Source organism: Streptomyces sp. NPDC059668 (assembly GCF_042734135.1).
Taxonomy (GTDB): domain Bacteria; phylum Actinomycetota; class Actinomycetes; order Streptomycetales; family Streptomycetaceae; genus Streptomyces.
This window is the reverse complement of record NZ_JBHWEL010000015.1, coordinates 12,787-69,414: the sequence shown is the minus strand read 5'-3', so window position 1 is coordinate 69,414 and position 56,628 is coordinate 12,787. Positions and strand designations below refer to the sequence as shown.

At 72.7% G+C, this 56,628-nt stretch carries 47 protein-coding genes and 1 pseudogene; 16 read left to right on the top strand and 32 right to left on the bottom strand.

Annotation, left to right across the window (positions count from 1 at the left end; translation table 11 throughout):
• Positions 1-30 precede the first annotated feature (30 nt).
• Positions 31-1,998 (top strand): NAD-binding protein, encoded by a 1,968-nt coding sequence (locus ACFV2J_RS14240; protein ID WP_385083629.1) that lies wholly within the window; start codon positions 31-33, stop codon positions 1,996-1,998.
• A 743-nt stretch (positions 1,999-2,741) separates the two neighbouring features.
• Here the strand turns inward: ACFV2J_RS14240 and ACFV2J_RS14235 are convergent.
• A complete protein-coding gene (locus ACFV2J_RS14235) occupies positions 2,742-4,604 on the bottom strand; it encodes a S9 family peptidase (protein ID WP_385084479.1) in 1,863 nt (620 codons plus the stop codon).
• Between the two features lie 121 nt (positions 4,605-4,725).
• On the opposite strand from ACFV2J_RS14235, the gene ACFV2J_RS14230 reads away from it, so the two are divergent.
• Positions 4,726-5,610: an SURF1 family protein gene (locus tag ACFV2J_RS14230; protein ID WP_385084481.1), complete on the top strand. Its 885-nt coding sequence runs from the start codon at positions 4,726-4,728 to the stop codon at positions 5,608-5,610.
• A 73-nt stretch (positions 5,611-5,683) separates the two neighbouring features.
• Here the strand turns inward: ACFV2J_RS14230 and ACFV2J_RS14225 are convergent, their stop codons facing one another.
• The 7 genes from ACFV2J_RS14225 to ACFV2J_RS14195 all read right to left on the bottom strand — a co-directional run bounded on the left by ACFV2J_RS14225 (position 5,684) and on the right by ACFV2J_RS14195 (position 12,372).
• Positions 5,684-6,820 carry a hypothetical protein gene (locus ACFV2J_RS14225; protein ID WP_385084483.1) on the bottom strand — a complete coding sequence of 379 codons (1,137 nt, stop codon included), beginning with the start codon at positions 6,818-6,820 and terminating at the stop codon, positions 5,684-5,686.
• A complete protein-coding gene (locus tag ACFV2J_RS14220) occupies positions 6,817-7,488 on the bottom strand; it encodes a SigE family RNA polymerase sigma factor (RefSeq protein WP_385084485.1) in 672 nt (223 codons plus the stop codon). Before ACFV2J_RS14220 ends, ACFV2J_RS14225 begins: the two co-directional genes overlap by 4 nt.
• Before the next feature lie 465 nt (positions 7,489-7,953).
• Positions 7,954-9,084, bottom strand: a complete 1,131-nt coding sequence (locus ACFV2J_RS14215; protein WP_385084487.1) for an aspartate-semialdehyde dehydrogenase — start codon at positions 9,082-9,084, stop codon at positions 7,954-7,956.
• On the bottom strand, positions 9,084-10,361 hold the full coding sequence (locus ACFV2J_RS14210; RefSeq protein WP_148012374.1) for an aspartate kinase: 1,278 nt from the start codon (positions 10,359-10,361) through the stop codon (positions 9,084-9,086). Before ACFV2J_RS14210 ends, ACFV2J_RS14215 begins: the two co-directional genes overlap by 1 nt.
• A gap of 356 nt (positions 10,362-10,717) precedes the next feature.
• Positions 10,718-11,377, bottom strand: a complete 660-nt coding sequence (locus tag ACFV2J_RS14205; RefSeq protein WP_385084489.1) for a DUF5063 domain-containing protein — start codon at positions 11,375-11,377, stop codon at positions 10,718-10,720.
• Entirely contained in the window at positions 11,370-11,969 is a 600-nt protein-coding gene (gene recR, locus ACFV2J_RS14200) for a recombination mediator RecR (RefSeq protein ID WP_148012376.1), read from the bottom strand. The genes ACFV2J_RS14205 and recR overlap by 8 nt, the downstream gene beginning before the upstream one ends.
• A gap of 58 nt (positions 11,970-12,027) precedes the next feature.
• The gene (locus ACFV2J_RS14195; RefSeq protein WP_351948881.1) at positions 12,028-12,372 is read right to left on the bottom strand and encodes a YbaB/EbfC family nucleoid-associated protein; all 345 of its coding nucleotides are present in this window, start codon (positions 12,370-12,372) and stop codon (positions 12,028-12,030) included.
• Positions 12,373-12,707: 335 nt separating this feature from the next.
• Between ACFV2J_RS14195 and ACFV2J_RS14190 the strand changes: the two genes are divergently transcribed.
• Positions 12,708-13,454, top strand: coding sequence for an SLATT domain-containing protein (locus tag ACFV2J_RS14190; RefSeq protein ID WP_385084490.1), 747 nt, complete (start codon positions 12,708-12,710; stop codon positions 13,452-13,454).
• 25 nt (positions 13,455-13,479) lie between these two features.
• Here the strand turns inward: ACFV2J_RS14190 and ACFV2J_RS14185 are convergent, their stop codons facing one another.
• Entirely contained in the window at positions 13,480-15,033 is a 1,554-nt protein-coding gene (locus ACFV2J_RS14185) for a PstS family phosphate ABC transporter substrate-binding protein (RefSeq protein ID WP_385084492.1), read from the bottom strand.
• A gap of 140 nt (positions 15,034-15,173) precedes the next feature.
• Entirely contained in the window at positions 15,174-17,129 is a 1,956-nt protein-coding gene (locus ACFV2J_RS14180) for a serine/threonine-protein kinase (RefSeq protein WP_385438752.1), read from the bottom strand.
• Between the two features lie 244 nt (positions 17,130-17,373).
• Here ACFV2J_RS14180 and ACFV2J_RS14175 point away from each other — a divergent pair, with 244 nt between their 5' ends.
• From ACFV2J_RS14175 to ACFV2J_RS14150, 6 genes are all read left to right on the top strand, one after another.
• Entirely contained in the window at positions 17,374-18,729 is a 1,356-nt protein-coding gene (locus tag ACFV2J_RS14175; protein ID WP_385084496.1) for an aspartate aminotransferase family protein, read from the top strand.
• A gap of 377 nt (positions 18,730-19,106) precedes the next feature.
• Positions 19,107-19,805 (top strand): GntR family transcriptional regulator, encoded by a 699-nt coding sequence (locus ACFV2J_RS14170; RefSeq protein WP_385084498.1) that lies wholly within the window; start codon positions 19,107-19,109, stop codon positions 19,803-19,805.
• Entirely contained in the window at positions 19,802-22,270 is a 2,469-nt protein-coding gene (locus ACFV2J_RS14165; RefSeq protein WP_385084500.1) for a glycosyltransferase, read from the top strand. The genes ACFV2J_RS14170 and ACFV2J_RS14165 overlap by 4 nt, the downstream gene beginning before the upstream one ends.
• 66 nt (positions 22,271-22,336) lie before the next feature.
• Positions 22,337-22,987, top strand: a complete 651-nt coding sequence (locus ACFV2J_RS14160) for a hypothetical protein (RefSeq protein WP_385084502.1) — start codon at positions 22,337-22,339, stop codon at positions 22,985-22,987.
• A gap of 761 nt (positions 22,988-23,748) precedes the next feature.
• Positions 23,749-24,654, top strand: coding sequence for a hypothetical protein (locus ACFV2J_RS14155; RefSeq protein WP_385084504.1), 906 nt, complete (start codon positions 23,749-23,751; stop codon positions 24,652-24,654).
• A gap of 119 nt (positions 24,655-24,773) precedes the next feature.
• A complete protein-coding gene (locus ACFV2J_RS14150; RefSeq protein WP_385084506.1) occupies positions 24,774-25,439 on the top strand; it encodes a class F sortase in 666 nt (221 codons plus the stop codon).
• 70 nt (positions 25,440-25,509) lie between these two features.
• Here ACFV2J_RS14150 and ACFV2J_RS14145 read toward each other — a convergent pair whose 3' ends face one another.
• Together ACFV2J_RS14145 and ACFV2J_RS14140 are read right to left on the bottom strand one after the other, a co-directional pair.
• Positions 25,510-27,327, bottom strand: coding sequence for a bifunctional metallophosphatase/5'-nucleotidase (locus ACFV2J_RS14145; protein ID WP_385438744.1), 1,818 nt, complete (start codon positions 27,325-27,327; stop codon positions 25,510-25,512).
• Positions 27,328-27,521: 194 nt separating this feature from the next.
• Entirely contained in the window at positions 27,522-27,953 is a 432-nt protein-coding gene (locus ACFV2J_RS14140) for a hypothetical protein (protein ID WP_385082364.1), read from the bottom strand.
• 124 nt (positions 27,954-28,077) lie between these two features.
• Here ACFV2J_RS14140 and ACFV2J_RS14135 point away from each other — a divergent pair, with 124 nt between their 5' ends.
• Together ACFV2J_RS14135 and ACFV2J_RS14130 are read left to right on the top strand one after the other, a co-directional pair.
• Positions 28,078-28,914, top strand: a complete 837-nt coding sequence (locus tag ACFV2J_RS14135; protein ID WP_385082395.1) for a helix-turn-helix transcriptional regulator — start codon at positions 28,078-28,080, stop codon at positions 28,912-28,914.
• Positions 28,911-29,105, top strand: a complete 195-nt coding sequence (locus ACFV2J_RS14130; protein WP_385082363.1) for a DUF397 domain-containing protein — start codon at positions 28,911-28,913, stop codon at positions 29,103-29,105. The genes ACFV2J_RS14135 and ACFV2J_RS14130 overlap by 4 nt, the downstream gene beginning before the upstream one ends.
• 65 nt (positions 29,106-29,170) lie before the next feature.
• Here the strand turns inward: ACFV2J_RS14130 and ACFV2J_RS14125 are convergent, their stop codons facing one another.
• Positions 29,171-30,454, bottom strand: coding sequence for an adenylosuccinate synthase (locus ACFV2J_RS14125; RefSeq protein WP_385082362.1), 1,284 nt, complete (start codon positions 30,452-30,454; stop codon positions 29,171-29,173).
• 191 nt (positions 30,455-30,645) lie between these two features.
• On the opposite strand from ACFV2J_RS14125, the gene ACFV2J_RS14120 reads away from it, so the two are divergent.
• Complete coding sequence (locus ACFV2J_RS14120; RefSeq protein ID WP_385082360.1) at positions 30,646-31,548, top strand: diacylglycerol kinase; 903 nt, start codon at positions 30,646-30,648, stop codon at positions 31,546-31,548.
• A 17-nt stretch (positions 31,549-31,565) separates the two neighbouring features.
• Here the strand turns inward: ACFV2J_RS14120 and ACFV2J_RS14115 are convergent, their stop codons facing one another.
• Positions 31,566-32,087 (bottom strand): GbsR/MarR family transcriptional regulator, encoded by a 522-nt coding sequence (locus tag ACFV2J_RS14115; protein WP_385082358.1) that lies wholly within the window; start codon positions 32,085-32,087, stop codon positions 31,566-31,568.
• 103 nt (positions 32,088-32,190) lie between these two features.
• Here ACFV2J_RS14115 and ACFV2J_RS14110 point away from each other — a divergent pair, with 103 nt between their 5' ends.
• The 3 genes from ACFV2J_RS14110 to ACFV2J_RS14100 all read left to right on the top strand — a co-directional run bounded on the left by ACFV2J_RS14110 (position 32,191) and on the right by ACFV2J_RS14100 (position 35,082).
• The gene (locus ACFV2J_RS14110) at positions 32,191-33,108 is read left to right on the top strand and encodes an ATP-binding cassette domain-containing protein (protein ID WP_385082356.1); all 918 of its coding nucleotides are present in this window, start codon (positions 32,191-32,193) and stop codon (positions 33,106-33,108) included.
• Positions 33,105-34,745 carry an ABC transporter permease gene (locus ACFV2J_RS14105; RefSeq protein WP_385082355.1) on the top strand — a complete coding sequence of 547 codons (1,641 nt, stop codon included), beginning with the start codon at positions 33,105-33,107 and terminating at the stop codon, positions 34,743-34,745. Before ACFV2J_RS14110 ends, ACFV2J_RS14105 begins: the two co-directional genes overlap by 4 nt.
• Before the next feature lie 112 nt (positions 34,746-34,857).
• Positions 34,858-35,082, top strand: a complete 225-nt coding sequence (locus ACFV2J_RS14100) for a hypothetical protein (RefSeq protein WP_385082354.1) — start codon at positions 34,858-34,860, stop codon at positions 35,080-35,082.
• Here ACFV2J_RS14100 and ACFV2J_RS14095 read toward each other — a convergent pair.
• From ACFV2J_RS14095 to ACFV2J_RS14060, 8 genes are all read right to left on the bottom strand, one after another.
• Positions 35,066-36,286 carry a cytochrome P450 gene (locus ACFV2J_RS14095; RefSeq protein ID WP_385082353.1) on the bottom strand — a complete coding sequence of 407 codons (1,221 nt, stop codon included), beginning with the start codon at positions 36,284-36,286 and terminating at the stop codon, positions 35,066-35,068. The genes ACFV2J_RS14100 and ACFV2J_RS14095 overlap by 17 nt on opposite strands.
• Positions 36,287-36,403: 117 nt before the next feature.
• Positions 36,404-37,138 (bottom strand): response regulator, encoded by a 735-nt coding sequence (locus ACFV2J_RS14090; RefSeq protein ID WP_385082352.1) that lies wholly within the window; start codon positions 37,136-37,138, stop codon positions 36,404-36,406.
• On the bottom strand, positions 37,135-38,490 hold the full coding sequence (locus tag ACFV2J_RS14085; protein ID WP_385082351.1) for a sensor histidine kinase: 1,356 nt from the start codon (positions 38,488-38,490) through the stop codon (positions 37,135-37,137). The genes ACFV2J_RS14090 and ACFV2J_RS14085 overlap by 4 nt, the downstream gene beginning before the upstream one ends.
• 163 nt (positions 38,491-38,653) lie before the next feature.
• Positions 38,654-39,328 (bottom strand): response regulator, encoded by a 675-nt coding sequence (locus ACFV2J_RS14080; RefSeq protein WP_385082350.1) that lies wholly within the window; start codon positions 39,326-39,328, stop codon positions 38,654-38,656.
• Positions 39,325-40,731 carry a sensor histidine kinase gene (locus tag ACFV2J_RS14075; protein ID WP_385082349.1) on the bottom strand — a complete coding sequence of 469 codons (1,407 nt, stop codon included), beginning with the start codon at positions 40,729-40,731 and terminating at the stop codon, positions 39,325-39,327. Before ACFV2J_RS14075 ends, ACFV2J_RS14080 begins: the two co-directional genes overlap by 4 nt.
• 46 nt (positions 40,732-40,777) lie before the next feature.
• Positions 40,778-42,007 carry an acyltransferase gene (locus tag ACFV2J_RS14070; protein WP_385082348.1) on the bottom strand — a complete coding sequence of 410 codons (1,230 nt, stop codon included), beginning with the start codon at positions 42,005-42,007 and terminating at the stop codon, positions 40,778-40,780.
• A 112-nt stretch (positions 42,008-42,119) separates the two neighbouring features.
• A complete protein-coding gene (locus tag ACFV2J_RS14065) occupies positions 42,120-43,058 on the bottom strand; it encodes an alpha/beta hydrolase (protein ID WP_385088624.1) in 939 nt (312 codons plus the stop codon).
• 355 nt (positions 43,059-43,413) lie between these two features.
• Positions 43,414-44,322 carry an alpha/beta hydrolase family protein gene (locus ACFV2J_RS14060; RefSeq protein WP_385088622.1) on the bottom strand — a complete coding sequence of 303 codons (909 nt, stop codon included), beginning with the start codon at positions 44,320-44,322 and terminating at the stop codon, positions 43,414-43,416.
• Between the two features lie 183 nt (positions 44,323-44,505).
• On the opposite strand from ACFV2J_RS14060, the gene ACFV2J_RS14055 reads away from it, so the two are divergent.
• Positions 44,506-45,114 (top strand): TetR/AcrR family transcriptional regulator, encoded by a 609-nt coding sequence (locus ACFV2J_RS14055; protein WP_385088620.1) that lies wholly within the window; start codon positions 44,506-44,508, stop codon positions 45,112-45,114.
• Positions 45,115-45,261: 147 nt separating this feature from the next.
• On the opposite strand, the gene kynU is transcribed toward ACFV2J_RS14055, so the two are convergent.
• From kynU to ACFV2J_RS14005, 10 genes and pseudogenes are all read right to left on the bottom strand, one after another.
• Positions 45,262-46,449: a kynureninase gene (kynU, locus tag ACFV2J_RS14050; RefSeq protein WP_385088618.1), complete on the bottom strand. Its 1,188-nt coding sequence runs from the start codon at positions 46,447-46,449 to the stop codon at positions 45,262-45,264.
• On the bottom strand, positions 46,442-47,290 hold the full coding sequence (locus tag ACFV2J_RS14045) for a tryptophan 2,3-dioxygenase family protein (RefSeq protein ID WP_385088616.1): 849 nt from the start codon (positions 47,288-47,290) through the stop codon (positions 46,442-46,444). The genes kynU and ACFV2J_RS14045 overlap by 8 nt, the downstream gene beginning before the upstream one ends.
• A gap of 159 nt (positions 47,291-47,449) precedes the next feature.
• Complete coding sequence (locus ACFV2J_RS14040; protein WP_356797148.1) at positions 47,450-47,863, bottom strand: DUF3151 domain-containing protein; 414 nt, start codon at positions 47,861-47,863, stop codon at positions 47,450-47,452.
• 94 nt (positions 47,864-47,957) lie between these two features.
• Positions 47,958-49,508, bottom strand: a pseudogene (locus tag ACFV2J_RS14035) (MFS transporter).
• 61 nt (positions 49,509-49,569) lie between these two features.
• Positions 49,570-50,592, bottom strand: a complete 1,023-nt coding sequence (gene fbaA / locus ACFV2J_RS14030) for a class II fructose-bisphosphate aldolase (RefSeq protein WP_385088612.1) — start codon at positions 50,590-50,592, stop codon at positions 49,570-49,572.
• A 196-nt stretch (positions 50,593-50,788) separates the two neighbouring features.
• Complete coding sequence (pyrE, locus tag ACFV2J_RS14025; protein ID WP_385088610.1) at positions 50,789-51,337, bottom strand: orotate phosphoribosyltransferase; 549 nt, start codon at positions 51,335-51,337, stop codon at positions 50,789-50,791.
• Between the two features lie 10 nt (positions 51,338-51,347).
• A complete protein-coding gene (locus tag ACFV2J_RS14020) occupies positions 51,348-52,136 on the bottom strand; it encodes an aldose 1-epimerase (RefSeq protein WP_385088609.1) in 789 nt (262 codons plus the stop codon).
• A gap of 527 nt (positions 52,137-52,663) precedes the next feature.
• Positions 52,664-53,533 carry an SRPBCC family protein gene (locus tag ACFV2J_RS14015; RefSeq protein ID WP_385088607.1) on the bottom strand — a complete coding sequence of 290 codons (870 nt, stop codon included), beginning with the start codon at positions 53,531-53,533 and terminating at the stop codon, positions 52,664-52,666.
• A gap of 87 nt (positions 53,534-53,620) precedes the next feature.
• Complete coding sequence (locus ACFV2J_RS14010; protein WP_385088605.1) at positions 53,621-55,264, bottom strand: polyamine aminopropyltransferase; 1,644 nt, start codon at positions 55,262-55,264, stop codon at positions 53,621-53,623.
• 200 nt (positions 55,265-55,464) lie between these two features.
• Complete coding sequence (locus ACFV2J_RS14005; protein ID WP_168529213.1) at positions 55,465-56,007, bottom strand: DUF2617 family protein; 543 nt, start codon at positions 56,005-56,007, stop codon at positions 55,465-55,467.
• Positions 56,008-56,628 lie beyond the last annotated feature (621 nt).

The following is a 56,628-nucleotide window of genomic DNA, read 5'->3' as shown; positions in this document are numbered from 1 at the left end:
CCAAGCCCGTCCAGCGAGACCGCCGCGCACATGGTGGTGGCCGGGGACGACGCCCTGGCACACCGGCTGGCCGCGGAGCTGCGCGGTGTGTACGGCGAGCGGGTGACCCTCGTCGTACCGCCCGCACAGCGCCGCGTGCGCCCACCGGTGGTCGGTCGGGCCCGGGGCTCGACCCTGTTCGACCGGGTCTCCGCGGCGGTGAACCGGGCCGCCGGGAACGGTGACGCGCCGCCCGGACGTACGGCCGAACCACCCGGCTCCGAAAGGGTGTTGGAGGCCACCGAGCTCACCGAGGCGGTGCTCGCCGAGGCGGGTGTCGAGCGGGCCGCGGCCCTCGCCCTCGTCCATGACGACGACGAGACCAACATCCGGGCCGCGCTCACCGCCCGTCGTCTCAACCCGCGGCTGCGGATCGTCATCCGGCTCTACAACCGGCGTCTCGGCCAACACATCAAGGAACTCCTCGACCAGGCATCGGCGTTGGCCACGGCCGGGATCGACGGCGACGGCGACGGCGACGGCAGCGGCAGCGGCAGCGGTGACGGTGGTGGTGCATTCGACGCGTCCACCACCGTGCTGTCCGACGCCGACACCGCCGCGCCCGCGCTCGCCGCGACCGCCGTCGCCGGGACCAGCAAGGTCGTCCAGACGGACGGGCTGATGCTGCGCGCGGTGGAACGGCCGCCGCCGGGGCCCGGCGAGGTCGCCGACCCCGGTCTGTGCACGCTCGCCCTGCTGTCGGCCACGACCAACGACCCGGCCGGAGCCGACGGTTCCGAGAGCAGCGGTCCGCAGGGGCCCCGGCTGCTGCCCGACGAACGGGCGGTGGCCGCCGCCACCGGACGCGGGACCGTCGTCCTGGAGACCGTGTCGTACACCGGTCCCACGGTGTCCGGCGGGCGCAGCGTCCCCTTCGCCTCGCTGATGTCACGGCGGCTGCGCTGGTCGTTCGCCGGGCTGGTGGGGTGTGTGATCGGGCTGGCGGTCGCCTCGATGGCCGTCACCGGGGAGCCTCCGCTGCGCGCGACCTATCTGACGCTGCTCGACCTCTTCGCCATCAACAATCCCGCCATCGGGCAACCGGCCGGTCGGCAGGTCCTCCAACTCTTCTCCGGACTCGTCGGGTTGCTGCTGCTTCCGGTGCTGCTCGCCGCCGTGCTGGAGGCGCTGGGTACGTTCCGGAGCGGGTCCGCGCTGCGCAAGCCGCCGCGGGGGCTGTCCGGGCACGTGGTGCTGCTGGGGGTCGGCAAGATCGGTACGCGGGTGCTGGCGCGGCTGCGGGAGCTGAACATCCCCGTGGTCTGCGTGGAGGCCGACCCCGAGGCGCGGGGCCTGGCGTTGGCGCGGCGACTGCGGGTGCCGGTGGTGCTGGGGGACGTGACCCAGGAAGGTGTGCTGGAGGCCGCGAAGATCCATCGGGCGCACGCGTTGCTCGCGCTGACCAGCGCGGACACGACCAATCTGGAGGCCGCGCTGTACGCCCGTACGGTGCGGCCCGATCTGCGGGTGGTACTGCGGCTGTACGACGACGACTTCGCGACCGCCGTGTACCGGACCCTGCGGGCCGCGCATCCGCAGGCGCTCACGCGCAGTCGCAGCGTGTCGCATCTGGCCGCGCCCGCGTTCGCCGGGGCGATGATGGGGCGGCAGATCCTCGGGGCGATTCCGGTCGAACGGCGGGTGTTGCTGTTCGCGGCGATCGAGGTGGGCGGGCATGCCCAGTTGGAGGGGCGGACCGTCGGGGAGGCGTTTCGGGCGGGGGCGTGGCGGGTGCTCGCGCTGGAGACGGGCGTGGGTGGGCGGCGGGGGGATCCGGCGGCCGGGGGTGGAAGTGGGGGCGGGGCCCAGCGGGCGCCGAGCGGGCTGGTCTGGGATCTTCCCCCCACCTATGTGCTGCGGGCGGGGGATCGGGTGGTGTTGGCGGCTACTCGGCGGGGGCTTGCGGAGTTGTCGGGACGGTGGGTTCGGGAGCGGTCCGGGGGTCCTCCGGGCGAGTAGGGGGGGTCGTGGGGGGGGGGGGGGGGTGGTGGGGGGGGGGGGGGCGCGCCCCCCCCCCCCCGCGGGGGGGGGGGGGGGGGTGGTGGGGGGGGGGGGGGTGGGGGGGGGGGGGGGGGGCCGGGGGGGGGTGGGGGGGGGGGGGGGGGGGGGGGGGGTTTTTCCTCGCCCCCGCCGCCCCTACCCGTCCCATCCTTCTGGGGCTGCGCCCCAGACCCCGCCGGGGCTTCGCCCCAAGACCCCACCGGGGCTCCGCCCCTGGACCCCGGCGGATTGCCGCCGGACCTTGCGGGGCTCTGACCGGGCCCCGCGGGTTGGCTGCCGCCCAGTCACCACGGCCGCCGGGCCCACCAGGGTCACGCGACCGCCGGACCCACCGGGTCACCACAGCCGCGCCACCCAGCCAGGCCACCACAACCACCAGGCCCACACGGCCGCCGGACCCACCAGGTAACCACGACCGCGCGACCCATCCTGGTCACGACGACCGACGGACCCGCCCGGGTCACACGGCCGCCGGACCCACCGGGTCACCACAGCCGCGCCACCCACCCAGGCCACCACAACCACCAGGCCCACCGGGGTCACGCAGCAGCCGGACCCACCGGGGCACCACGACCGCGCCACCCACCCAGGCCACCACGGCAACCGGCCTCCCAGTCGCCGCAGTCGCGGGCCCCGCCCAAGTCCCTGCCGTCGCCGGACCCGCCCGGGTCACATCCCCGGCCCCGCAGGGACCACCCCCGTCAGCTCGGAAGGTGGGTTCGGGCGAAGTTCAGTTCCAGGTGGACCTGTTTGATGCGTTCGTCGACGACCAGGGAGCCGTGGCCGGCGTCGTAGCGGTAGACCTCGTGGACGGCTCCTCGGGCGGCGAGGCGGTCGACGTAGTTCTCGACCTGGCGGATGGGGCAGCGGGGGTCGTTCACACCGGCCGAGATGTAGACGGGAGCCTTGACGGCGTCGACGTACGTCAGGGGTGACGACGCCTCGAAGCGCTCGGGGACCTCCTCCGGGGTGCCCCCCAGCAGGGTGCGGTCCATGGCCTTCAGCGCCTCCATCTCGTCGTGGTACGCCGTGACGTAGTCCGCGACCGGGACCGCTGCGATGCCGAGGGTCCAGGCGTCCGGCTGCGTGCCCAGGCCCAGCAGCGTGAGGTAGCCGCCCCAGGAGCCGCCGGTGAGGATCAGGCGCTCGGGGTCGGCGAGTCCGGACGTCACCGCCCACTCGCGGACCGCCGCGATGTCCTCCAGTTCGATGAGGCCGACCCGGTGCTTGAGCGCGTCCGTCCACTCCCGCCCGTACCCGGTCGAACCCCGGTAGTTGACCCGCACCACCGCGTACCCGTGGTCCACCCAGGCCGCCGGGCCCGCCGCGAAGGAGTCGCTGTCGTGCCAGGTCGGGCCGCCGTGGATGTCGAAGACGGTGGGCAGGGGTCCCGTCGACCCCGCCGGCTTCTGGACCAGGGCGTGGACCCTGCCGCCGGGGCCCTCCACCCAGACGTCCTCCACGGCGACCGAACCCGGGGACTTCAGGCCGGGGGGATCGAGGATGACCCCGCCGGTCGTCGAGCGGACCGACGACGGTTCGGCCGCCGACGACCACAGGTACTCCACGCTGCCGTCCGGGCGGGCCGTCGCCCCGGACACCGTGCCCGCCGGGGTGGGCACGCGGACCAGCTCGCCGGACGCCAGGTCGTAGCGCCACAGGTCGCTGCGGGCCTCGAAGCCGTGCGCGATCAGCAACGCCGAACCGTCCGGATACCACTCGGCGCCCACGTCGCCGGGCAGGTCGAGGGACAGGTCCGTCTCCTCGCCGGTCACGACGTCCCACACCAGCGGCTCCCAACGGCCGCGCCGCTGGTGCCCGATGAGCAGCCGGGTGTCCCCGTCGACGGGGGCGAAGCCCAGCACCTCCAGACCCAGCTCGACCGTGCCGCCCTTCGTGTCGTCGAGTTCGGCGACCGTCGAGCCGTCCGGGCGCAGCACCCGTAGGGCCGAATGCATCGCGTCACCGTGCTCGGTGTGCTCGACGGCGATCAGGGAGCCGTCGTGGGAGAGGTCGCCGACACCGGCCGACTCCCGGTGGCGGTAGATCTCCACGGGTTCCTCGCCGGAGCGGACCAGGTGGATCGTCGACCCGTCCTCGTCCGTGGAGCGGCCCACGACGGCCGTCCGCCCGTCCCTGCCGATGGCGAGTCCCCCGGGGTAGGAGGGCTCGAGTCCCGGCGCCGCCGGCTCGTCCACGCTCGCGGCACCCGCGGCATCCGCCGTGGAGGCGGCGTCCGCGGAAGCCGGCGCGGCGAAGCGCTGCCGGCGCCAGATGCCGAACTCGTCGCCGTCCTTGTCGTCGAACCACCAGATCCATTCGCCGTCCGGGGAGAGCACCCCGTCCGTCGTACCGTTCGCCCGGTCGGTGATCTGGCGCTGTTCGCCCGTCTCGCGGTCCCACGCGTACAGCTCGTAGGTTCCCGTCGCGTTGGACACGAACAGCGAGCGGTGCGGGGCGTCCTCCGCCCAGTCCGGCAGCGACACCCTCGGTGCCCTGAAGCGCTTCTCCCAGTCGGGCATGGCCGCCTGCTGCTGCTCGACGGACCCGTTGCTCTCAGTCATGGCCCCATAGTGCCTGGCCCACCCGCCCTCGCGCCGACGAGGTCCCCAGCCTGTGGACAACTCCGTCCGGGACCGGGCCCCGGAGCCGGGCCGCGCGCGGCGGCACCGTACCTTTGAAGTCGTGTACCGGTTCCTGCTGACGCCCCGCTGGTGGGGGATCAACGTCTTCGTGCTGTTGGCCATCCCCTTCTGCGTCTTCATGGGGTCGTGGCAGTTGAGCCGGTTCGAGGCTCGGGTCCAGGACCAGCGCGACGCCGGCGAGCAGGCCGCGGCGGCCAGGACGGACCCGGCCCGGCCGCTGCGCGAGCTGCTGCCCGTCGACAAGGACACGTCGGGCAAGCAGGCCGTGGCCACCGGCCGGTACGGCAAGCAGCTGCTGGTGCCGGACCGCGAACTGGACGGCAGGCACGGGTACTACGTGCTGACGCTGCTGCGGACCGACGGCGGCCAGGCGCTGCCCGTCGTCCGGGGCTGGCTGCCCAGCACCGCGGATCCCGCGAAGGCACCCGCGGCCCCGGCCGGCGAGGTGACCGTCACGGGCGCGTTGCAGGTCTCGGAGAGCCCGGGGTCGAACGGGGTGAGCGCCGCCGGCGGTCTTCCCGGCGGACAGACCGGCGCGATCAGCTCGGCGTCGCTGGTGAACCTGGTGCCGTACAAGGTCTACGACGCCTGGATCACCCTCGCGAAGGCCGACAGCGGGATGACGGCGGTGCCCGCGACCGCGCCGCAGGGTACCGGCCTGGACCTCAAGGCGTTCCAGAACCTCGGCTACACCGGTGAGTGGTTCGTCTTCGCGGGCTTCGTCGTCTTCATGTGGTTCCGGCTGCTGCGCCGCGAGGCCGAGTTCGCGCGGGACGCCGAGCTGGGCCTGGTCCCCTCCGAGGAGACGCACCAGGAGCAGGACCGGGAACAGGATCAAGAGCAGACGCAGGAGCAGGAGCAGGAGCGGAACGGAAGGCCGGACGCGCATCCGGCCCGTGACACCGCCGGGGCCCCGGCTCCGTAACGGCTCCGGTCCCGGGGCCGTCCCGTACGGGCTCGTACCCCGGTCCCACGAACGCTCAAGGGCCCGCCCGCACTCAGGACGCCGCGAGTATCCCCGTCCGGTACACCGTGCCCGCGCAGGCGCCGGAGACCGTCGCCGAGGCGGTCGCGCCGGTGTCCGTCGCGTACGAGACGGCGACGCTGCCGTCGGCCACGCCGTCCTCGGTGAGGAGCTGGGCCGAGGTACCCGTGCCGCCGGTGTCCGTGCCGGTGCCGCCGGCCGTGGCGGCGCCCTCCGTGGTGCTCGGATCGGGCGAGGGCTGTCCTCCGCCGGTGGTCGGGCAGGTCTCCGAAGGCACCCAGGCGAACTTCACGACGTACGAGACACCCGGCTGAAGCACCAGCGAGGCGACCTCCGCGGAGGGGTCGGGCAGGCCGGAGGCCGCGTCGCCCGCCACATGGGTCACCACGCCGATCTTGGCCGAGTCCGCCGCGCCCTGCGCCAGGGTGCCGACGGTGCCCGCGCTGCTGACGGTGCAGCCGGCGCCGGAGACGTTCGAGACGCTGAAGGAGCCGTAGACCGCGCCGGTGGCGTCCGGGACGCCGACGGTTCCGGTCGCGCCGCCGAGCTGCGCCGCCGTGCACGGGGGCGCGGCGGGCGCCGAGGCGGACGGGTCGTCGGGGCCTCCGGTGGCCGCCCCCGTGCTCGCCCCCTTGCCCTTGTCGGGCGCTCCCGTGTGGTTCTTCCTGCCGTGCTCCTTGGAGGTGCCGGAACCGCCGCCGGCGGTGCTTTCGCCGCCGTCCGGGTACTTGCCCTGGCTGGTGCCGCCCTGGGCCTGCGAGCTGTTGCCCGCGATGGACGGGTCGGCGTTCGAACCGGAGGCGTTCGAGACGTGCACCAGGGCCGGGACGGCCGTGCCCAGGAAGAGCGCGGCGGCCGCCATGCCGACGAGTGCCTGGCGCTTGCGGGCGCGCCGGGCGGGCACCGCGCGGCGCAGATGCTCCAGCGTGCCGTCGGAGGGTTCGATCTCCTCGACCGCCTGGTGCAGCAGCCGGCGCAGCGCCAGTTCGTCCGGGCCGAGCCTCTCGGAGCCCAGTTCGTCCGGGCCCTGTTCGTCGGGCTGTCCGTCGGGGCCGTGGTTCACAGTTCCGTTCCCAGCGTGCGATTGCCTGTGCTCGTGCTCCGGATGCCGTTCCTCGTCACGGCGCCGTGCGTTCTCGTGCTCGCTCATGCCGGGGCCTCCATGGCCACACGGAGCGCGGCGATGCCGCGCGAGCCGTACGCCTTGACCGAGCCGAGCGATATACCGAGGGTCTCGGCGACCTGGGCCTCGGTCATGTCCGCGAAGTAGCGCAGGACGAGGACCTCGCGCTGACGGCGCTGGAGGCCCTTCATCGCCTTCTTCAGCGCGTCGCGCTCCAGCAGGTCGTACGCGCCCTCCTCGGCGCTCGCCATGTCGGGCATCGGCTTCGAGAGGAGCTTGAGGCCGAGGATGCGCCGGCGCAGGGCGGACCGCGAGAGGTTGACGACGGTCTGGCGCAGATAGGCGAGGGTCTTCTCCGGGTCACGGACACGCTTGCGCGCCGAGTGCACCCGGATGAAGGCCTCCTGGACGACGTCCTCGCAGGAGGCGGTGTCGTCGAGCAGGAGCGCCGCGAGACCCAGGAGCGACCGGTAGTGGGCGCGGTAGGTCTCGGTCAGATGGTCGACCGTCGTGCCTGCGGCCGTACTGCTGTCCTCAGCGCCGTCGCGCTGGCTCGGTATGCGGGCGGGCCGCGCTGCGGGCATGGGCGCGATCACCGGCATGCCGCCGGACGCGCCGGGGCTGCGGAGTCGGCGGGGTGGACGCAGGGTCGTGCCCCTCGTCTGTACCGCGGTGAATTCGAGAACCTCTGCCACGCCAGTTGGACACGCGTACCCCCGTCAGGGTTGTACGCGACAGGCATCACATTCGCTTCAGCCATCACTTCGGCCGAAACCCCCACCCGCGTGCGCACGGCGGCACCCGCTCTCACACACACCGCAACGCCCGCCGGAACACATTCCGGAACCCCCGCCGACGCGCCCGGCAGCGCGCCTGAAAGTGCACTGAAAGCCCTCATGCGTAACAGCTCATCCCCTATGCCCCATGTGCCCTGCCGCCCCCGGACCACCCGCGCAGGGCTACCGCAAAGACGCTCCCCGCCCTCCGCACGGTTGCGGAGAACGGGGAGGGAAATCTTCGAACGCCGGGTGGATCTCGTTCAAGTGGTCCGGACCATTATTTCGGCCACAGGACTCACACAGATCCTACAAACGAATCCGGGGATGACCAGGGAGATTTTTCGTGATCTTCGACCGTGGCCGGGAAACCTGCCGCGCAGGTCACGCCCTGCCCGGGGGGCGAACGGACAGCTCGGCCGCCACCAGCTCGGCGATCTGTGCCGTGTTGAGCGCGGCGCCCTTGCGGAGGTTGTCGCCGCAGACGAAGAGTTCGAGGGCGGTCGGGTCGTCGAGCGCCCGGCGGACGCGGCCGACCCAGGTCGGGTCGGTGCCCACGACGTCGGCGGGGGTGGGGAACTCGCCGGCGGCCGGATCGTCGAACAGGACGACCCCCGGCGCGGTGGCCAGGATCTCCCGCGCCTTCGCCACCGTGACCCTGTCCTCGAAGCGGGCGTGGACGGTGAGGGAGTGCGTGGTGACGACCGGGACGCGGACGCAGGTCACGGCGACCGGCAGGTGGGGCAGCCCGAGGATCTTGCGGGACTCGTCCCGGATCTTCATCTCCTCCGAGGACCAGCCGTCCTCGCGCAGCGACCCGGCCCACGGTACGACGTTCAGCGCCACCGGCTCCGGGAACGGTCCGGTGTTGTCCCCCACCGCACGGCGTACGTCACCGGGGCTGGTCCCCAGTTCCGTGCCGGCGACCAGGGACAGCTGCTGGCGGAGGGTCTCGACGCCGGCGCGACCGGCGCCGCTCACCGCCTGGTAGCTGGAGACCACCAGCTCGCGCAGTCCGAACTCGGCGTGCAGCGCGCCGAGCGCCACGATCATGGAGAGGGTGGTGCAGTTCGGGTTGGCGATGATCCCGCGCGGACGCATCCGCGCGGTGTGCGGGTTGACCTCGGGGACGACCAGGGGCACGTCCGGGTCCATCCGGAAGGCGCCCGAGTTGTCCACCACGATCACGCCCTTGGCGGCGGCGATCGGCGCCCAGTGCGCGGCCACCTCGTCGGGTACGTCGAACATCGCGACGTCGACCCCGTCGAGGGCGGCCTCGCTCAGGGCCGCCACCTCGACCTCCTCGCCGCGCACGGCCAGCTTGCGGCCGGCCGAGCGCGGGGAGGCGAGCAGTCGGATCTCGCCCCAGATGTCCGCGTGCTGGGACAGGATCTGGAGCATGACGCCGCCGACGGCCCCGGTCGCGCCCACGACCGCGAGCGTCGGGCGTCCGAGGCGTCCGGGGTGACCGGAGGGTCCGGAGTGTTCAGCCGGTCGCCCGGTCCGTTCGGCCATCAGCGGCCAGTGCCCCCGTAGACGACGGCCTCGTCGCTGTCGGAGTCGAGCCCGAAGGCGGTGTGCACGGCGCGTACGGCCTCCGGCACGTCGTCCGCACGGGTCACGACCGAGATACGGATCTCGGAGGTCGAGATCAGTTCGATGTTGACCCCGGCGTCGCTGAGCGCCTCGAAGAAGCCGGCCGTGACACCCGGGTTCGTCTTCATGCCCGCGCCGACCAGCGAGATCTTGCCGATCTGGTCGTCGTAGCGCAGTGAGTCGTAGCCGATCACGGACCGGGCCTTCTCCAGGGCGTCGATGGCCTTGCGGCCCTCGGTCTTGGGAAGGGTGAAGGAGATGTCCGTGAGGCCCGTGGAGGCGGCGGACACGTTCTGCACGACCATGTCGATGTTGATCTCGGCGTCGGCGATGGCCCGGAAGATCGAAGCGGCCTCGCCCGGCTTGTCCGGGACACCGACGACCGTGACCTTGGCCTCGGAGGTGTCGTGAGCGACACCGGAGATGATGGCCTGCTCCACCTTCTGGTCCCCTTGCTGGATCGGTGCGTTGCTGACCCAGGTGCCCTGGAGCCCGCTGAAGGACGAGCGCACGTGGATCGGGATGTTGTAGCGGCGGGCGTACTCCACACAGCGGTGGAGCAGCACCTTGGAGCCGGAGGCGGCGAGTTCCAGCATGTCCTCGAAGGCGATCCAGTCGATCTTCTTCGCCTTCTTCACCACGCGCGGGTCGGCGGTGAACACGCCGTCCACGTCGGTGTAGATCTCGCAGACCTCGGCGTCGAGGGCCGCGGCGAGTGCGACGGCCGTCGTGTCGGAGCCACCGCGTCCGAGCGTGGTGATGTCCTTCTTGTCCTGCGAGACGCCCTGGAAGCCGGCGACGATGGCGATGTTGCCCTCGTCGAGGGCCGTCCGGATGCGGCCGGGCGTGACGTCGATGATCCGCGCCTTGTTGTGGACCGAGTCGGTGATGACACCGGCCTGGCTGCCGGTGAACGACTGGGCGCTGTGGCCCAGGTTCTTGATCGCCATCGCCAGCAGGGCCATGGAGATCCGCTCTCCCGCGGTCAGCAGCATGTCGAACTCTCGCCCGCTGGGCATCGGAGATACCTGCTCGGCGAGATCGATCAGCTCGTCCGTCGTGTCGCCCATCGCGGAAACGACCACGACCACCTGGTGGCCGTTCTTCTTCGCTTCCACGATTCGCTTGGCGACGCGCTTGATGCCCTCGGCATCGGCTACGGAGGAGCCTCCGTACTTCTGCACGACAAGGCCCACGTGCGCTCCTCGCTCCATCTGTCTCTGCACCGCACTACTGCGGTCGGCTCAGTTTAACGAGCGGCCGGATTTCCCTTCCGAAGTATCGCATCGTGAGATGTCCCGCTCACGACGTGATCACTGCGGACCGTCAGGTCGACCGAGGCCGTCAGGGATCCTCCGGCCGCTCCGAGCGGCATCTGCCCATGCCCCGGCCCCGCCACTCCGGAAAGTGCCCCGAGTCACACGAGGACCGGGGTGACCCGGGTGCCGGCGAGGGACGGGCGCACGCCCGGCGCATCCGAGCTGCCCGAGTGCCTGGCTCGCCCGGCACGGCGGAGCGCCCGTCGCGTCCGCCGGGTCCCGGTGCGCCCGTCCTACTTGGCCGTCCCCAGGCCCAGCGGGCCCCCGATCTCCTCGGCCATCACCCGGCCCGCCTCCTCCGCGAGGATCTCCTCGCCGAGGTCCTGGTCGGTGTCCAGGCCGTTCAGGTCGTCCAGGGGCTGGTTCAGCCGCACGTGGGCGACCAGGGACTGGAGGGCGCGCAGGGCGGCCGAGGCGGTGGAGCCCCAGTTCGAGAAGTACGAGAACTGCCACCACCACAGGGCCTCGCTGGTGCGGCCGGCCCGGTAGTGGGCCATGCCGTGGCGCAGGTCCGCGAAGACGTCGGCGAAGTCGTCCGAGATCCGGCAGGCCACCGGGGCCTTGCGGGGCTCGTACGGGTCGAAGACCTCGGAGTAGACGTCGACCGGTTCCAGCATCAGGGCCAGGCGCTGGCGCAGCTCGTCGACGTCCGGCTCCGGGCCGAGGTCCGGCTCGTAGGGCTCGTCGGGGACGATGTCCTCGTGCGCGCCCAGGCGGCCGCCTGCCAGGAGGAGTTGGGAGATCTCCAGGAGGAGGAAGGGAACCGCCGAGTCCGGCTCGTCGCCCTTGGCCACCTCGGTGACGGCGACCAGGAAGCTCTCCACCTGGTCCGCGATCTGGACCACGAAGTCGTCGGGGTCCTGGCTGGTGGCGTGCAGTGTGGCGTCAGACATCTAGGAGTCGTCTCCCCTCGAAGGCGCGGCCGAGCGTGACCTCGTCCGCGTATTCCAGGTCGCCACCCACCGGGAGGCCGCTGGCCAGGCGGGTGACCCTGAGGCCCATGGGCTTGATCATGCGGGCGAGATACGTGGCCGTGGCCTCGCCCTCCAGGTTCGGGTCGGTGGCCAGGATGAGTTCCGTGACCGCGCCGTCCGCGAGGCGGGCGAGCAGCTCCCTTATCCGCAGGTCGTCCGGACCGACGCCCTCGATCGGGCTGATCGCGCCGCCGAGCACGTGGTACTTCCCCCGGAACTCACGCGTCCGCTCGATCGCGATGACGTCCTTCGGTTCCTCGACCACGCAGATCACCGACAGGTCGCGGCGCGGGTCGCGGCAGATGTTGCACAGCTCCTCCTGTGCCACGTTGCCGCAGGTCGCGCAGAAGCGGACCTTCGCCTTGACCTCCATGAGGCACTGCGCGAGCCGGCGGACGTCCGTCGGCTCGGCCTGCAGGATGTGGAAGGCGATCCGCTGCGCGCTCTTGGGACCGACGCCGGGCAGCCGCCCCAACTCGTCGATGAGGTCCTGGACCACGCCTTCGTACAACGGACTGCCGCCCTTCCTGGATTCGTTCAGTACGTACGGTAGTTGGCCGCCGCCGGTCTTAGAAGGGCAGCCCCGGGATGCCGCTGCCGCCGCCGAGACCCTGGGCGAGCGGGCCGAGCTTCTGCTGCTGGAGCGCCTGCGCGTTCTCGTTCGCCGCCTGGACCGCCGCGACGACCAGGTCGGCGAGCGTCTCCGTGTCCTCGGGGTCGACCGCCTTCGGGTCGATCACCAGGGCGCGGAGCTCACCGGAGCCGGTCACCGTCGCCTTCACCAGGCCGCCGCCCGACTGGCCTTCCACCTCCGTGCGCGCGAGTTCCTCCTGCGCGTTCGCGAGGTCCTGCTGCATCTTCTGGGCCTGCTGGAGCAGCTGCTGCATGTTGGGCTGGCCACCACCGGGAATCACGATCAGCTCCTGGGTCGTACGGCTATCGGCACCACTGTGCGGACGAGGTTTTCCCGCTCAGCACGAGCCTACGTGGTCGACGGGCCGGTCGCCCCAGCACTCTTTCGAGTGACACCGTCCGCCCGCCTATACCTGACCAAGGCCCTCTTGCGGGCGGAAAACCGGTGAAAACCGGGCCATCGCCACCCATTGGGCGGTAGGAAAGGGGCGGCGCCTGAGCATCATGCGTCACGCAGCATCACACAACGTCACTAGTTTTCGTCGGAGCCGTCGTCGCCGGGGTCGTGGCCCGCGTCGACGTCGGTGTCATCACCGTCGTCAGTAGGGAGTGCCGGGTGAGCCAGCCGGAGATGCAGCCCGAGGGGGCGCCCCAGGACGCTCGGAACGACGGGGCCGCGGGGCCCCGGCCGGGCGACCTGACCGGCCGGCCGCTCCCCCTCGGGGACTGGGGGGAACCGGCCGAACGGCTCCACGAGCTGTACCAGTGGGTGGAACGCGGGGCTCTCGACACGGCGTCCTGGTACCTCACGGACCGGGCGGGCAAGCGGTGGGCGGCCCGGGGACTGCGGGGCGGGGCGGCGCTGGGGGCGGTGGCCGGAGCCGCGCTGCCGCTGCTGGACCTCACCGGAGTGGTCGGTGGCGTGGCTCCCTGGGGATATCTCGCGCTGCTGTTCGGGGTGGCGTGTGTGGCGGCCGACCGGTTCTTCGGGGTGACCTCCGGATGGATAAGGGACGTGGCCACGGCGCAGGCCGTGCAGCGACGGCTCCAGGTGCTCCAGTTCGACTGGGCGTCCGAGAGCGTGCGGGAGGTGCTGGGGCCCGCGGAGGGCACCGCCGGCGAGGCGGCGGAACGGTGTCTCGGCGTCCTGCGCAGGTTCTCGGAGGACGTCACGGAGCTGGTCAGGGCCGAGACGGCGGACTGGATGGTGGAGTTCCGCACCGGCTCCGCCCCCCTCGGCATCCAGTCCTCACCGGTCACCGGGGCGAGGACGGACGCGGGGGCGGCACAGGGCAGGTTCACGGCGCACCCGAACGGGGCCCGCCCGAACATGCCCCGTCAGCGCCCGCCGGAGTCGAGATGAGGCGGCCTCGGACCGGCTCGCCCCCTCAGTCCCGCCCCTCGTCGTCGCACATCCGCAGCGCCTTCGACGCCGAGCACGAAAGCTGGCCGTGGGCACGGATGACGCTCTCACCGGTGCCCTGGACGACGTAGGCGAGGAAGCTCGCGGCGAGGGAACCGGCCGGCGGGCGGCGGTAGGTGTAGGCGTACTCGACCCCGCGGTACGGGTAGTCGCTCCTGCCGTTCTCGATGTCCGCGACCGAGGCCGCGGCACCGTCGAGGGCCACGGGCCGCAGCCCCTTGTGGCCGGTGGCGAGGGTGAGTTCGCTGTAGCCGATGGCGCCGGGGATCTCGGCCACGTGGTCCAGCACCTTCTGCGTGGAGTCGAGTTCGCAGCGCATGACGGGGGCCGTGCCGTCGCCCTTGCGCTCACAGTCCAGGGACGTGCTGGGGACTCGCTCCCAGGCCCCCAGGACCCGGCGCTGGAAGATCTGCCGGGTACCGGACTCGGCGTTGCGGCTGACCAGGACGACGGGCAGGTCGGGAAGCCTGGCGTCGAGCTGCTTCCAGCGCGTGATCTCACCGCGGTAGACGCGCCGTACCTCGGCCAGGGACAGCCCCCGCCGGAGCTGGACGTCGTCGTTGACGACCAGGGTGAAGACGGACAGGGCGACCCGGGTCCCGAAGAGTTCCGGGGGCCCGTCGACCGCGGGGCCGTCGGAGAAGGCGATCACGGACCGGGCGCGCTGCTCCGAGCGGACGCCCAGGGCCGCGAGGTCGTGGATCCCGGCTTCACTGCTGCGCGCGTCCACGGTGATCTCGGACCCACCGCAGTGCTTCTCGTACTGCTGTGCCAGCTCCTGGATCGCGGGGGCGAAGGCCGTCGAGCCGGTGATCCTCAGCGTGCCCCTCTCGCAGCCGATCGGGACCGCGTGGTCGTCGCGCAGGACCACGATCGCGGCCAGGGTGACCACGCAGGCCGTGAGCAGGACGGTGATGATGCGGGCCGCCCGGCTGAACAGGGGCGGCGTGTCGTCCGGCGTGGCGCTGCGGTTGGGATGGACCTCGCCGTCCCGGATGCCGCCGACGATCCGTATCGGGCATCCCACGTCACCGCCCGACAGCAGCACCAGCAGCTTGAAGTGCTCGCCCCGGTTGAGCGGGACGCGCGGGATGTGCAGGGTGCCGCCCGCGTAGCCGAGCCCCGCCGCCGGGGTGAAGTGGTCCATGAGGTGGTCGGTGCCGGTCGGCTGGGTGACGGACACGCCCCGGATGGTGCGGTCGGTGAACACCGCGGTCAGGCCGTGCCGTTCACGGCTCGTGTAGTCGTCCCCGGCGATGCTCTGCGAGCCGTCGTTCTCGATGCGCAGCAGCACCAGCGTGGCGTCCGCCATGCCCGGCGCCTCGTCGAACAGCCCGAGCCGCACGTTGGCGCGCCCCGAACGCACGTCGTCGCCCACCGGGTTGTCCATCTGCACCCGGTACCCGATCCGCTTGCGCCGTGGCACCCGGCGCTCGTACCAGACCATCACCGCGGACGCGACGACACCGATCACGGCGGTCCCGACGGCCACTATGTTCTCTGCGCTCAACCACTCCATCGCGAGCCACTCCCCCGAGCCCAACGGTGGGGTCACCGTACGGCCCGGAGCGGGAACGCCCGGCGTACGCCGGATGAAGTCTCAGCGGCCTTCCGCGCCGACCGCCCCGGCGTACGCCGCCTATCGGGTCCGTACGTCCGTCAGCCGCTCTTCGTGTACGTGAGGGCGTCTCCGGAGCCCGTGTTCACCCGGCGCAGACTGCCGTCGGGCAGCAGGGTCACCTCGGAGGCGCCGCCCGGCGTGCAGGAGGAGAGCGGTTCGCCGGAGGAGACCTGGGAGGGACCGATCCGCAGCGGGCCGCCGGTGGCCGGGGCCGCGGTCAGCTCGGCCTGGAAGACGCAGTGGTACGTGCCGCTGCCGAGCGGACCGTCCGCGGTGAGCGAGAGCACCGTGTCACCGGCCTCGCCCTGCTGGATGGTGAGCCGGCGCGTGTTGTGCCCCGTCGCGTTGTCGATGGAGGCCTCCCAGGTGCCGAGGAACCCCTCCGGGACCGTCCCCCCCTGCGCCGACGGCGAGGCCGACGACTCGGTGGGGGCGGAGGTGGCGGCGGAGGCCGACGGCCCGGACGGTGTCGGTCCCGGCGTCGTGGGCGCGGTGGTGGCCGGGGCCCCCTTGGAGTCGTCGGTGCCGCCGCCGCTGCCGCCCTGCATCAGGGCGTAGACGGAACCGCCCGCGCCCAGCGCGACGACCAGCGCCACCACGATCAGGGCGGCGGTGGAACGGCCGCTCCTGTGCGGGGGCTCCAGGGGGCCGGGGACGGGCCCCGCGCCGGGGCCGTACGGCGTCGTCGAGCCGTAGGAGCCCGGCGGAGTGCCCCAGCCGCCCTGTGGATAGCCGTACGCGGGTGGCCCGGAAGGGCTGGGGTGCTGCTGGGGGTAGCCGTACGCGGGGTGCTGCGCGGGCGGCGCGGCCGGCGGGGGCGTCCCCTGGAAACCCCCGATCATCGTGGGGAGATGGTCCGGGGAGCCGGGCTGCCCCGGCGGCGGAGTGGCGGCGTGCTCCGGGGAGACCTCGGGAACCGGTGCCGCTGCGGAGGCGACGGGGGCCACCGGTGCGGCGGGCGCATCAGGTGCCGCGGACGCGGCGGACGCTGCGGGCGCGGCAGGGGACTTGGACAGGTCCACGGCCGGGTCCGGAGTCCGCTCCGGGGCCGGCGGGAGGGCGGCGGGCGCCCCGTCCGGATTCTCCGTGTCCAGCAACCGCACCGCGTGCCGCCCCAGTTGGGCCACCAGCGCGCTCGGCAGCCACGGGTCACGGGACCGGCCGCCCGAGACGGTGTCCTCCGCGCCGGTCCGCTCCAGGATCTCGTCGAGCGAGGGCCGCGCCGCGGGATCCTTGCGCAGACAGTGCCGTACGAGGTCGGCGAGCCCCTCCGGTACGCCCTCCAGGTCCGGGTCCTCCTGCGCGATGCGGAACATCATCGCGTGCACACCGCTGCTCGTCGCCCCGAAGGGCAGTACGCCCGTGGCGGCGTAGGACAGGACCGAACCCAGGCTGAAGATGTCGCACGCGGGCGTGACACGGTCGCCGCGGACCTGCTCGGGCGCCATGAAGCCGGGAGAGCCGACGAGCGCGCCGGTGCGGGTGAGGCCGCCGTCGGTCACGGTCTCCAGGGCGCGCGCGATCCCGAAGTCGATGACGCGCGGGCCGTCGATCGTCACGAGCACGTTGGAGGGCTTGAGGTCGCGGTGGATGAGTCCGGCCGCGTGGATGTCCTTCAGGGCGTGCGCGAGCCCGGCCGCGAGGATGCGCACGGACCGCTCCGGGAGCGCGCCGTGGTCGTGGCCGACGACGGTCTGGAGGCTGGGCCCGGCCACGTAACCGGTCGCGACCCAGGGGATCTCGGCCTCCGTGTCCGCGTCCAGCACGGGCGCGGTCCAGTAGCCACCGACCCTGCGCGCGGCCTGCACCTCCTGCCGGAAGCGGGCCCGGAACTCCTCCTGCTCGGCCAGTTCCTCGCGCACCAGTTTCACCGCGACGGTACGGCCGCGGTCGGAGCGTGCGAGATAGACGTTACCCATCCCGCCGGCACCGAGCCGCGCCATCAGCCGGTACACCCCGATCTGACGCGGGTCCCCGCCCCCCAGCTTCTCCATCGTCGCGCGCCCTCCCCCGTACGTGTGCAACAGCCCGAGGATAGTGCGGCCGTAAGGGGCGGCGGGTGGGGTGGTGTCTACGGTTCCGTAACAGCGTCTGCTGGTTTCGTGACGCCCGTCGCGGGGCCGCGGGCGCCGGGTCCGTCTCCTCCTCCCCCATGCCCGACAGACTGTCGCGGAAAGCCCCGGAGCGCAGACAGGACGCCGATGTCGCGTCCGCTCCGTGGACACCTACGCTCGGCGCATGACCCCTCAGCCCAACCCCCAGGTCGGCGCCGCCGTGAAGGCCGCGGACCGCGCGCACGTGTTCCACTCCTGGTCCGCGCAGGAGCTCATCGACCCGCTCGCCGTCGCCGGCGCGGAGGGGTCGTACTTCTGGGACTACGAAGGCAAGCGGTATCTGGACTTCACCAGCGGGCTCGTCTTCACCAACATCGGCTACCAGCACCCGAAGGTCGTCGCCGCGATCCAGGAGCAGGCCGCCACCCTGTCGACGTTCGCGCCCGCCTTCGCCGTCGAGGCACGGTCGGAGGCGGCCCGGCTGATCGCCGAGCGCACCCCGGGCGACCTGGACAAGATCTTCTTCACCAACGGCGGCGCCGAGGCCGTCGAGAACGCGACGCGGATGGCCCGGCTGCACACCGGGCGCCCGAAGATCCTCTCCGCGTACCGCTCGTACCACGGGGCCACCTCCACCGCGATCAACCTCACCGGTGACCCGCGGCGCTGGCCGAACGACATCGGCGCGGCCGGTGTCGTCCACTTCTGGGCGCCGTTCCTCTACCGCTCCCCCTTCCACGCGGAGAACGAGCAGCAGGAATGCGAGCGGGCGCTCCAGCACCTGGAGGACACGATCGCCTTCGAGGGGCCCGGCACCATCGCGGCCGTCATCCTGGAGACGATCCCCGGCACCGCGGGCATCATGACGCCGCCGCCCGGCTACCTCGCCGGGGTGCGGGAGATCTGCGACCGGTACGGGATCGTCTTCGTGCTGGACGAGGTCATGGCCGGGTTCGGGCGGACCGGCAAGTGGTTCGCCGCCGATCACTACGACGTGACGCCGGACCTGATGACCTTCGCCAAGGGCGTGAACTCCGGGTACGTGCCGCTGGGCGGGGTGGCCATCTCGTCGGCGATCGCGGAGACCTTCGCGCGCCGGCCCTACCCCGGGGGGCTGACCTACTCCGGGCATCCGCTGGCCTGTGCGGCGGCCGTCGCCACGATCAACGTGATGGAGGAGGAGGGCATCGTCGAGCAGGCCGCGCGGATCGGTGAGACGGTGCTCGGTCCCGGGCTGCGTGAGCTCGCCGAGCGGCATCCCAGTGTCGGCGAGGTGCGCGGTACGGGGGTCTTCTGGGCCCTTGAGCTGGTCAAGGACCGGGAGACGCGGGAGCCGCTGGTGCCGTACAACGCGGCGGGGACGGACAACGCGCCGATGGCGGCGTTCGGGGCGACCGCGAAGGCCCACGGTCTGTGGCCCTTCATCAACATGAACCGTACGCATGTCGTGCCGCCGTGCAACGTCACGGAGGCCGAGGCGAAGGAGGGGCTCGCGGTCCTGGACATGGCGCTGTCCATAGCCGACGAACACACGGTCTGACGCCGACGCCATTCCCTCGCCCCCGCCGCCCTTGCCCGACCCGTCCTGTCCCTGGGGCTCCGCCCCGGACCCCCGCCATCGCCCGAAGGGCTCGTCCTCAAACGCCGGACGGGCTGACATGCATGACCCGGGCGTCGGCCTTTCAGTACCCCAATAGCGCAGGCCGGCATCTCCAGCCCGTCCCGCGTTTGAGGACAAGGCCCTTCAGGCCGGAGCGGGGGTCTGGGGGCGGCAGCCTCCAGGTACGGATGGGACGGGTAGGGGCGGCGGGGGCGAGGAATCCCCTGCGGGAACCCCAGCGCGTAAGGTGACGTGCTCATAGGAGAACGCACACGCGCACGCACGCGCACCCGTACGCGATGGGGGAGCGACACACCATGCCCGGCACCGGCGGCACTGGCGCCGTAACCCGCAGCACCCTGCGGCAGCAGATCGCCGACGCACTCCGCGACGAGGTGCTGGCAGGCCGCCTCCAGCCGGGGCAGGAGTTCACGGTGAAGGAGATCGCCGAGCAGTACGGCGTCTCCGCGACCCCGGTCCGCGAGGCCCTCGTCGACCTGTCGGCGCAGGGACTGCTGGACGCGGACCAGCACCGCGGCTTCCGCGTGCACGAGTACTCACCGGCCGACTTCCGCGGCATGATCGAGGCCCGCAGCCTCGTCACGGACGGGATGTTCCACAGCCTCGTCGAGGGCGACGGCATGAAACTGGCCGACGACCCACGCGTCCTCGCCGCCCTCGCGGGCGTCCGCCGCCGCGGCGAGGAGGCCCAGCGCGCCGCCGCCGCGGGCGACCTGAACATCCTCATCGGCTACGACCTCCGCTTCTGGCGCGAACTGAGCGCCCTCTTCGGCAACGCCTACCTGGCCGACTTCCTGCACCGCCTGCGCGTCCAGTCCTGGGTGTGCACGGTGCAGCACCTCCGCCGGCTGGACGACCTCAGGGGCTACCTGTGGTCGAGGCACACGGAACTGGTGGACGCGCTCGCGCGCCGCGACCCGCGGGCGGCGCACGTGATCGTCACCGAGTACAACGCGCACTCCCTGGCCCTCATAGAACGTCTGGCCGCCGAATGAGCGCGCCGCACACCACGGACGTCATGGAGAACGTGCCGGCCCCCGCCATCGACCTCTCGGTCGTCGTCCCCGCCTACAACGAGGAACGACGGCTCGCCCCGACGCTCGACGCGATCATCACGCACCTGCGCGACAACGAGAGCCGTTTCGGCAGGTGGGAGCTGATCGTCGTGGACGACGGCTCCACCGACGGCACGAGGGACGTCGTCACGGCCGTCGGCGCCCGCGAATCCCGCGTCCAGCTCGTCAACAGCCCCCGCAACCGTGGCAAGGGCCACGCCCTGCGCCTGGGCGTCCTCGCCTCGTACGGCCGCCGCGTCCTCGTCACGGACGCCGACCTGGCCGCGCCGATCGAGGAGCTGGAGCTGCTCGACAAGGCGCTCGGCGAGGACCACGCGGCCGCGATCGGATCACGGGCCACGCCCGGCGCCACGATAGACACGCACCAGCACCGGCTGCGCGAGCTGCTCGGCCGCGCCGGGAACTTCCTGATACGCAGCGTCGCGGTACCCGGCATACGCGACACCCAGTGCGGGTTCAAGCTCTTCGACGGCGAGCGGGCACGGGAGGCGTTCGGCGCGTCGCGGCTCAACGGCTGGGGCATCGACGTGGAGGTGCTCCAGCACTTCCGCCGCTCGGGCTGGCCGGTGGCCGAGGTCCCGGTGCGCTGGTCCCACCAGCCGGGCTCGAAGGTACGGCCCCTCGACTACGGCCGCGTCCTCGCCGAACTGACCCTCCTCAAGGCCCGCTCCGTCCGCCCCGCGGACCTCCTCGCGGTCTCCCTCTTCCTCCTCATGGCGGTCGCCCTCTACTCCGGCCGCTGGGCGGACCCGAACGGCCGCTACCTCCCGGACTCGCTCCAGGACCAGAACCAGTGGGAGTGGTTCTTCGCGGTCACGGCGGACAACGTCCGCCATCTCCACAACCCGCTCTTCACCACCCTCCAGGGCTTCCCTGACGGGGTGAACCTCATGGCCAACACGGTCATGCTGGGCCTGTCCGTCCCCTTCGCGCCGATCACCCTGCTCTTCGGCCCGGCGATCGCGCTCGGCCTCGTCATGACGCTGGGCCTGGCCGCCACCGGCGCCGCCTGGTACTGGCTGATCGCCAAACGGGTCGTCGGACACCGGGGCGCGGCGTTCGCCGGCGCCGCGCTGGCCGCCTTCGCTCCCCCGATGATCAGCCACGCCAACGCGCACCCGAACTTCGTGATCCTGTTCATGGTCCCGCTGATCGTCGACCGCGCGCTGCGGCTGTGCGCCGGCACGCGCGTCGTCCGGGACGGGATCGTGCTCGGTCTGATGGCGGCGTACCAGATCTTCCTCGGCGAGGAGCCCCTGCTGCTCGCGTCGATGGGCATGGCGCTCTTCGCCCTCGGCTACGGGCTCGCCCGACGCGACGCCGCCCGGGCCGCGTGGCGTCCGCTGCTGAACGGGCTGGCGGTGGCCGGGGCCGTGTGCCTGCCGATCGTCGCGTTCCCGCTGTACTGGCAGTTCGCGGGGCCGCAGAGCTACGGGAGCGTGCTCCACGGCGACAACGCCGGCAACAGCCCTCTCGCGCTCCTGTCCTTCGCCGAGCGCTCGCTGCTCGCCGGGAACGCCCGGAGCGCGGGCGCGCTCTCCCTCAACCCCACCGAGCAGAACGCCTTCTACGGGTGGCCGCTGGCCGTGTTCGCCTTCGCGGTCGTCGTACGGCTGTGGGAGCGGGCGCTCGTCAAGGCCCTCGCCTTCACGGCACTGGCCGCGGCCATGCTCTCACTGGGTCCGAAGTTCCGCATTCCGACGACCGACATCGTCCTGCCCGGCCCCTGGGCGCTGCTGTCCGGCAAGCCCCTCTTCGAGTCCGTCATCGAGGGACGGGTCGCGATGATCTGCGCGCCCGCCCTGGGGATGCTGGTGGCCGTCGCGATCGAGCGGCTGCTGAGCGCCCGCCGCGCCCCCACCCAGTACTTCGGGGCGCTGGCCGTCGCCGCCGCGCTCCTTCCCCTCGTCCCGGCGCCCCTGAAGACGGTCGAGCGGGCGCCGGTGCCCGCCTTCTTCACCGACGGGACGTGGCGGGCGTACGTCGACCCGGCCAGGGGCGAGTCCCTGGTGCCGGTGCCGCTGCCGGACCCGGGCGCGGCGGAGGCGCTGCACTGGCAGACGGCGGCCGGCCTCGGCTTCCCCCTGCCCGGCGGGTATTTCAACGGCCCCTACGGCCCCGAGCACATCGGCATCTACGGCGCCTCGCCCCGCTTCACGTCCAACATGCTGCGCGACGTGCGGTACTCGGGCAGGGTCCCCGTGATCGGCAAGAACTGGCGGGCGCAGGCCCGCGTCGATTTCGCGTACTGGAAGGCGGGCGCGCTGGTGCTGGTCCCGCAGCCCCACCAGGACGAGCTGCGGGAGGCCGTGGACAAGCTGGTGGGCCACCCCGGCACGTGGGCGCACGGGGTCTGGGTATGGGATCTGCACGAGGGGGACTGAGGACGGGCCCCACGCATTACGCTTCCCTGACCACCGTGCTTCCCCAGGAGCTAGAGGAGCCGTCTGTTGGCCTGTGACCTGTGGCTTGTCCCGCTCGTCGACGTGCTGTGCCACACCCCCGACAACCCGTTCGCCGAGGAACTGGCGCTGTACGACAAGGTGCTGGGCGAGGCCGGGCTCCCGCCGGTCCCCGTGTACGCCTACATGCCGGGTCTGTCCGGCGACGTCGCCCCGGTCGCGGGCTTCGACTACGACGCCCTGCACTTCCTGCGCCGCGCGTACCTGCTGCAGATGTGCGGCCTCGCGATCACCCCGGTGGACGAGCTGGGCGGCGACTACGAGCAGTTGCTGGAGATGTTCCAGACCAACGCCCAGCAGTCGCACCTCGTCTGGCACTACGACCACGCGGGCGCGTACGTGCCGGTCGACTTCCCGCATCCGCTCGCCAACGACGAGCTCCTCGCCGGGGGCGGCCCGCTGGGCTCCTCCCAGACGCTGCTGCGCGAGCTCGAGTTCGTGGCCCCTTCGATCGGCATCGACCCGGCCAATCCGCCGGCCGCCCCGCAGCCGCCGACGGCTCCCACGGAGCTGGAGGAGCCGGCCGCCCCCGCGCCGTACGACGCGAGCCCGTTCGCCCGTGAGCGGCACGTCTGGCTGGGGCTGCACGCGGCGGCGACCCGGAGCCTCGCCCAGGGATCGATGATCATCTTCAGCTGAGGCGCACCCTGGCCGGCCGGGGTGGGGCCCGCTCCGCGCGTCCCCCGGCCGGCCACCTCCGCCTCCCGGCCACCCGGCGCCGCCCGGCACCGCCGGACATCGGCGCCCGTCCGCCGCCGGCCGTCCCCACGTCCGCGAGCCCGTACGGTCGTCCTTCCACGTCAGGCATGGCCGGACAGCGAGGGCCGTGCCGCCCCGGCCGTCCCACGTCCGCGAGCCCGTACGGTCGCCCCCCGGCCCCGAGGCCCGCGCGGGCGCCCCTCCGTCCTGCCATCACCTCGCCCCCGCCCCCGGCCCCCGTGATCTCACCCCGGCCCCGTCCGGGCCCGGCCCGGCGCCCGGGTCCCGCACGCATCCGGTTCCGGGCCGCCCCCGAATGCCGCGCACAACCCCCTTCGGGAGCCCTCGCCAGGCCGCTCCGACGGGCCTCCGTCGCCTCGGGCGAGGGGGCCCGGGGCCGGGCGGGACCGGCTGACGGGTGACCGGCCGCGCGCAGTCGTGTTGCGACCGATCGGGTTGTGTCTGGGCACGGTCCGGCGTGGGACACGGCGGATGGCCCAGGATGAAGTAGCAGGTCAGAGTGGTCCGGCCGGGTCCGGGGCGGCATCTGGAGGCCCGGCGGGCGACGCCGGGACCTGCGCCGGTTGCGCGGCTCGAGTGGTGAGCGGGCCGGGAGGGGCTGACGGTGGATCACGTCGGGGTCGGGTTCCCCACGTGCTGACAAAGTGTCAGCGGCTCGGCTGCGACGGAAGGACTCGACAATGCGTTCTGCCCGCATGCTTCTCGCTACCGCGACGGCCACGGCCGCCCTCGCGATTGCCGCTCCCGGCGCCTTTGCCGCCACGGCGGGCGACGGTGGCCACGACGACTCCTCCTACAGCAACGAACAGGACGACGGCAGCAGGAACGACAGGCCCAACGGCGGCATGCACACCGGCGGCGGCGCCCTCAACAAGGTGAAGATCGGTCCGCTCGCCACGGTGAAGGGCGGCGTGCACACCAAGGTGAAGGGCGACGACCAGGGCGAGGAGGGCGACTCGGACTGGGGCGGGGACTCCGGCCGTGGTGGCGACTCCGGTCGTGACGGGGACTCCGGGCGTGGCGGGGACTCCGGCCGTGACGGGGACTCCGGCCGTGACGGGGACTCCGGCCGTGACGACGAGGGCTCCGACCACGACAGGCCCCGGGGCGGCGTCCACACCGGCGGCGGCGCGCTCAGCATGCTGAAGAGCGACGACTGGAACAAGGACGACGCGAAGTTCAACCCGGAGACCTACAAGAACGACAGCACCGGCGGGTACGGGAACGGGAACGGCAACGGCAACGGGAACGGGAACGGGCGCGACAACGGCGGCTCGGGCTCCGGCCGCGACAACGGCGGCAACGGGAACGGCCGGGACAACGGCGGCAACGGAAACGGGAACGGCAACGGCAACGGGCGTGACAACGGAGGCAACGACTCCGGCCGCGACAACGGCGGCAACGACTCCGGGCGTGACAACGGAGGCAACGACTCCGGCCGTGACAAGCCCAACGGAGGCATGCACACCGGCGGCGGCGCGCTCGCCGGCAAGGGTGTCACGGCCGCCGGTCTCGCGGTCCTGACGCTCGCCGCCGCGGGCGTGTACGCGGTGCGCCGCAGGGGTGCGGCGGGCGGCCTGTCCTGACCGGAGTCCGGCGTCCCATCGGCCGAGGCCGCCGCGGGTCATCCCCGTCGTGACGGCCCGGCCGGCTTCCCCGCGTGCCGTGCCCGCTGCGCCGCAGTGCCCTAGTGAGGTGGTTCCCGATGACAGCCCGGCTGTCCTCCCCTGTCGTGACCGAGCCCGTGCCGCAACGGCAGGGCTCCCGTTCCGGCGTACCGTTGAGCGTCTGGTGCGCCGGAATCCTGCTTCTGGTGCTGGGCGTGTTCGGCAGCCCCGCCAAACCGGCCGACGACTCCCGGACACCCCACGACTCGGCCGCGCTCATGCCGTGGTCGACCCCGGTGCCGGGCAAGCACCTGCCGGAGTCCGCGCCGACCCGGCTGGTCATCCCGAAGATCGGGGTGGACGCGCCCTTCACGGCCCTGTCGATCGACGCGAAGGGCCACCTCAACCCCCCTCCCGCGGACAACGTGAACATGGTCGGCTGGTACGCCGACGGAGTGACCCCGGGGGAAGCGGGAACCTCGATCGTCGCCGGCCACGTGGACACGAAGACCTCGGCGGCCGTGTTCGCGAGACTCAGCTCGCTCAAGAAGGGGGACACCTTCAGGGTGGAGCGGGCGGACGGCCTCACCGCGTCCTTCGTGGTCGACGACGCCGAGACCTTCGAGAAGGACCACTTCCCCAACGACCGCGTGTACGCCGACACCCCGCAGGCCCAGGTCCGGCTGATCACCTGCGCCGGTGACTACGACCACAGCGCGAAGGACTACACCGAGAACCTGGTGGTCTTCGCCCACCTCGTCTGAACGGCGCCACCGCGGCCGGCGCCCCGGCAGGAGGACGCCGGCCGAGGCGCCCTCCCGGGACGCGGGTGCCTCAGAACACCGGCATCCCGTCCTGCGTCAGCTTCCAGTTGCCGTCGGCGAAGTCCGCCGGGTCGAGGGTGCCCTTGGACGTGACGTAGTCGATCATCAGCTGACGGATCTCGTTGGTCGAGCTGTAGGCGATGTCGGCGGCCGCGATGTGCGGGTAGCCGCTGCCGCCGTTGGCGCGGTAGTTGTTGACGGCCACCACGAAGACCTGGTCGTCGGTCACCGCCGCGCCCCGGTAGCTGAGGTTCTTGATCCGGGAGCCCTCGGCCTGCGCGATGTCGATGTCGTAGTCGACGCCCGCGGCCGTGTCGTACATGTAGTCCCAGAAGCTGTTGGCGTTGGTGAGGGTGGCGGTGTCCACCTTCGTGCCGGACGGGACCCGGTAGTAGTACTTCGCCGCGTACTCCAGGTAGTCCTTCAGCTGGGCGCCCGTGAGCTTCTTGCCGTAGAGGGTGTTGTCGTAGATGTAGAGCCCCGCCACGTCCCGGATGGTGACGTCGCCCCGCGGGATGTCCGCCGTACGGCTGAAGGGCGCGGCGACGGAGATGAGCGGCAGGGCCGCGTCGGCCGTCGACAGGCCGGTGGCGACGGCCGCCATCTGGACCTGGTGGATGAAGTCCATGACGGGCACGTCCTTCCAGCACGCCTCCGCCGCGGAGAGGTCGGTGGTGCACGTGCCGACGGGCGTGTTCACGTATTTCACGACCAGCTCGTGGTCCGCCGCCAGGAGCTTGGTGATCTCCGGGTCCTCGGCGACGGTGTTGCTGTTGAGGGTCTGCGCCTTGGTGCTCGTCACCTTCCACTGGCCGTGCGCGAGCTCCAGCTCGAAGTCGAAGACGGTCAGCCGCATGCCGTAGCAGTACGGCTCCGACAGGACGACGTCCTTGCCGGTGGCGGTGTTGGTGACCGTGTAGGAGGAGACCTCGGTGTGGGTGTGGCCGACGAGGATGGCGTCGATGCCGGGCACCTGCGCGGCGACCAGGTTCGACGCGTTCTCGACGTACGGGAGCTCGTCGCCGTACGAGGACGACCCGTCGAGGCCGGAGTGGTCGGTGAGGAACACGACGTCGCAGCCGAGGGCGCGCATCCGCGGCACGTACTTCTTCGCCTGCTCCACGAGGCCCGTGAACGCCATCTTCCCGGCGACGTTGTCCTTGTCCCACAGGGCGATCCCGGGGTTGGTCAGCCCCAGGACGCCGACCTTGATGTCCGGGGCGCCGGGCACCCGGATCCGCTTCACGGTGTACGGCTGGAAGGCGGGCCGGAGTGTCTTGGCATCCAGGGCGTTGGCGCCGAGCAGCGGGAAGTGGCACTGCTTCTCGAACCGGCGCAGGGTCTCGATGCCGTAGTTGAACTCGTGGTTGCCGAGCGCGGCGGCGTCGTACTTCATGGCGTTCATGGCGATCGCCATCGGGTGCACCGGTCCGCGCCTGCCGCCGGTGCCGGTGATGGGGTCGACGCGGGCGTAGTAGTACGCGAGCGAGGTCCCCTGGATGATGTCGCCCGCGTCCACGAGCAGCACCCGGTCCGCGCCCTTCGCGGCCCGCTGCTGCTTGACCAGGGTGGCGACCCGGGCGACGCCCACGGAGTTGCCGGCCTTGTCCGTGTACGCCGCGTCGGTGTAGTAGTCCCAGTCGAAGACGTGGCTGTGCAGGTCGGTGGTGCCCAGGATGGAGAACGACCAGGTACGGGGCTTCTTCTCCGGCTTGCGTCCCGCGGCCTGCGCCGGGGTCGCCGCGGCCGTCCCCGCGACGGCCACGGCCGCGCCGGTGACGGCGGACCTCTTCACGAACTCCCGGCGGTTCAGCGGGTTGACGGGCATACGGGGCTCCTGGGGACGGGGCTGAGGCGGACGGAGGAACGGGCCGTGCGGGCCGAACGGGGACTACACGCGTAGATCGTGGTCGGGTCCCGCCCCGTCCGGAACCAGGAGCAAGCCATGTCCAGGTCAAGGATGGGCATTCCGGGAGCGGTCCGCATCTCGGCGCTCCCGGACCCGCCCGCACCGCCGGCCGTTCAGCAGCCCTCCGCCACCGCGCGCAGCAGCAGCGTGTGGACGAGGTGGTCGCGTGCCGTGGGCCGGTAGCGCCAGGCCAGGGGCCAGGTCAGGCCGCCCAGCGCGGGCACCGGGACGTACGCGACGTGGTGCGGGCCCGCGGTGAGGCGGGTGACTCCGGGCGGCCACGAGCGGTGGGCGGTGCTGCCGGCGGGGACGAGGAAGTAGACGGCACGGCGTCCGCGGGCCTCCTCGACGACCGGGCCCGGGTTGCCCCCGGTCGCTCGCGCGAGGCGGTCGGCGACGGTGCGGCCGGGGTCACCGTCCACCCGGACGGCGTCGAACTGGACGCCGGCCTTGCGGAGTTGGATGCCGGACGGGGGGATCCAGTCCGGGATCTCCGGGGTGACTGGGGGTAGCGCCGGGTTTACTTCGTCACTTTGCGTATCCATGAGGACAGTTTCCGCAGGCGGGGCTAGCGTTTCCATGACTCTGCGTCGACCACCGGCAACGGTGCGGATGCTGACGCCGGTCTATGCAGTTCGGTTGAGTTCGGTTGAGTTCGGGGGTGACCGCATGGCGCGGGCGGAGAACAAGGCGGAAGCGGGTGGGACGGCACACATGGTCGCCGCCATGTCGAAGGCCTTCCGCGAACAACATCAGCTGACGCAGGAGGAGTTGGGCAAGCAGATCGGTTACACGGCGTCCGCGATCAGCGCGATGGAGACGTGCGCGCAGCCGGCGAGCGACAAGATGCTCGTCAAGCTGGAGGAGGTGATCGGGGGTGGGTTCGGGCTGTTCGAGAAGGCGCGCAGGTTCGTGTTGCTGGAGAAGTATCCGACGCGGTTCCGTGGCTTCTCGGAGATGGAGGCCGGAGCCGTGACGATCTCCTCGTACGAGACCTTGGTCGTAGACGGCCTGTTCCAGACCGAGGCGTACGCACGGGCGTTGATCGGTGGCGGCTACCCACCGGTCTCCGAGGAGAAGCGAGAGGAGCTGGTGGAGGCACGGCTGGCCCGTCGCCGACTCTTCGACCAGAACCCCGCCCCGATGATCGAACTAATTCTGGAAGAAGGCGTACTGAGGCGGCCGTTCGGCAGCTGGGAAATCATGCGCGAACAGCTTCGCTCGCTCGCCGAGGACTCCCGACGGGACAACGTCTGCGTACAGGTGCTGCCGATGGATCGCGGCCTGCGCGGAACGTATGCCGGCGCCCGTGGTGCCATGAAACTCGTCGTGACCCGGGAACACGACCACGTCGTCTATATGGAGATCGAGGACCAGGGCATTCTGGTCAGCGAGCCTCCGCAGGTGTCCCAACTCGCACACCGCTATGCGAAGATCCGCGCACAGGCCCTCAGTCCCGACGAATCCCTGCTCCTCATCGAGCACTTGGCAGGAGACGAACAATGACCCGCACCGGAGCCCTGCGGTGGTTCAAGTCCAGCTACAGCGACGACGGCGGCGGGAACTGCCTCGAAGTCGCCCACGAACACCGCCCCACGCGAGTGGACGCCATCCACATCCGCGACTCCAAGAACCCCACCGGCCCCGCCCTCTCCGTCACCCCCGCCGCCTGGCGCCGGTTCGCCGACTCCGTCTGACGGTCCGGACACAGCGCACCCCCGGGTCGGCCGAAGCCTCACCGGGGGCGCGCTCAACGGGTGTTCTAGATGAACGAGTTGATCTCGATCGTCTCGTCGCGGCCGGGGCCGACCCCGATCGCGGAGATCGGCGCGCCCGACATGTCCTCCAGCGCCCTGACGTACGCCTGGGCGTTCTTCGGCAGGTCGGAGAAGGACTTCGCCTTGGTGATGTCCTCGGACCAGCCCGGCAGGGTCTCGTAGATCGGCTTCGCGTGGTGGAAGTCGGTCTGGGAGTACGGGAGTTCCTCGACGCGCTTGCCGTCGATCTCGTACGCCACGCAGACCGGGATCTCGTCCCAGCCGGTCAGGACGTCCAGCTTGGTGAGGAAGAAGTCCGTCAGGCCGTTGACCCGGGTCGCGTAACGGGCGATGACCGCGTCGAACCAGCCGCAGCGGCGGTCGCGGCCGGTCGTGACGCCCCGCTCGCCGCCGATGCGGCGCAGCGCGTCGCCGTCGTCGTCGAAGAGCTCGGTCGGGAACGGGCCCGAGCCGACGCGGGTGGTGTAGGCCTTTAGGATGCCGATGACCCGGCTGATCTTCGTCGGGCCGACGCCCGCGCCGGTGCAGGCGCCACCGGCGGTCGGGTTGCTGGAGGTGACGAAGGGGTAGGTGCCGTGGTCGATGTCCAGCAGGGTGCCCTGGCCGCCCTCGAAGAGGACCACCTTGTTCTCGTCGAGCGCCTTGTTGAGCACCAGGACCGTGTCGGCCACGTACGGGCGCAGCCGCTCCGCGTACGTCAGCAGTTCCTCGACGACCTGGCCCGCCTCGATGGCACGGCGGTTGAAGACCTTGGTGAGGAGCTGGTTCTTGCCGTCGAGGGCCGCCTCGACCTTCTGCGTGAGGATCGACTCGTCGTAGAGGTCCTGGACGCGGATGCCGACGCGGTTGATCTTGTCCGCGTAGGTGGGCCCGATGCCCCGTCCCGTCGTACCGATCTTCCGCTTCCCGAGGAAGCGTTCCGTCACCTTGTCGACGGTGACGTTGTACGGCGTGATGATGTGAGCGTTTCCGCTGATCAGAAGCTTCGAGGTGTCGACGCCACGCTCGTTCAGTCCGTTCAGCTCGGAGAACAGGACCGACGGGTCGACGACGACACCGTTTCCGATCACCGGAGTGCACTCCGGCGTGAGGATTCCGGAAGGGAGGAGGTGGAGGGCGTACTTCTGATCGCCCACGACTACCGTATGGCCGGCGTTGTTGCCGCCCTGGTAGCGCACCACATAGTCCACGGATCCACCGAGCAGGTCGGTGGCCTTTCCCTTGCCTTCGTCACCCCACTGAGCACCGAGCAGCACAAGTGCGGGCACAGGCGTACACCCCTTCCGGGCGGGGCATGTCCAAGGTCGGGGACGTACGCGGCTGATTCTTCGCACGGCTGCGTACGCCGGCGACCTCCTTTGGCCGCGACCGTCGGACCGGATGCCCCGGAATAGACGAAGCCCCTGGCGCAATAGCGCAAGGGGCTCTTGCACAAAGATGCTACCCGAGGAAGCGAGGCATGACCGAGGTGGCGGCTTCCGACCAGCTTCTGGTGGTCATCGACCCGGTCGCCCGTCGCCATGACGGTGAGTCGGTACGGATCGCAAAAGACGTGCTCAGCGCGGGTGCGGTCACGAAGGTGTGCCTCCCGGAGGGGCCCGAGGAATTCGCCCGGGCGCTGGCCCGCAGAGGGTCCCGGAGGCCGGTCGTCGTGGGCGACGACCGGACCCTGCTGCGGGCCGTGTCCCTTTTGCACCGACAACGCGACCTGGCCGTGTGCGGGTTGTCGCTGGTGCCCGTCGGGGGATCACTCTCCCTCGCGCGGGCCCTGGGGGTGCCCACGGGGGCGGTGGCCGCGGCGCGCGCGGTGCTCGACGGGGTCGAGCGGCGGCTGGACCTGCTGGTCGACGACAGCGACGGGGTCGTACTGGGGGCGCTGCGGATACCGCCGCTGGGTTCGCCGGTGCCGGTCGCCGACGGGGCGGAGGAGAGGGGGGTCCACGCTCCTGGGGCGCATCCGTGGCTGCGCACCTGCCAGTCGTTGGTCCGTACGCTCGCCACGCGGCCCGCGGGGGTGGCGTCGGGGCGCGCGAGGGCGAGGACCTGGGGACGGGTGGGGGCGCTGCCCGCCGGGCCGGGGCCTTCGCGGCTGCGGGTCGAGGTCGACGGGGTGACCCTGGTCGATCTGGATCAGCCGGTGGAGACGGTGTCCGTGACACCGGGGGTCTCCGGGGGCGCGGTGGTGGAGGTGCGGCCGGTCTCCGTGGGGGCGCAGGCCTCGTCGTTGCGGGCGGTGGGGCGGCGGGTCACCGTGTCCGGGGCCGACTTCAGGTACCGGGCGGACTCGCTGGTCTCCGGGCCGGTGCGGACACGGACGTGGACGGTGCGGGAGGGAGGCTGGGGGCTGACCCTTCCGGGGTGAAGCCCGGCCGCGTCTCGTCAGCGGTCGCGGTCGCCGTCGCCGTCGCCGACGCCGAACAGCTTCTCGCGGTGGGCGCGCCAGCGTTCCATCATCCCGGCGATCTCACCGTCGATGAACTCGAAGAAGGCGAGGGTCTCGGCGAGCCGGCGGCCGGCGGGGGTCGCGGGACCGAGGCTCTCGACACCCGCGCGCAGAGCCGTCTCCCACCGCTTGAGCACGGCGTCGCGGCTGGTCAGCGCCTCGTACCACTGGTCGCTGTGCACGCGGTACCGCTCGCGCCGGGAGCCGGGCTCCCGCTCGCGCGAGACCATGTGCTGCTGCGCGAGATAGCGCACCGCGCCGGAGACGGCAGCGGGGCTGACCTGGAGCCGCTCGCCGAGTTCGGCGGAGGTCATGGCACCGGAGTCGGAGGCGAGCAGCGCCGCGAAGACCCGGGCGGGCATCCGCTGCATCCCGGCCTCGACGAGCTGCGCCGCGAAGCCCTCGACGAACTGCGAGACCACCTCCGGGTCCCGCTCCGCCGCACTCGGTCGCTCCATCTGTCGATCATCTCCCCTGCTCACGCGTCACCGTCGAGTCTATCCGGAGTTCATAGGTTTCCTTAACTTCACAAATTTCTGAAAGAAGCGTACGTTCTGAACCATGACGAAGGCACACCTCGCCCTGGACGTATCCGGACTGCGCAAGTCGTTCGGCGGGACGCGCGCACTGGACGGCCTCGACCTGCGCGTCGCGGCCGGCGAGGTGCACGGCTTCCTCGGCCCGAACGGCTCCGGGAAGTCCACCACCATCCGCGTCCTGCTCGGCCTGCTGCGGGCCGACGCGGGCACGGTACGGCTGCTGGACGGGGACCCCTGGAAGGACGCGGTGGAACTGCACCGCCGGATCGCCTACGTCCCCGGCGACGTGACGCTGTGGCGGAACCTGTCCGGCGGCGAGGTCATCGACCTGTACGGACGGCTGCGCGGCGGCCTCGACCGGGGACGGCGCGCGGAACTGATCGAACGGTTCGAGCTCGATCCCACCAAGAAGGGCCGCACCTACTCGAAGGGCAACCGCCAGAAGGTCGCCCTCGTCGCCGCGTTCGCCTCGGACGTCGACCTGCTGATCCTCGACGAGCCCACCTCCGGCCTCGATCCGCTGATGGAGGAGGTCTTCCGGCACTGCGTCGAGGAGGAACGCGACCGGGGCCGCACGATCCTGTTGTCGAGCCACATCCTCAGCGAGGTGGAGCAGCTCTGCGACCGGGTCAGCATCATCCGCAAGGGCCGCACCGTCGAGAGCGGCACCCTCGCCGAACTGCGCCACCTCACCCGTACCGGCGTCACCGCCGAACTCGACGGCCCGCCGGGCGCCCTGGCCTCGCTGCCCGGGGTGCACGACGTCGACGTGCAGGGGACCCGGGTGCGGCTCCAGGTCGACACGGACAAGCTGAACGCCGTACTGCGCTCGCTCACCGACTCCGGCGTACGGTCCCTGGCCGCCGCCCCGCCGACCCTGGAGGCGCTGTTCCTGCGGCACTACCAGGAGGACGCGCCCGCGGAGGCGATGGCGCGATGACCGCCACGGACACCACCGGGACCGGGAACACCACCGCGGGCGCGGCCCGCGCGGTACGGACCGGCGGCACCCGTCAACTGGCCGGGACCGGAACACTGCTGAGATTCGCGCTGCGCCGCGACCGCGTGACGACACCGCTGTGGACCGGTGTGATCGCGCTGATGGTCCTCTCCCTGCCGAGCACCCTGAAGAGCGTGTACGGCACCGCGGCCGAACGCGCCGACCTGGCACGGCAGATGCTCGCCAACAGCTCGCTGCGCGCCACGTACGGGCCGGTGTTCAGCGATTCCCTGGGCGGCCTCACCGCCTGGCGGGTGGGCGGCTACGCCGGGCTGTTCGCCGGGATCATGAGCCTGCTCGTCGTCGTCCGGCACACCCGCGACGAGGAGGAGAGCGGACGCCAGGAACTCCTCTCGTCGGCGATGGTGGGACGGCGTGCCCCGCTGACGGCGGCGCTGCTGGCCGCCCTGGTCGCGAACGGCGCGCTCGCCGTGCTCATCGCGGGCGGGCTGGCCGGCCAAGGCGCCCCCGGCGCTCTGGCGCTCGGACTCGGCGTCGGGGGCGCCGGCATGGTCTTCGCCACGGCGGCGGCGATCGTCGCCCAGTTCACGCAGAGCGCGCGGCTGGCGAAGGGGCTGACGGGCGGCGTGCTGGGCGCGGCGTTCGTGCTGCGGGCGGCCGGTGACTCCGCCGTGAACGACGGTTCGTCCCCGCTGACGTGGGTGTCGCCGCTGGGCTGGCTGGAGAACGAGCGGCCGTTCGCGGACGAACGGTGGTGGGTGCTGCTCCTGTTCGCCGTGGCCGTCGCCGTACAGGGCGCGCTCGCCTACGTACTCGCCGGGCGCCGCGACCTCGGCATGAGCTTCCTGCCGACCCGGCCGGGTCCGGCCTCGGGGCGGCTCGGCACGGCCTGGGCACTGGCCTGGCGGCTGCAACGCGGCAGTGTGCTCGGCTGGAGCCTCGGCTTCCTCGCCGCCGGCGCCGCGTTCGGCGGGATCACCAAGGGCGCGTCCGACCTGGTCGGCGACAACGCCAGAACCCGCGAGATCATCGAACGGATGGGTGGGCGGTCCGGGATCACGGACGCGTTCCTCGCCACGATGACCGGCATGCTCGGGATGGTGGCCGGGCTGTACATCGTCTCCTGCGTGCTGCGGCTGCACGGCGAGGAGACCTCCCAGCGGGCCGAACCGATCCTGGCGAATGCGGTGGGACGGCTGCGCTGGGCCGGCGGGCACCTGGTCGTCGCCTTCGGCGGAGCGGCCCTGATCATGCTGGTGGGCGGAGCCGGTCTCGCGCTGGGATACGGCCACGAGGCGGGGCCCGTCCTCGGCGCCTGCCTCCTCCAGATCCCGGCGGTGTGGACGCTGGGCGGACTGGCGGTCCTCCTGTACGGGGTCTTCCCCCGGTCGGCACCCGGCGCCTGGGGCGCGGCGGGTCTCGTCCTCCTGCTGGGCTGGATCGGGCCCGCCCTGGACGTCCCCCAGGCCCTCATGGACCTCTCCCCCTACGGCCACCTCCCCAAGCTGCCGGGCGGGGAGATGGCCTGGACACCGGTGCTGGTCCTGACCCTCGTCGCGGCGGCCCTGACCGCCGCCGGGCTGACGGCGCTGCGCCGACGGGACCTGAGCACCTGACGCCGGACACCCACGGTCGCTCGCGGACACCGTGGTTCCCGACGGCACGGGCGCGGGCGCCGGTGGGGCGGCGCCGGGAACCCGGGACCGCCCCGCCGCGTCCATGCCGGTCATGGGAGAACGCATGGAGGCCGCCGGCGGATGCCTGACCGCCGCCGCGGGGGCGGGCGCGGGCCTCGCGTTCTGGTCCGTCGCGTCACGCGGCCGGTTCCGGCGGTTCGAGCAGGGGCCCGACTGGAGCGTGCTCTACGCCGAACTGCCCCTGCTGGTCCTCGGCGGAACGGCCGCGGCCCTGGGGCTGTGGGCGCTCGGCCGGCGGGTCAGAGGGCGACGCTGAGCCCCTCGAGTCCCCGGATCACGAAGTTCGGCTTGCGTTCCGGCTCCGCCGCGAGGCGCAGCGTCGGGGCCAGTTCGAGCAACGCGCCCAGCGACGCCGCCAGTTCCAGCCGGGCCAGCGGTGCGCCGATGCAGTAGTGGATGCCCGCGCTGAAGGAGATGTGCGGGTTGTCGGTGCGGGCGAGGTCCAGCTCCCCGGGGCGGGTGAAGACCGCCGGGTCGTGGTTGGCGGAGCCGAAGAGCAGGGCGATCTCCGCACCGCGCGGGATCGTCGTGCCGTCGATCTCGATGTCGTCCAGCACCCACCGCTCGAACATCTGCAACGGGGTGTCGTAGCGCATCAGCTCCTCCACCGCCGTGGGGACCAGTGAGCGGTCGGCGCGCAGCTCGGCCAGCCGGTCGGGGTGGCGGAACAGGGTCCACCAGCCGTTCACGGTGGCGTTGACCGTCGCCTCGTGCCCCGCGTTCAGCAGCAGCACGCACGTGGAGATCATCTCCTGCTCGGTGAGCCGGTCGCCCTCGTCGTGCGCGGCGATGAGCCCCGAGATCAGGTCGTCGCCCGGTTCCTTGCGGCGGGCCTCGATCAGCTCCCGCAGATACTCCGTGAACTCGACCGACGCCCGCACCGCCCGGTCCGCCGTCTCCCGGGAGGGGTTCAGCTCGTACATCCCGCAGATGTCCGCCGACCACGGCCGCAGCGGTGCCCGGTCGGACTCCGGGATGCCCAGCATCTCGGCGATCACGGCGACCGGGAGCGGCTCGGCGACATCGGTGAGCAGATCACCGCCGCCGGCCTCGACCAGACCGGCGACCAGTTCGCCCGCCAGCCGCCGCACGTACGGTCCCAGCCGCTCGACCGTGCGCGGGGTGAACGCCTTGGAGACCAGCCGGCGGATCCTGGTGTGGTCCGGCGGCTCCAGGTCCAGCATCCCGTGGTCGTTGAGCACGTGGAACGGCTCGTGCTCGGGCGGGGGTGCCGTCCGCCCGAAGTCCTCGTGCGTGAAGCGGTGCTGGTACGTCCGGCCCAGGCGCCGGTCCCGCAGCAACGCCGACACGTCCGCGTGGTGCGGGACCAGCCACTGGTCGGTCGGCTCGTAGTAGTGGACCCGGCCGCGCGCACGCAGTTCCGCGTAGGCGGGGTACGGGTCCGCCACGAACGCCGGGTCCCAGGGGTCGAAGGTCCCGGGAGTCTCCAAAGCTGCCATGACCGGACGCTAGCCCGCCGGACCCCCCTCTGACCAGGGGCGTCCCGGCAGACGCGTCCTGCGGACGGCCCCCGTGCCGCCCGGCCCGTGCCGCCCCGCACCGGGACCGGACGGGTGTCACCTGGGCGTGATCAGCCGCGCCTCGTAGGCGAAGACCGCCGCCTGGGTGCGGTCCCGCAGCCCCAACTTCACCAGGATGCGGCTCACATGGGTCTTGATCGTGGACTCCGCGACGAACAGCCGCGAGGCGATCTCCGCGTTCGACAGGCCCTGCGCGATCAGGACGAGCACCTCCGTCTCGCGCTCGGTCAGATCGCCGTACGCCGCCTGTGCCGTCGCCGACAGCCGGGGGGCGTCGGCGAGCCTGGAGAACTCGGTGATCAGCCGCTTGGTGACCGAGGGTGCGAGCAGCGCCTCGCCCGCCGCGACCACCCGTACCCCGTCGGCGAGCTGCCGCGCGGAGGCGTCCTTGAGCAGGAAGCCGGAGGCTCCCGCGCGCAGCGCCTGGTACACGTACTCGTCGAGGTCGAAGGTGGTGAGCACCAGCACCTTCGCGGCGCTGTCCGCGGCGACGATCTCCCGGGTCGCCTCGATGCCGTTCAACTCCGGCATGCGGATGTCCATCAGTACGACGTCCGGGCCGAGTTCGCGGACCCGCTCGACCGCGTCCCGCCCGTTGACCGCCTCGCCGACCACCTCGATGTCCGGCATCGCGCCGAGCAGTACGGAGAAGCCCTCGCGGACCATCACCTGGTCGTCGGCGATCAGAACGCGGATGGCGCCACCCGGCGTCCGGGGCTCCGCCCCGCCGGTCGTCCCGCCCACTGTCCCGCTCCCCCTCCCGCCCGTCATCCGGACTCCTCCGCCACGGGCACCGGCAGGAACACCGTCACCTCGTATCCCCCGTCGTCCGTCTCGCCCGTCGTCATCTCGCCGTCCAGCATCGTGACCCGCTCCCGCATGCCGGTGATGCCGTGGCCCGCGCCGTGCGTGGACTTCACCAGGTTCGCGGCCGGCGCGGGGCCGTTGACTATCCGCAGGCCGAGCCCGCCGAGGACGTAGCCGATCTCGACGCGGGCCGTGGCGCCGGGCGCGTGCCGCAGCGCGTTGCTCAGCGCCTCCTGGACGATGCGGTACGCCGACAGCTCGACGCCCTGCGGGAGTTCGCGCACCCCGCCGGTGACCACCTTGTCCACGCTCAGGCCCGCGTCCCGCACATTGGAGAGCAGCGCTTCGAGGTCGGTGAGGGTGGGCTGCGGGGCGTCCGGCGCCTCGTAGTCCTCGGCCCGTACGACACCGAGGACACGGCGCAGCTCGGTGAGCGCGGCCACCGCGTTCTCCCGGATCGTGACGAAGGCCTGCTCCAGCTCGGGCGGCGGGTTCTCCACCCGGTAGGGGGCGGCCTCCGCCTGAATGGCGACCACCGACATGTGGTGGGCCACCACGTCGTGCAGCTCGCGCGCGATCGTCGTGCGCTCCTCCAGCAGGGTGCGCTTGGAGCGCTCGTGCGCCGTCACGGTCAGCTGGGCGGTCACCTCCCGCTCCGCCGCGCGGCGTATGTGCAGGACGGTGACGACCAGCAGGGACAACGCGGCGAGGAACAGCAGGGCGACCGAGTCGGTCTCGTAGTGCCCGGCGCCGAAGAGGGTCTCGGCCGCCATCCCGTACAGCGCGGTCAGCACCCACATCCAGGCCGCGGTGCGCGGCCGCGTCCGCAGCGCCACGACCGTCAGCACCACCAGGTGGGAGACGAAGGCGCCCGGCGGCCAGGGCCAGTCGCCCCAGCTGTGGCTGAACACGGCCGCGAACGGTGTCGCCGCGAGCGAGAGCCAGAAGGCACCGACCGGCCGGACGAGCGTCAGCAGGACCGGGAGCAGCGCGAGGAGACCGGGCATCAAGCCGGGCACCAGGCTCTGGGCGCCGGGGCCGGCGTCGTTCGCGGTACTCGCGACGGCCATCGCGAGCAATCCGCACAGCACGGTGACGGCGTGCGGGGCCCAGGCCGCGTACCCCCTGACGCTCCCGGGGAGACGTCGGGTGAGCGGACCGTCCACCCGCATGCGCGGGAGCGGGCGGTAGGCGAAGGCATCGTGGAGCAGGTCCTGCCGGAGTCCGCGCAAGGCGTCCACGTCGAGCCGGAACTCCGGGCTGCGTGGCTCGGCCCCGCCCGGCGGCGTCTTCTGCGTCTGGGTCGTCTCGGTCACGTTCGAAACGGTAGGCCGCCCGCCGGGTCACCGTCGTCACCTGTGAGAAGGGTCCTGCCGGGTCCGTCTCAGGTACTACGGGTACACCCGAGGGGCCCGCCCGCCGGACCGGCGCCACGGCCCGGCGGCGCACCGCCCGGTACCGCACCGCCCCGTACCGCCCTCAGTAGCCCGACGGGCGCACCAGTCCCGACTCGTAGGCGAAGACCGCGGCCTGGGTGCGGTCCCGCAGGCCCAGCTTCACCAGGATGCGGCCCACATGGGTCTTCACGGTCTGTTCGGCGACGACGAGTCGCTCGGCGATCTCCGCGTTCGACAGGCCCTGCGCGATGAGGGCCAGGACCTCCGTCTCGCGCTCCGTCAGCTCGCCCACGCGCTGCTTGAGCGGGGTACGGGGTGCCGAACCCAGACGGGAGAACTCGGCGATGAGACGGCGGGTGATCCCGGGCGCGATCAGCGCGTCGCCCGCCGCCACCACCCGTACCGCCTCGGCGAGCTGGTCCGCGGACGCGTCCTTGAGCAGGAACCCGGAGGCACCGGCCCGCAGCGCCTCGTACACGTACTCGTCGAGGTCGAAGGTGGTGAGCACCAGCACCCTGATCCGGGGGGTCTCCGTGGTGATGTGCCGGGTCGCGTCGATTCCGCCGAGCTCGGGCATCCGGATGTCCATCAGCACGACGTCCGGGGCGAGTTCGGTGACCTTGGCGATCGCGTCCAGGCCGTCCACCGCCTGGCCGACCACCTCGATGTCGGGCTGGGTGTTGAGCAGCACGGTGAAGCCCTGGCGGACCATCTGCTGGTCGTCGGCGATCAGTACACGGATGGTGCTGCTCGTCATCGGCTCTCTTCTCCTGTGCGGCCTGCCGGGCCGGCCTCGGGGGCCGGACCGTCGGGGGAGGCGTCGTCGGTCAGGGCGACGCCGTTGCGGGGCAGGAAGGCGGCCACCACGAAGCCGCCGTGCGACGTCCCGGCGGTCACCAGGGTGCCGCCCAGCATCGCAGCCCGCTCCCGCATGCCGAGCAGACCGTGCCCCGCGCCCGGGGACGGCGGGGCCGGACGCTCGGGTCTCGAGTTGATGATCCGCACCTGGAGGCCCCTCGGGAAGTGCCACAGCTCGACCCGGACCGCCGAACCGGGCGCGTGCCGCAGCGCGTTGCTCAGCGCCTCCTGGATGATCCGGTACGCCGACAGCTCGACGCCCGGCGCCAGGGGAAGCTGTTCGCCGGTGATCTCCGTCGTCACCTCGAGACCGGCCGCGCGGGTGTTGGCGACGAGGGCGTCGAGGCGGTCGAGCGTGGGCTGCGGGGAGTCGGGGGCGGCGCCGGTGCCAGCTCCGAGGCCGTACGGGTCCTCGGGGTTCTCCGAGCGCAGCACGCCGAGCACACGGCGCAGCTCGATCAGTGCCTCCAGGGCGTTCTGCCGGATGCCCGCGAGGTTCTCCTTCAGCTCCTCGGACGGGTTCTCCACCAGGTGGGGAGCGACCTGGGCCTGAATGGAGATCACCGACATGTGGTGGGCGACCACGTCGTGCAGCTCGCGTGCGATGCGGCTGCGTTCCTCCAGGAGGGTGCGGCGGGCGCGCTCCTCCTCGGTCAGCGAGGCCTGTTCGACGAGCTGGGTGCGGGCCTCGCGGCGGCCGCGCAGGGCTGTGCCGAGGAGGAGCACGGCGGCGAAGACGACGACCGCCGGAACGCCCGTGGAGCGGTAGGCCGTTCCACCGATCACCCCCTGCATGAAGTACGTCACCAGCGCGGTCAGGGAGAGCGCGCCGACGGCCACCCGCGTGGGCAGCCGCAGAGCGAGGAGGAAGAGCACGAAGGCGTGCGCGGTGATCGCCTCCGAGCCCCACGGCCAGTCGGGGCCCGGGAAGTCGATGGCCGCCACCATGTGGTTCCGTGCCGTCGTGGCGGCGAGGACGGTGCCGCCCAGCGACAGCCACCACGCGGGCACCGGCCGCCACAGGGCGAGGACGACCGCCGCGCCCTGCGCGATTCCGAACAGGTTGCCCAGCGGGAAGCCGAGCCGGTAGGCGGTGGTGAAGGTGTCCGAGCTCGTGAAGGTGACCAGGAGGGCGACCGCGCCCACCAGACAGTGCGGCAGCCGTCGCAGCCACCGGGGCCGGGACAGCGGTGGCAGGGGTGCGGCCGCCGTCGACGCGAGTTCGGCGAGGATCTCCCGCACGGGGACACGGGGCCGAGCCGCGCTCCAGCGGCTCGGCTTCGGGGGCGTCGCGTCGGGCATGGAGGGCTCCTTGTCCGGCTCCCCGGGCTCCGTGCCGGTCACCCCGTCAACCCCGGGCACGAGGGGCCGTTCGTGTGCCCGCCGGACCACCACGGCGGTGCACGCGGACGATACGGGAGGGACGGCCCGTACGGCGGCGCGGACCCTGTTCGTAGGAGCGGAAGGCGGCCCGGCAGACGGCCAGGGCGAGGGCGAACACCGGGAGCCAGGCCAGACGGGCCGCCACCCAGACGAGGTCGTCGGGGACCGTGTGCAGGCCGGGCAGCCGGCCCACGGGCAGCCCCAGGGCGGTGACCGCCATCAGCGACGTCTGGTGCCAGAGGAATATCGTCATCGCCGACAGGTTGACCACCGCCACCGCCGCCCAGGCCAGGGGCCGCCGCATCCACCGGCGGAGCGGCTCGCGCAGCAGCAGCGCGAGGCCGCACTGGGCCAGACCGAAGGTGACCGCGGCCAGCGTGGGCGGGTTCAGGTTCGAGACCCGCGCGCCCGGGACGCCCACCATCGACGCGGGGTAGCCGGCCCACGCCACCAGCGCGGCCGTCGCCACCGCGCCGCAGCCGAACAGCGTCCAGCCCGCGCGCCGCCGGTCCAGCTCGCCCCGCGTCCACGCCGCGCCCAGTGTGTAGGGGACCAGCCAGCCCGCCGCCACGTTCACCCAGCCGAGCCAGGAGGGCCCGCCGAGTCCGAACCGGATCAGGTCCACATGGAGAACGACGGCCAGCGGCCACAGCGGGTTGAGCCGGGTGAGCAATGGCGTCGCCGCGGTCAGCCCGGCGAACACCAGGAGGAACCACAGCGGGGACAGGGCGAGTTTGACGAGGGCGTGGACGGTCCCCACGCCGGTGCCCGACCCGAGCAGGCAGGCCGCGATCACCGCCCAGAGGGTCAGTACCGCGGCGACCGGTCCGAAGAGCCGCGCCAGGCGTGCGCGCAGCCACTGACCGTACGTCAGGCCGCGGGCCAGCGACGACGCATGGCTCCTCGTCGCCACATGCCCTCCGACCAGGAAGAACACGGCGAGGGTCTGGAAGGCCCAGGAGATGGGGGCCAGCCACGGCAGGTGCCGCAACGGGCTCTCCGCGTGCAGGGTGCCGCCGTCCTCGACGAGGGCCGTCACCAGCCAGTGGCCGAGGACCACCCCGAGGATCGCGAAGGCGCGCAGCGCGTCGACGGCGCGGTCCCGCCGCGCGGGGGTGGCCGCGTCGACCCGGCGGGCGCCGCTGCCGACGGCCCGCGCCGCGGCCCTCAGGCCGGCCCGCGCGCCGGGCCGCACACGCGCATCCTCGCGGCCGCTTTCCGGGCCACCGCCACCGGCCGCTTCGTCCGTGACGCCCTTTCCGTCTTCCGGTGCGCGCGGTGCGCGCCGGACCGACTGCGCCGACGACTTACGCACGGGTCACCTCCGCGGTGTCTCCGAGGACGATCCGGGCGAGGTTGTCCAGGGACACCGAGCCCGGCTTGAAGTAGTCGCTGTGGCCGCCGCCGCCCGCCGTGAAGACGCGCGCGCCGAAGGCCGGCGACACCGGGTCGGTGCCGAAGCCGACCGTCGTGCCGAAGAGGTCGACGTGGCCGTGCGGGACGTCCGCGATCCAGTCGCCGGCGCCGCGGGCCGCCCAGACGCGGGCGGACGTGCCCAGGTCCGCCGCGGAGTCCGAGCCGGTGCCCGGGCTGCCGACCAGGGCGATGTCCGCCACGTCCAGCCCTCGCGCCGCGCGGCCGCAGACGACCGAGCCGTAGGAGTGGCACAGCAGGGAGACGTGCGCCTCGGGGCCGACGACGCCGCGCAGCGCGCGTACGAACCCCCTCAGGCGCGGGGCCGCTTGTGCGGCCCGCCCGGCCGTCAGGACCGTCGTGCTGACCGTGCCCGGGGTCTCGTAGCCGAGCCAGGCGACGACCGCCGTACCCGGGCCGAGCCGGTCGTGCAGGGCCAGAGCCGTGGCGCGGAAGCGGCCGTACGTCTCCAGGGTGGTGTCGGAACCGGGGACCAGGACCGCGACCCGGCTCGCGTGCGCGAGGTCGCCGAGGACCTCGACGGCCAGGCCCGCTCCCCGGCCGTCGAAGGTGAGGAGACGGCGCCCGGGAGCGGCCATCGCGCGGTCCGCGGAGGCTCGGGTGCGGTCGCCGTGGCCGGCCGCCATGCGGGCCGCCCGCTCGGCGTTCGCGCGGTTGGCCGCGTACGTCGTGTCCAGCGTCGAACGGGTCGGCGGGGCGAGTACGGCAGGAGCGGGGGCGGGGATGCGCGGACGGGCGGCGGCCGACACGGGCACGACGACGGCGCAGACGACGAGCGCCGCGAGCAGGGTGCGGACCAGCCGCCGGAGCACCTGCCCACCACCACCGCGCCGACCCCCGGACCCGATCTCGCGCCGACCCCCGGACCAGCCCCCGCTCCCGGCCCTGCTCCCCGCCCCGCCCCGGTCCCCCTCGCCCGCCCCGGCAGCGGTCCCCTCCCCCATCTCGGCTCCGGCGCCGCGCCTGCCCCCGTGCGCGTCGCTCGGCCTCCCCCGGAGATCCATGGCGTCCTTCCCCTCCCGTTCGCCCGTTCGTCGGGCGCCTCTTCAGGGGAAGTTACGGATCGTCACGCGTCGTCGGCGTCCTCCCAGGGAGCTCACCCGGGAGGTAGCTCTCAGGTACTACGGGTATGACCCGAGAAGTAGGGGACGGCGTCGACTGCCGCTTTCACCAGGCCAGTTGGGCGATCTCCTCGGCCACCACCGCGCACGCGTCCGCCGCCGGATCGATCAGGGGGAAGTGGCCGACGTCCTCCAGGAGCGTCAGGCCGACCACCTCGCCGGCCCGTGCCGCGGCCTCGGCGTACGACTCGGCGACCGCCTGCGGCACGACGAGATCGGTGCGGCCCTGAACGAGCGTCGTGGCGATGCCGGTGGGGAGCAGGTGGGCGGGGTCGGCGTAAGGCTGCCGTTCCGCGAACTTCGTCTCACCGCCCAGCAGTTGGCGGGACGCCCCGGAGCACACGTCCAGTTTCTCGGCGACCTGGAAGTCGGCGATCGGGGCGAGGGCGACGACGCCGCGCAGCGGGGCGGGACGGTCGGTGCGCCAGGGGGCGTCGGCGGGCAGGACGTGCCGGGCCGCGGCCCACAGGGCGAGGTGGCCGCCGGCGGAGTGGCCGGTGATCACCGTGCGGTGGGGGTCGACCTCCGGCAGGTGCGCGCTCACCAGCCGGGGCAGCGCGTCGAGCGCCGCCGCGACGTCGTCGAAGGTGTCCGGCCAGCGGCCCGCCACCGGGCCCTCGCCGCCCTGCGCGGGGAGCACCGCGCCCCTGCGGTACTCGACGTTGGCCACCGCGAAACCGCGGCGGGCCAGGAAGTCCGCGAACGGGGTGACGTGCCGGCGGTCGTACGGGGCGCGCCAGGCACCGCCGTGCAGGACGATCACCAGCGGGACGGGCAGCGCGGGGTCGGGATCGCGCGGGCCGTAGAAGTCGATCACCTGGTCGGGGTGGTCGCCGTACACGGCGGTGGCGTCGGGGTCGACGGGCGGGTGGGAGAAGGCCGACGCCTCCTCGGCCGCGTCCCGCGCCGCGGCTTCCCGTGCTGCGGCGTCCCGTGCTGCGGCGTCGTCCGACATGCTCCAACCTCTCAGCGGTGAAACGGATATGACGGACCGGGAGGGGGATCGGCCGTTGGCGGGGACGGTATCAGGCCCGTGACGTGCGCCTACCCCCGGATGTCACGCTCGGTGAGGGTTAAACGGTTCCGCTGTTTCGTTACGCTGGGCGGGTACCGACAGCCGATCGTGAAGGAGTCCGTCATGTCCGCCGAACCCGGCACCGTGCGTCCCGGCGGGCGCACCGCCCGTGTCCGCGCGGCCGTGCTGCGTGCCGCCGGGGACGTGCTCGCCGAACAGGGGTTCGCGCATCTCGATCTCGCCGACGTGGCACGGCGGGCGGAGGTCGGGAAGACCACGGTGTACCGGCGGTGGGGGTCGGTGACCGGACTGGTCGCCGATCTGCTCGGCGACATGGCGGAACAGTCGCTGCCGCGCGCCGACACCGGGTCCGTACTCGGTGATCTGCGCGCGAACGCGGCGCTGGTGCGGCGGACGCTGGCCGACGCCCGGCAGGGGCCGCTGTTCCGGGCGGTGATCGCCGCGGCGACGTCCGACGCGCGTACCGCGGAGGCGCTGCGGCGGTTCTACGAGGTGCGGGTGGGCGAGTGGGCGCCGTGCGTCGAACAGGGCGTGACCCGGGGCGAGTTGCCGCCCGGGACCGATCCCTCGCTGGTGGTGCGGGCGGTGTCGGCGCCCCTTTACTACACGGTGCTGACCACCGGCGTGGTGCCGGACGAGGCCGCCGCCGACCGGGCGGCGGAGGCGGCGTTCGCGGCCGCGGTGTCCGGGGTGTACGTCGTCGGGGACTGACCCGGCGCGGCGGCCACGGGGGACCGGGGGCGCGCAGGGCCCGCTATGGCCCCCGGCCGCTCCCGGCCCCCGCCTCCCCCGGTCCACCGTCTCCCCCAACCCAGCGTCTCCCCCCACCCAGCGTCTCCCCCCACCCCACCGTCTCCCCTAGCTCAACGTCTCCCCCAGCACCCGCGCCGCCCGCTCCACGTCCTCGAACCCCACGTACAGGGGAGTGAGTCCGAAGCGCAGGATGTCCGGACGGCGGAAGTCGCCGACCACACCGCGTTCGACGAGACGCTTCATCACGTCTCCCGCGTCCGCGCACCGCAGGGAGATCTGGCTGCCGCGTTCGGCGTGGGCCGACGGGGTCACGGACTCCACCCGGCCCTCGGGCACGTAGGCCTCGACGCATTCCAGGAAGAAGTCGCCCAATGCGAGCGACTTCGCCCGGACCGCCTCGACCGACACCCCGTCCCACACCTCCAGCGCGGCCTCCAGGGCCAGCATGGAGAGGATGTCCGGCGTACCGACCCGGCCCCGCAGGGCGCCCTCCGCCGGCGCGAAGTCCGCGCTCATGGCGAACGGGTCCGTGTGCGAGTTCCAGCCGGGCAACGGGGAGTCGAAACGCTCCTGAAGACCGGCCCGGACGTAGAGGTACGCGGGCGAACCCGGCCCCCCGTTCAGGTACTTGTAGGTGCAGCCGACCGCCAGGTCGACCCCGTGCGCGTCCAGGTCCACGGGCAGGGCCCCCGCGCTGTGGCAGAGGTCCCAGACCGCCACGGCGCCCGCGTCGTGGATCGCGGACGTCAGGGCCGGCAGGTCGTGCAGCCGGCCGGTGCGGTAGTCGACGTGGTTCAGCAGCACCGCCGCCGTACGGGGCCCCAGCGCGTCCGGCACCGCCGACGGCTCCACCGGGCGCAGCTCGCAGCCCGTCAGACGGGCCGCCGACGCGGCGATGTAGCCGTCCGACGGGAACGTCGTCGCGTCGACGACGATCTCGTCCCGCCCGGCACCGGCCAGCCGCACGGCCCCCACCAGCGCCTTGAAGACGTTCACGCTCGTCGAGTCACCGACCACGATCTGGCCGGGAGCGGCGCCGACCAGGGGCGCGATGCGGTCGCCGATCCGCTCCGGTGCCGTCCACCAGCCGCTCTCCTCCCAGGACCGGATCCGCAGCTCACCCCACTGCCTGCGGACGACGTCGTCGACCCGGCCGGGGACGTTCACCGACAGCGCGCCGAGCGAGTTCCCGTCCAGGTACACCACGTCGTCCAGCACGAACCGGTCGCGCAGCTTCGCGAGCTCGTCCGCGGCGTCCAGCGCCGCCGCCTTCGCGGCGTACGACTCAGACATGGCTGCGCGCCGTCCACAGCTCGGGGAACACGTTCTTCTGCGCCCGCTTCTCCAGCCAGGCCACCCCGGCGGAGCCGCCCGTGCCCGTCTTCGCGCCCATCGCGCGGCGCGTCGCGACGAGATGGTCGTTGCGCCATCGCCACACCAGCTCGGCGACGTCCGTCAGCGCCTCCCCGAGCCGCGCCAGGTCGCTCTCCTCGTCCCCCGAGTAGAGCGCGGTCCACACCGCCTCCACCTGCGGCGAGGGCTCGTACCGGAGCGACACGTCCCGCTCCAGCACGGCGGCCGGGACCGCGTGCCCGCGCCGCGCGAGCAGCCGCAGCACCTCGTCGTACAGGCTCGGCTCGTGCAACGCCTTCTCCAACTCGGCGTGCACCCGCGGCGCGCCCCGGTGCGGGACCAGCATGGACGCGGACTTCTCACCGAGCAGGAACTCCATCCGGCGGTACATCGCGGACTGGAACCCGGATCCCTCGCCGAGGGCGGAGCGGTACGAGTTGAACTGCGCCGGCGTGAGCTGCGCGAGGGGCCGCCAGGACGCGTTCAGCGCCTCCAGCTCCCGCAGGGACCGCTTGAGGGCCGCCACCGCGACGGGCAGCCGGTCCTCGCGCAGCGCCTGCGCCGCGGTCTCCCATTCGTGCACGATGACCGTGAACCACAGCTCCATGACCTGGGTGGTCACCAGGAAGACCATCTCTCCGGGGTCTTCGGAGCGGGTGTGCTGCAAGTGGGTGAGGACGTCCGCCTGGACGTAGTCCTCGTACGGCGTGGTGCCGTGGAAATCGAGATGCGGGGCCTCGGGCGCCTGGGCCACCGCGGGCCCGGCCGGCTGGGACGACATCGCTGTCTCCTGATACGTGCTCCGGGTAGCGGTCCGCCCCTGCCGTCGTCGACACGGGGGCCCCGGTCCCCACCGGGAATCCTGCGCAATCGTCCCCCGAAAACGCAAGACCCGCCCGGTCACACCCGCCGGACGGGCCCCACGGGTTCCGCGACCCGACTAACCCAGCGTCTGCGCCGCCGTCGGCGAGGAGTCCTTCAGGAACTGGCTGCAGCGCTCGTACTCCTCCTTCTCGCCGATCGCCTGCGCGGCGCGGGCGAGGGCGTTGAGGGCACGGAGGAAACCGCGGTTCGGCTCGTGCTCCCACGGCACCGGGCCGTGGCCCTTCCAGCCGCTGCGCCGCAGGGAGTCCAGACCCCGGTGGTATCCCGTACGGGCGTACGCGTACGACTCGACGACACTGCCCCGCTCGTACGCCTCGTCGGCCAGCTGGGCCCAGGCGAGCGAGGACGTCGGGTACTTGGCGGCGACGTCGGCGGACGGCGTGCCGTTCGCGAGCAGCTCGCGCGGCTCCGGGTCGTCGGGCAGGTAGGTCGGGGGCGGTCCCCCGAGGAGGTTCTCGTGAATCGTCATGGGTTCCAGTCTGCTGCATCGCCGGTGCCCGGTGCCCCCCGGCCACCCCTCCGGAGCGTCCGGTTCCGCGGGCGCCGCCGGGCGGCCAGGAGGCTCAGGACGGAAGCTGTCCGGGGGTCGCCGCGCGCTGGGGCTCCAGCGGGGGCGTCGTCACGCTGCCGTGCGTACGGCACTGGGGGCGGCAGCAGTCGGGCGCGGGCCGGCGGACGGTCGCGAAGGCCAGTACCGCCCCCACCACGAGCACGCCCGCGCACAGCGGCATCGCGCGCCGGAAGGCGGAGTCGAAGGCGTCCGCCGAGCGGTACGCCTCCGGGCCCATGCCCACCAGCACCGGCAGCGCCGCCACGGCGAGGAGACCGCCGACCCGGGCCGCCGCGTTGTTGATGCCGCTGGCCAGACCCGCCCGTCCGGTGTCCACGGAGGCCAGGACGGTCGCGGTCAGGGGCGCGACCAGCGTCACCATGCCCGCGCCCATCACCAGGAGCGCGGGCAGCACGTCGCTGATGTACACGGCGTCCTTGCCCACCCGCAGCATCAGCAGCATGGCCACGGCGCACAGCAGCGGGCCCACCGTGAGCGGGATGCGTGGCCCGATGCGCTGCGCCAGTTCGCCGGAGCGGGCGGAGAACAGCAGCATCAGGGCGGTGGTGGGCAGCAGCGCCGTCCCCGCCTGAAGGGGCGAGTAGCCGGCCACGACCTGGAGCTGGAGCGCGGTCAGGAAGAAGAAGCCGCCGAAGGCCGCGTACACGCACAGGGTGACGAGATTGACGGCCGTGAACTGCCGCGACGCGAAGATGTCCGGCGGCATCATCGGATCGGGCCGGCTCCGCTCGACGTGCACGAAGCCCACCCCGGCGGCCACACCCAGGACCGCGGACACCCAGACGAGCACGGACCCGCTGGTGGCCTCGATCAGCGCGTACGTCACCAGCGCGAGCGCCACCGCGCCGAGGGACGCGCCGAGCACGTCGAACTTGCGGTGCGGCGGCCGGCCGCCCGCGAGCTCCGGTTCCCGGCCGGGCGCGGCGGTGCTCCCGTCGGACTCCGGGACGTGCCGCAGGGCCACGGGCACGCACACCAGGGCCAGCGGGATGTTCAGCAGGAAGACCCAGCGCCAGCCGGGGCCGTCCACCAGCCAGCCGCCCAGGAACGGGCCGACCGCCCCGCCGATGCCGCCGAAGCCCGACCACAGGCCGACGGCCTTCGCGCGGTCGTCCCGGTGGAAGGAGGCCTGGATGAGCGCGAGGGAGCCCGGCGTCAACAGCGCCCCGCCGATGCCCTAGAGGGCGCGGGCCGCGATCAGCACGCCCGCGTTCGGCGCGAGCCCGCACAGCAGGGAGGCGGAGGCGAACCACACGACGCCCAGGACGAACACCTTGCGGCGCCCGAACCGGTCCCCGAGCGAGCCGCCCAGCAGGATCAGCCCGGCCAGCGTCAGCATGTACGCGTTCACGGTCCACTGCAACGCGGCCAGACTCGCGTCCAGGTCACGGCCGATCCGCGGCAGCGCGACGTTGACGACCGTCGAGTCCAGCATGGCCATGCTGGAGCCGAGCACGGTGGTCAGCAGGATCCACCTGCCCGCGGGCGAGGAGATCCGTACGGCCGGTGTTTCCTGCGAGGGCACAGCCATACTCCGGAGCATACGGAAGGGCCCGGCACCTTGGCGGTGCCGAGCCCTGCCGGAGTGCGGTTGTCTGATCCCGTTACTTGATCCGGGTGCCCGTGGAACGCAGCGCGGCGCACGCCTCGGTCACCCGCTGGGCCATGCCGGCCTCGGCGAGCTTGCCCCAGGTCCGCGGGTCGTAGGTCTTCTTGGAGCCGACCTCGCCGTCGACCTTCAGGACACCGTCGTAGTTCCTGAACATGTGGTCGGCGACCGGACGCGTGAACGCGTACTGCGTGTCGGTGTCGAGGTTCATCTTCACGACGCCGTTCTCCAGCGCGGTGGCGATCTCCTCGGCCGAGGAGCCGGAGCCGCCGTGGAAGACGAAGTCGAACGGGGACGCCGTACCGAACTTGGCGGCGACACCGTCGCTCAGCTCCTTCAGGAGCTCGGGGCGCAGGACGACGTTGCCCGGCTTGTAGACACCGTGCACGTTGCCGAAGGACGCGGCGAGCAGGTAGCGGCCCTTCTCACCCAGGCCAAGGGCCTCGGCGGTGCGGATCGCGTCGTCGACCGTGGTGTACAGGGAGTCGTTGATCTCGTGCGAGACACCGTCCTCCTCGCCACCGGTCGGGGTGATCTCGACCTCAAGGATGATCTTCGCGGCGGCGGCCTTCGCGAGCAGCTCCTGGCCGATGGCCAGGTTGTCGGCGAGGGTCTCGGCGGAGCCGTCCCACATGTGCGACTGGAACAGCGGGTTCTCGCCACGGGCGACGCGCTCGGCGGAGATGTCGAGCAGCGGCCGGACGTAGGTGTCCAGCTTGTCCTTGGGGCAGTGGTCCGTGTGCAGCGCGACCGTGATGTCGTACTTGGCGGCGACGATGTACGCGAACTCGGCGAGCGCGACCGCGCCGGTCACCATGTCCTTCTTGTGCTGGCCGCCGAGGAACTCCGCGCCACCGGTGGACATCTGGATGATGCCGTCGCTCTCCGCCTCCGCGAAGCCGCGCAGCGCAGCGTGCAGGGTCTGGGAGGAGGTCACGTTGATGGCCGGGTAGGCGAACTTGCCTGCCTTCGCCCGGTCGAGCATCTCGGCGTAGACCTCGGGGGTTGCGATGGGCATCTGTCCGCTCCTTGTATGTGCGGGTGGCGTTCTGCTGCTTACGGCCCTGACCTAGGGGGCGACGTCATCGTCGTCCCCATCTTTCCAGACTTGACCCGGTGCTCAGGTCACCCCGTCCGGGATACGGGACCCCGCGTTGGACGGGATCCCGGACCCGTCGTCGGCCAGGACTCAACTCGCCCCGGGGGAGGGCGGGTCAGTCCAGGCCCAACTCGTCCTTGGAGAAGGCGAAGAGGTACGGCACTCCGGCGCCGGCCTCGATCTTCTCGGCGGCGCCGGTCGCGCGGTCGACGATCGTCGCCACGCCGACGACCTCGGCGCCGGCCTCCCGGACCGCCTCGACGGCGGCGAGCGGCGAGCCGCCGGTGGTCGAGGTGTCCTCGACCACGAGCACCCGCCGGCCCCTGATCTCCGGGCCCTCCACACGGCGCTGCATGCCGTGCGCCTTGGCCGCCTTCCGTACGACGAAGGCGTCCAGCTTGCGGCCCCGGGCCGCGGCGGCGTGCAGCATGGCCCCGGCGACGGGGTCGGCGCCCATGGTGAGGCCGCCCACCGCGTCGAAGTCCAGCCCGGCCGTGAGGTCGAGGAGCACCTGTCCGACCAGCGGCGCGGCCTCACCGTCCAGCGTGACCCGGCGCAGGTCCACGTAGTAGTCGGCTTCCAGACCCGAGGAGAGGGTCACCTTGCCGTGCACCACGGCCTTGTCCTTGATCTGCTGCAGCAGCGCGCCGCGTACGTCACTCATGCCCGCCAGCTTAGAGGCGCCGCCAGCTCCAGGTCATGGACGCCTCCAGCGGCTCGATGGGGGTGACCAGGCGCGGGTGGGTGTTCAGCCCGTTCGGCGGACCGGTCTGCGGCTCGACGCACACCGCCGCCTCCTGTTCGTCGTACACGACGACCCACTCCTCCCGGCTGGTCACCTTCAGCTCCAGCCGGCCGGGCCAGGTGAGCGTGACGTCGACTCCGTCGGGCATGCCGAAGCAGTCGTCCCAGGGGCTGGGGCGGGGATCGACGCGATGACCGGTGGGCAGATGGTCGGTGCCGCGCTCCTCCTGCCAGGCGGGGGTGAAGTCGACCAGGACGCCCTCTCCCTCCAGGCTCCGGTTGAACCACGGGTGCCAGCCGATCTGGGCGGGGAAGGAGGAGTCGTGCGTCTCCACGGACATGGTGAGCGTGAGGGCGTCCTCGGACAGGGTGAACGCCTGGGTGACGCGGCCCGGGTGGGGCCAGGGGTCGACGAGGTCGTACGTGATGACGGCCTCGCGCTTGTCGGCGCGGGCGGTGCGCCAGGCGCCGTCGCGGGCGGTGCCGTGGATGGCGTGGGGCGGGGAGTTGAGGGGCATCTGGCGGACGGTCGCTCCGTCCAGGAAGCGGCCGTCGCGGATCCGGCCGCACCACGGGGTCATCGGGAAGCACCCGAACTTCGCACCCTGGCGCAGCAGTTCCACGCCGCCGACCTTCAGACTCCCGACCCGTCCGCCGTTGCCCGGCGTGACGGTCGCTTCCGCGTCGCCCGCGGTCAGCGTGATGTCTTCGTTACTCACGGGGCTGACCCTACTGGTCCGGTTCCGCCGACCGGCCCGTACCTGGGGGCTGCCGCCCTTTGGGCCGTCGCTTTCGGCCTGAACGGCCTCGTCCTCAAACGCCGGACGGGCTGAAACACCCTGCCCGACCGGAATCTTTCAGCCCGGCCCCGCAACCTCCCAGCGCAGGCCCGCAACCTCCCAGCGCGGCCTCGCAGCCTCTCAGCCCGGCCCCGCAACCTCTCAGCGCAGGCCCGCATCTCCAGCCCGTCCGGCGCTTGAGGACGAGCCCTTCAGGCGACGCATGTACCGCCCCCAACCTCCCGGCACAGGCCCACAACCTCCCAGCCCGGCCCCGCAACCTCTCAGCGCAGGCCCACACCTCCAGCCCGTCCGGCGCTTGAGGACAAGCCCTTCAGGCGACGCATGTACCCGCCCCAACCTCCCGGCACAGGCCCGCACCTCCAGCCCGTCCGGCGCTTGAGGACGAGCCCTTCAGGCGACGCACCCCGGGCAGAAACACCGAGCACCCCGCAGGGAACCCGCGCTCAGCGCCGCTTCCGCAGCGCCCTGGTGACAACGATCGCCGAGGCCACGACCACCGCCGCCGCGGGCGCCGCCCAACGAAGCGTCGCACGCGCCGCGTCGGTCTCCGGCGCCGGCACGGGCGCGTAACGCCCCCGCGGCGGCGCGTGATCGACCTCCTCCGCACTGCGCCCGATCATCGTCCGTCGCGCGTGCGCCGCCTCGGCGATGGAGTCCTCCCCGTCCACGGGGCCCGGCGGGGTCGGAGCCGGTACCTGGTCGTCCCCGGCCAGGGGGTCGAGGGACGGCGGCGGGACCTCGGCGTCGAAGACGGAGCGGGTCGCGTCGCCCTCGTCCTCGACCCCGGCCTCGGGCTCGACCCCGGCCTCGGAGCCGCCCGCGGAACCCCCCTCCGAACCGTCCTCGACCTCAGCCTCGGAACCCGGCTCGGCGACGTCCGCGGCGGCGTCCTCCGTGCCCGCCGCCAGGTTCTCCGCGAAGCGGTTCAGCAGTCGGGTCGCCGCCGTCGCGACGGTGGCCGGAGCGAGTTCCCCCAGGCGCCCGTCCGCCGTGGCGGTGCCCGTGACGACGAGGGTGGTGCCGCCCTCGGCCGGCGCGAGCCGGAGGGCGAGGGCGAGTTTCACGGTGCCGGTGCCACGGGCCTCCGTACCGTCCCCCTCGACGGCGTACGCACCGTCGTCCCGGGCGACGACCCGCACCGCACCGCGGTAGGTGATGGTGTGGCCGCCGACGCGGACACGCAGTCGCCCGGAGACCGGCGCGGTGCCCGCGTCCTGCTGGAGCCCGGGTACCGCCCGGGCCACCCGCGCGGGATCGGCCAGCGCCTCCCTCAGCCGCTCGGCCGGAACCGGAACGAACACCTCATGCTCCATGTCGGCCGAGCCTACCCAGGCCGGTGCGAACCGCACCCGCGTATCACGGGATTCCCGCGTCATTCCCCCATTCCCCCGCCCTCCGTGTCACTCGGAGTAGCGCGGATGCACGAGCGTCGAGGGCTCCACTCCCCTGATCCGGGTGAGCCGCACGGCCCGTGCGTCCGCCGCGAGGGACCGGGGTGTGAGCGAGCGCGGAGCGGGCCCGCGGGGGTCCAGGCGCAGGGGCGTACCCCTGACGGACGCGAGGACGAACCCCCAGTCGCGCGCGGCCCGGGACGCCTCCGGCGCGCGGTCGCGACCGGTCGTGGAACCGGGGTCGCGGCCGCCCACGCGGTACGGGTCGGCGCGCAGGCCGGCGGCCCGCAGCGTCGCCTCGACCGTCCAGAAGACACGGGGGCGTGAGGTGACCGGCCCGGCGTGCACCACGAGGCGGCCGCCGTCGGCCAGTGCCCGGCGGGTCAGCCCGTAGAACTCCTGCGAGTACAGCTTCGCGCTCGCCGTGATCCCGGGGTCCGGCAGGTCGGAGATCACCACGTCGTACGGGGGCGGGTCCCGGCGCAGCCAGCAGAAGGCGTCGGCGGTGAACACGTGCACCCGCGGGTCGTCGAACGCGTGGCCGTTGAGCGCCGACAGGGCCGGGTCCCGGCGCGCCAGTCCCACCACTCCGGCGTCGGGATCGACCACGTCGACCCGCCGGACGTCCGGATAGCGCAGCACCTCGCGGACCGCGAGTCCGTCGCCGCCGCCGAGGACCAGCACGCGCGCGTGGCGCCCGTACATCGCGGGGTGCACCAGGGCCTCGTGGTAGCGGTGCTCGTCGCGGCCGCCGGCCCGCAGCCGTCCGTCGAGGAAGAGGCCGAGCGGGTGTCCGCGCGTACCGCCGGTGAGGACCACCTCCTGGACGCCGGTCCGGACGGCCACGCGCACGTCCCTGCCGTACACGGCCTGCCGCGCCGCGTGCTCGAAGTCGTCGACGAGCACGGCGGCCGCGGCGAGCAGTCCGAGGACCACCACGTTGGCGATCAGCAGGAGCCAGCGCCCGCGCCTGCTCAGGTCCCGGCGGAACAGGCCGAGGACGAGGGCACCGCCGACCAGCGCGTTCACCGCCCCGGTCAGCAGTGCGCCGGTCAGCTGCCCGAGCTGGGGCAGCAGCAGGAAGGGGAAGGCCAGGCCTCCGACGAGGGCGCCGACGTAGTCCGCGGCGAAGAGGTCCGCCACCGCTCCGCCCGGGTCCTGGCGGCGGATGCGCTGTATCAACTCCATGAGGAGGGGCACCTCGGCGCCGATCAGCAGGCCGATGGCGAGCGAGAAGGCGGCCAGCAGGTACCGCGACCCGCTCGCCCAGACGCCGCCCCAGCCGCCGGTCCACGCGAACACCGCGTACAGGGCCATCGCGCTGCATCCGCCGACCAGCGCGAGCGCGGCCTCGACCGCGCCGAAGCCGGCCGCCGCGCGGGGACGCAGACGCTTGGCGGCGAGGGAGCCGACACCCATGGCGAAGACCATGACGGACAGCACGACCGAGGCCTGCGTGACCGAGTCGCCGACCAGGTAGGAAGCGAGCGCGACGAGTTCGAGTTCGTACACGAGTCCGCAGGCCGCACAGACGAACACGCCCGCGAGGACGAGGAACCGGCCGGTGCCCGGACGGACGGGCAGCCGCGCCTGGCCCTGGACGCCCCAGGGCGGCGGCGCGCCGGGGGGAGCAGGCGCGTGCGGTTCGATCACGCTGGGAACGCTACGTCACACCGGGACTACGGCTCGTCACCCACACGTGTGGATCTGGCGCTCGCCCGTACGGTTGTCGGGGCAGGTGCGGACGCCGTCCGGGGCCGCCGCCCCCGGCCCACCGGTTCGTCTCAACGGCCGTATCCCCACGGCCCGGACCTCACACGGCCCGCACCGCCTCCCCCACGGCTCGCACCGCCTCACACGCCGGACGCGCTGAGCAGATCGGCCTCGGCCGTCACCCGCACCCCCACCCTCGTCCGGGTCGCCACGAGCTGGCCGTCCTGCGGGTACGCGTGCCATGTGCGCCAGTGGACCTGGCCCTCGTGACGCTGGGCCAGCAGGGCGGTGAAGGCGTGCGGGCTGCCGGGGAAGACACCGACGAGCCCGTTCGGGTGGTCGGAGACCAGGGCCAGCAGCTCCTGGGCGCGCCCCGCGAAGGAGCCGCACGAGAGTGTCTCGACGCGCGCCGCGAACTCGTACTCCCAGTCGCCGACCCGCTTGGCCACGCCGAGGGGAAGGGGCGTGCTGCTGCCGGCGATGCATGCGACGGTCTCCGAACAGCTGCCCCGCTCCTCCTCCAGAAGGACCTGGTGGGACGCGCCGAGGAGTCGCAACTGCAGTCTCGCCCCGTCGAGTTCGAGGTCGAGGGTGGCGAGCGCGGGCAGCGGCTCGCGCCCCAGGGCCCACGCGAGGTCGGCCGCGCGCGTGTCGGTGTAGGCGGTGTTCAGGGTCGTGAGCATGGGTCGGCTCCGCTAGCACGCAAAGGGAGGTGGGGGTCCGGCGCACCCGGTCGGTATGGGGGGATCGACCCGGTCAGCCCGGTCAGCCCTGTCAGCCCTGTCAGGAAGGGGCGATCCGAGGGCCGCGTTGGTGATTTAGAGGGAATCATGAACTGTGGTGGCACCACAGCGTTTTTACCCAACTTCGTAGGGTTTCCATCCCCCCGAGGGCCCCACAGTTCAACTGTTCAACGACGCCGCGCGCCGGGCGCGCGGAAGCGGAAGCCCGGGCCGGCCTCCCGGAGCGCGGCGACACGCGCCGGTCACGGCCCCCGGGAAGCCCCCCGAACGGCCCACGAGGGGAAGCGCCCCGGCACCCCCGACCCGTCCCCGTGATTTTTTTCCGCCACACCCCGGCGACACACCCCCGGCCGGCCTCCCGGCAGCCGGCCACGCCACCGATCCGCTTGCGTACACGGCCCCGTCCGGCCCCGTCCCGGGCCCCTCGCGCCCCGTACGCACCCCCCGCAACACAGAGGTGGGCGGCGGGGGGGGTGCCGCGCGGCCCCCCCGCCGGCAGCGGGGGGCGGGGGGCGGTGGGGCGGAGCGGCCCCCGGGCGGCGGCCAGACCCCCCCCCCCCC

What these genes read in the sequence shown, in the direction of transcription:
- ACFV2J_RS14055 (WP_385088620.1), top strand. Translation starts at nt 44,506, where the DNA reads ATGTCCGCCGAACCCGGCACCGTGCGTCCCGGCGGGCGCACCGCCCGT.
- ACFV2J_RS14140 (WP_385082364.1), bottom strand. Translation starts at nt 27,953, where the DNA reads ATGGATACGCAAAGTGACGAAGTAAACCCGGCGCTACCCCCAGTCACC.
- ACFV2J_RS14185 (WP_385084492.1), bottom strand. Translation starts at nt 15,033, where the DNA reads ATGGAGTGGTTGAGCGCAGAGAACATAGTGGCCGTCGGGACCGCCGTG.
- ACFV2J_RS14135 (WP_385082395.1), top strand. Translation starts at nt 28,078, where the DNA reads ATGGCGCGGGCGGAGAACAAGGCGGAAGCGGGTGGGACGGCACACATG.
- fbaA (WP_385088612.1), bottom strand. Translation starts at nt 50,592, where the DNA reads ATGCCCATCGCAACCCCCGAGGTCTACGCCGAGATGCTCGACCGGGCG.
- ACFV2J_RS14225 (WP_385084483.1), bottom strand. Translation starts at nt 6,820, where the DNA reads ATGAGCGAGCACGAGAACGCACGGCGCCGTGACGAGGAACGGCATCCG.
- ACFV2J_RS14130 (WP_385082363.1), top strand. Translation starts at nt 28,911, where the DNA reads ATGACCCGCACCGGAGCCCTGCGGTGGTTCAAGTCCAGCTACAGCGAC.
- ACFV2J_RS14045 (WP_385088616.1), bottom strand. Translation starts at nt 47,290, where the DNA reads ATGTCGTCCCAGCCGGCCGGGCCCGCGGTGGCCCAGGCGCCCGAGGCC.
- ACFV2J_RS14115 (WP_385082358.1), bottom strand. Translation starts at nt 32,087, where the DNA reads ATGGAGCGACCGAGTGCGGCGGAGCGGGACCCGGAGGTGGTCTCGCAG.
- ACFV2J_RS14175 (WP_385084496.1), top strand. Translation starts at nt 17,374, where the DNA reads ATGACCCCTCAGCCCAACCCCCAGGTCGGCGCCGCCGTGAAGGCCGCG.
- ACFV2J_RS14040 (WP_356797148.1), bottom strand. Translation starts at nt 47,863, where the DNA reads ATGACGATTCACGAGAACCTCCTCGGGGGACCGCCCCCGACCTACCTG.
- ACFV2J_RS14015 (WP_385088607.1), bottom strand. Translation starts at nt 53,533, where the DNA reads ATGGAGCATGAGGTGTTCGTTCCGGTTCCGGCCGAGCGGCTGAGGGAG.
- ACFV2J_RS14180 (WP_385438752.1), bottom strand. Translation starts at nt 17,129, where the DNA reads ATGGAGAAGCTGGGGGGCGGGGACCCGCGTCAGATCGGGGTGTACCGG.
- ACFV2J_RS14155 (WP_385084504.1), top strand. Translation starts at nt 23,749, where the DNA reads ATGCGTTCTGCCCGCATGCTTCTCGCTACCGCGACGGCCACGGCCGCC.
- ACFV2J_RS14165 (WP_385084500.1), top strand. Translation starts at nt 19,802, where the DNA reads ATGAGCGCGCCGCACACCACGGACGTCATGGAGAACGTGCCGGCCCCC.
- ACFV2J_RS14205 (WP_385084489.1), bottom strand. Translation starts at nt 11,377, where the DNA reads ATGTCTGACGCCACACTGCACGCCACCAGCCAGGACCCCGACGACTTC.
- kynU (WP_385088618.1), bottom strand. Translation starts at nt 46,449, where the DNA reads ATGTCTGAGTCGTACGCCGCGAAGGCGGCGGCGCTGGACGCCGCGGAC.
- ACFV2J_RS14080 (WP_385082350.1), bottom strand. Translation starts at nt 39,328, where the DNA reads ATGACGAGCAGCACCATCCGTGTACTGATCGCCGACGACCAGCAGATG.
- ACFV2J_RS14105 (WP_385082355.1), top strand. Translation starts at nt 33,105, where the DNA reads ATGACCGCCACGGACACCACCGGGACCGGGAACACCACCGCGGGCGCG.
- ACFV2J_RS14170 (WP_385084498.1), top strand. Translation starts at nt 19,107, where the DNA reads ATGCCCGGCACCGGCGGCACTGGCGCCGTAACCCGCAGCACCCTGCGG.
- ACFV2J_RS14075 (WP_385082349.1), bottom strand. Translation starts at nt 40,731, where the DNA reads ATGCCCGACGCGACGCCCCCGAAGCCGAGCCGCTGGAGCGCGGCTCGG.
- ACFV2J_RS14060 (WP_385088622.1), bottom strand. Translation starts at nt 44,322, where the DNA reads ATGTCGGACGACGCCGCAGCACGGGACGCCGCAGCACGGGAAGCCGCG.
- ACFV2J_RS14120 (WP_385082360.1), top strand. Translation starts at nt 30,646, where the DNA reads ATGACCGAGGTGGCGGCTTCCGACCAGCTTCTGGTGGTCATCGACCCG.
- ACFV2J_RS14145 (WP_385438744.1), bottom strand. Translation starts at nt 27,327, where the DNA reads ATGCCCGTCAACCCGCTGAACCGCCGGGAGTTCGTGAAGAGGTCCGCC.
- ACFV2J_RS14100 (WP_385082354.1), top strand. Translation starts at nt 34,858, where the DNA reads ATGGGAGAACGCATGGAGGCCGCCGGCGGATGCCTGACCGCCGCCGCG.
- ACFV2J_RS14095 (WP_385082353.1), bottom strand. Translation starts at nt 36,286, where the DNA reads ATGGCAGCTTTGGAGACTCCCGGGACCTTCGACCCCTGGGACCCGGCG.
- ACFV2J_RS14215 (WP_385084487.1), bottom strand. Translation starts at nt 9,084, where the DNA reads ATGGCCGAACGGACCGGGCGACCGGCTGAACACTCCGGACCCTCCGGT.
- ACFV2J_RS14240 (WP_385083629.1), top strand. Translation starts at nt 31, where the DNA reads ATGGTGGTGGCCGGGGACGACGCCCTGGCACACCGGCTGGCCGCGGAG.
- ACFV2J_RS14005 (WP_168529213.1), bottom strand. Translation starts at nt 56,007, where the DNA reads ATGCTCACGACCCTGAACACCGCCTACACCGACACGCGCGCGGCCGAC.
- ACFV2J_RS14150 (WP_385084506.1), top strand. Translation starts at nt 24,774, where the DNA reads ATGACAGCCCGGCTGTCCTCCCCTGTCGTGACCGAGCCCGTGCCGCAA.
- ACFV2J_RS14090 (WP_385082352.1), bottom strand. Translation starts at nt 37,138, where the DNA reads ATGACGGGCGGGAGGGGGAGCGGGACAGTGGGCGGGACGACCGGCGGG.
- pyrE (WP_385088610.1), bottom strand. Translation starts at nt 51,337, where the DNA reads ATGAGTGACGTACGCGGCGCGCTGCTGCAGCAGATCAAGGACAAGGCC.
- ACFV2J_RS14235 (WP_385084479.1), bottom strand. Translation starts at nt 4,604, where the DNA reads ATGACTGAGAGCAACGGGTCCGTCGAGCAGCAGCAGGCGGCCATGCCC.
- ACFV2J_RS14110 (WP_385082356.1), top strand. Translation starts at nt 32,191, where the DNA reads ATGACGAAGGCACACCTCGCCCTGGACGTATCCGGACTGCGCAAGTCG.